Origin of the sequence: Saccharopolyspora elongata (genome assembly GCF_004348985.1) — a bacterium.
Classification (GTDB): Bacteria; Actinomycetota; Actinomycetes; order Mycobacteriales; family Pseudonocardiaceae; genus Saccharopolyspora; species Saccharopolyspora elongata.
On the sequence record NZ_SMKW01000002.1, the window covers coordinates 1 to 56,402 of the forward strand.

General features: G+C 71.3%; 54 protein-coding genes (1 of these 54 running past the window's edge). 25 read left to right on the plus strand and 29 right to left on the minus strand.

Features of this window, described 5'->3' with window-relative positions:
* Positions 1-59 precede the first annotated feature (59 nt).
* From E1288_RS01700 to E1288_RS47830, 6 genes are all read left to right on the plus strand, one after another.
* The gene (locus E1288_RS01700) at positions 60-839 is read left to right on the plus strand and encodes a dipeptidase (RefSeq protein WP_268951783.1); all 780 of its coding nucleotides are present in this window, start codon (positions 60-62) and stop codon (positions 837-839) included.
* Positions 840-844: 5 nt separating this feature from the next.
* A complete protein-coding gene (locus tag E1288_RS01705) occupies positions 845-1,540 on the plus strand; it encodes a hypothetical protein (RefSeq protein WP_132479615.1) in 696 nt (231 codons plus the stop codon).
* Positions 1,541-1,548: 8 nt separating this feature from the next.
* Positions 1,549-1,926, plus strand: a complete 378-nt coding sequence (locus E1288_RS01710; RefSeq protein ID WP_132479618.1) for a RidA family protein — start codon at positions 1,549-1,551, stop codon at positions 1,924-1,926.
* A gap of 95 nt (positions 1,927-2,021) precedes the next feature.
* Positions 2,022-3,356, plus strand: a complete 1,335-nt coding sequence (locus E1288_RS01715; protein WP_132479621.1) for an MFS transporter — start codon at positions 2,022-2,024, stop codon at positions 3,354-3,356.
* A gap of 110 nt (positions 3,357-3,466) precedes the next feature.
* Positions 3,467-4,000: a 2,4'-dihydroxyacetophenone dioxygenase family protein gene (locus E1288_RS01720; RefSeq protein ID WP_132479624.1), complete on the plus strand. Its 534-nt coding sequence runs from the start codon at positions 3,467-3,469 to the stop codon at positions 3,998-4,000.
* Positions 4,001-4,011: 11 nt separating this feature from the next.
* Positions 4,012-4,680, plus strand: a complete 669-nt coding sequence (locus E1288_RS47830; RefSeq protein WP_207954124.1) for a Scr1 family TA system antitoxin-like transcriptional regulator — start codon at positions 4,012-4,014, stop codon at positions 4,678-4,680.
* A 184-nt stretch (positions 4,681-4,864) separates the two neighbouring features.
* Here the strand turns inward: E1288_RS47830 and E1288_RS01730 are convergent, their stop codons facing one another.
* Positions 4,865-5,134, minus strand: a complete 270-nt coding sequence (locus E1288_RS01730) for a DUF1876 domain-containing protein (RefSeq protein WP_165967939.1) — start codon at positions 5,132-5,134, stop codon at positions 4,865-4,867.
* 211 nt (positions 5,135-5,345) lie between these two features.
* Between E1288_RS01730 and E1288_RS01735 the strand changes: the two genes are divergently transcribed.
* Positions 5,346-6,041, plus strand: coding sequence for a hypothetical protein (locus tag E1288_RS01735; protein WP_132479629.1), 696 nt, complete (start codon positions 5,346-5,348; stop codon positions 6,039-6,041).
* A 12-nt stretch (positions 6,042-6,053) separates the two neighbouring features.
* Here E1288_RS01735 and E1288_RS01740 read toward each other — a convergent pair whose 3' ends face one another.
* On the minus strand, positions 6,054-7,337 hold the full coding sequence (locus E1288_RS01740; RefSeq protein ID WP_132479632.1) for a sensor domain-containing diguanylate cyclase: 1,284 nt from the start codon (positions 7,335-7,337) through the stop codon (positions 6,054-6,056).
* A gap of 490 nt (positions 7,338-7,827) precedes the next feature.
* On the opposite strand from E1288_RS01740, the gene E1288_RS01745 reads away from it, so the two are divergent.
* Entirely contained in the window at positions 7,828-8,259 is a 432-nt protein-coding gene (locus E1288_RS01745; protein WP_235883272.1) for a cupredoxin domain-containing protein, read from the plus strand.
* Positions 8,260-8,353: 94 nt separating this feature from the next.
* Here the strand turns inward: E1288_RS01745 and E1288_RS01750 are convergent, their stop codons facing one another.
* On the minus strand, positions 8,354-11,113 hold the full coding sequence (locus E1288_RS01750; RefSeq protein WP_132479635.1) for an ATP-binding protein: 2,760 nt from the start codon (positions 11,111-11,113) through the stop codon (positions 8,354-8,356).
* 213 nt (positions 11,114-11,326) lie between these two features.
* Between E1288_RS01750 and E1288_RS01755 the strand changes: the two genes are divergently transcribed.
* Positions 11,327-11,635 (plus strand): hypothetical protein, encoded by a 309-nt coding sequence (locus E1288_RS01755; protein WP_132479638.1) that lies wholly within the window; start codon positions 11,327-11,329, stop codon positions 11,633-11,635.
* A 160-nt stretch (positions 11,636-11,795) separates the two neighbouring features.
* On the opposite strand, the gene E1288_RS01760 is transcribed toward E1288_RS01755, so the two are convergent.
* Both E1288_RS01760 and E1288_RS01765 read right to left on the minus strand, forming a co-directional pair.
* Positions 11,796-12,614: an SDR family NAD(P)-dependent oxidoreductase gene (locus E1288_RS01760; protein ID WP_207954125.1), complete on the minus strand. Its 819-nt coding sequence runs from the start codon at positions 12,612-12,614 to the stop codon at positions 11,796-11,798.
* A gap of 23 nt (positions 12,615-12,637) precedes the next feature.
* Positions 12,638-14,053, minus strand: a complete 1,416-nt coding sequence (locus E1288_RS01765) for a DHA2 family efflux MFS transporter permease subunit (protein WP_132479644.1) — start codon at positions 14,051-14,053, stop codon at positions 12,638-12,640.
* 172 nt (positions 14,054-14,225) lie between these two features.
* Between E1288_RS01765 and E1288_RS01770 the strand changes: the two genes are divergently transcribed.
* The gene (locus E1288_RS01770; RefSeq protein WP_132479647.1) at positions 14,226-14,483 is read left to right on the plus strand and encodes a cell division protein SepF; all 258 of its coding nucleotides are present in this window, start codon (positions 14,226-14,228) and stop codon (positions 14,481-14,483) included.
* A gap of 350 nt (positions 14,484-14,833) precedes the next feature.
* Here E1288_RS01770 and E1288_RS01775 read toward each other — a convergent pair whose 3' ends face one another.
* The 3 genes from E1288_RS01775 to E1288_RS01785 all read right to left on the minus strand — a co-directional run bounded on the left by E1288_RS01775 (position 14,834) and on the right by E1288_RS01785 (position 18,069).
* Entirely contained in the window at positions 14,834-16,222 is a 1,389-nt protein-coding gene (locus tag E1288_RS01775; RefSeq protein ID WP_132479650.1) for a sugar porter family MFS transporter, read from the minus strand.
* A gap of 85 nt (positions 16,223-16,307) precedes the next feature.
* Entirely contained in the window at positions 16,308-17,189 is an 882-nt protein-coding gene (locus E1288_RS01780) for an SIS domain-containing protein (RefSeq protein ID WP_132479653.1), read from the minus strand.
* Between the two features lie 97 nt (positions 17,190-17,286).
* A complete protein-coding gene (locus tag E1288_RS01785) occupies positions 17,287-18,069 on the minus strand; it encodes a DeoR/GlpR family DNA-binding transcription regulator (RefSeq protein WP_132479656.1) in 783 nt (260 codons plus the stop codon).
* Between the two features lie 181 nt (positions 18,070-18,250).
* Between E1288_RS01785 and E1288_RS01790 the strand changes: the two genes are divergently transcribed.
* The 5 genes from E1288_RS01790 (at position 18,251) to E1288_RS46695 (ending at position 22,677) form a co-directional block, all read left to right on the plus strand.
* Positions 18,251-19,618 carry a Gfo/Idh/MocA family protein gene (locus tag E1288_RS01790; protein ID WP_132479659.1) on the plus strand — a complete coding sequence of 456 codons (1,368 nt, stop codon included), beginning with the start codon at positions 18,251-18,253 and terminating at the stop codon, positions 19,616-19,618.
* Positions 19,619-19,646: 28 nt separating this feature from the next.
* Positions 19,647-20,273: a nucleotidyltransferase domain-containing protein gene (locus E1288_RS01795; protein ID WP_132479662.1), complete on the plus strand. Its 627-nt coding sequence runs from the start codon at positions 19,647-19,649 to the stop codon at positions 20,271-20,273.
* A 217-nt stretch (positions 20,274-20,490) separates the two neighbouring features.
* Positions 20,491-21,648, plus strand: coding sequence for a GAF domain-containing sensor histidine kinase (locus tag E1288_RS01800; RefSeq protein ID WP_132479665.1), 1,158 nt, complete (start codon positions 20,491-20,493; stop codon positions 21,646-21,648).
* Entirely contained in the window at positions 21,645-22,274 is a 630-nt protein-coding gene (locus E1288_RS01805) for a response regulator (RefSeq protein WP_132479668.1), read from the plus strand. Before E1288_RS01800 ends, E1288_RS01805 begins: the two co-directional genes overlap by 4 nt.
* Positions 22,275-22,539: 265 nt before the next feature.
* Positions 22,540-22,677, plus strand: a complete 138-nt coding sequence (locus E1288_RS46695) for a hypothetical protein (protein WP_165967940.1) — start codon at positions 22,540-22,542, stop codon at positions 22,675-22,677.
* Positions 22,678-22,732: 55 nt separating this feature from the next.
* Here E1288_RS46695 and E1288_RS01810 read toward each other — a convergent pair whose 3' ends face one another.
* The 7 genes from E1288_RS01810 to E1288_RS01840 all read right to left on the minus strand — a co-directional run bounded on the left by E1288_RS01810 (position 22,733) and on the right by E1288_RS01840 (position 29,856).
* Entirely contained in the window at positions 22,733-23,941 is a 1,209-nt protein-coding gene (locus E1288_RS01810; protein ID WP_132479671.1) for a hypothetical protein, read from the minus strand.
* On the minus strand, positions 23,938-24,252 hold the full coding sequence (locus tag E1288_RS01815; protein WP_132479674.1) for a type VII secretion target: 315 nt from the start codon (positions 24,250-24,252) through the stop codon (positions 23,938-23,940). Before E1288_RS01815 ends, E1288_RS01810 begins: the two co-directional genes overlap by 4 nt.
* Positions 24,249-24,671: a YbaB/EbfC family nucleoid-associated protein gene (locus tag E1288_RS01820; RefSeq protein ID WP_132479677.1), complete on the minus strand. Its 423-nt coding sequence runs from the start codon at positions 24,669-24,671 to the stop codon at positions 24,249-24,251. The genes E1288_RS01815 and E1288_RS01820 overlap by 4 nt, the downstream gene beginning before the upstream one ends.
* 38 nt (positions 24,672-24,709) lie before the next feature.
* A complete protein-coding gene (locus E1288_RS01825) occupies positions 24,710-25,543 on the minus strand; it encodes an ESX secretion-associated protein EspG (RefSeq protein WP_132479680.1) in 834 nt (277 codons plus the stop codon).
* Positions 25,540-25,887, minus strand: coding sequence for a hypothetical protein (locus tag E1288_RS01830; protein ID WP_132479683.1), 348 nt, complete (start codon positions 25,885-25,887; stop codon positions 25,540-25,542). Before E1288_RS01830 ends, E1288_RS01825 begins: the two co-directional genes overlap by 4 nt.
* Positions 25,888-25,907: 20 nt before the next feature.
* A complete protein-coding gene (locus tag E1288_RS01835) occupies positions 25,908-27,026 on the minus strand; it encodes a hypothetical protein (protein WP_132479686.1) in 1,119 nt (372 codons plus the stop codon).
* Positions 27,027-27,330: 304 nt separating this feature from the next.
* Positions 27,331-29,856, minus strand: a complete 2,526-nt coding sequence (locus tag E1288_RS01840; protein ID WP_132479689.1) for a helix-turn-helix transcriptional regulator — start codon at positions 29,854-29,856, stop codon at positions 27,331-27,333.
* 108 nt (positions 29,857-29,964) lie between these two features.
* On the opposite strand from E1288_RS01840, the gene E1288_RS01845 reads away from it, so the two are divergent.
* Positions 29,965-30,306 (plus strand): MmcQ/YjbR family DNA-binding protein, encoded by a 342-nt coding sequence (locus E1288_RS01845; RefSeq protein ID WP_132479692.1) that lies wholly within the window; start codon positions 29,965-29,967, stop codon positions 30,304-30,306.
* A gap of 123 nt (positions 30,307-30,429) precedes the next feature.
* On the opposite strand, the gene E1288_RS01850 is transcribed toward E1288_RS01845, so the two are convergent.
* A complete protein-coding gene (locus E1288_RS01850) occupies positions 30,430-31,434 on the minus strand; it encodes a LacI family DNA-binding transcriptional regulator (protein WP_132479695.1) in 1,005 nt (334 codons plus the stop codon).
* 107 nt (positions 31,435-31,541) lie between these two features.
* Here E1288_RS01850 and E1288_RS01855 point away from each other — a divergent pair, with 107 nt between their 5' ends.
* The 3 genes from E1288_RS01855 to E1288_RS01865 are packed head-to-tail and all read left to right on the plus strand — an operon-like array spanning position 31,542 to position 34,482.
* On the plus strand, positions 31,542-32,438 hold the full coding sequence (locus E1288_RS01855) for an amidohydrolase family protein (protein ID WP_235883273.1): 897 nt from the start codon (positions 31,542-31,544) through the stop codon (positions 32,436-32,438).
* Positions 32,435-33,007 (plus strand): cysteine dioxygenase, encoded by a 573-nt coding sequence (locus tag E1288_RS01860; RefSeq protein ID WP_132479698.1) that lies wholly within the window; start codon positions 32,435-32,437, stop codon positions 33,005-33,007. Before E1288_RS01855 ends, E1288_RS01860 begins: the two co-directional genes overlap by 4 nt.
* A 32-nt stretch (positions 33,008-33,039) precedes the next feature.
* Positions 33,040-34,482 (plus strand): aromatic amino acid ammonia-lyase, encoded by a 1,443-nt coding sequence (locus tag E1288_RS01865; protein WP_132479701.1) that lies wholly within the window; start codon positions 33,040-33,042, stop codon positions 34,480-34,482.
* A 423-nt stretch (positions 34,483-34,905) separates the two neighbouring features.
* Here E1288_RS01865 and E1288_RS01870 read toward each other — a convergent pair whose 3' ends face one another.
* On the minus strand, positions 34,906-35,796 hold the full coding sequence (locus E1288_RS01870) for an MIP/aquaporin family protein (RefSeq protein ID WP_132479704.1): 891 nt from the start codon (positions 35,794-35,796) through the stop codon (positions 34,906-34,908).
* Between the two features lie 267 nt (positions 35,797-36,063).
* Between E1288_RS01870 and E1288_RS01875 the strand changes: the two genes are divergently transcribed.
* Positions 36,064-37,335: an Nramp family divalent metal transporter gene (locus E1288_RS01875; RefSeq protein WP_268951784.1), complete on the plus strand. Its 1,272-nt coding sequence runs from the start codon at positions 36,064-36,066 to the stop codon at positions 37,333-37,335.
* A 156-nt stretch (positions 37,336-37,491) separates the two neighbouring features.
* On the opposite strand, the gene E1288_RS47835 is transcribed toward E1288_RS01875, so the two are convergent.
* From E1288_RS47835 to E1288_RS01895, 3 genes are all read right to left on the minus strand, one after another.
* Positions 37,492-37,848, minus strand: coding sequence for a hypothetical protein (locus tag E1288_RS47835; RefSeq protein ID WP_207954126.1), 357 nt, complete (start codon positions 37,846-37,848; stop codon positions 37,492-37,494).
* Positions 37,849-37,908: 60 nt separating this feature from the next.
* Positions 37,909-38,883 carry a sporulation protein gene (locus E1288_RS01890; RefSeq protein WP_132479707.1) on the minus strand — a complete coding sequence of 325 codons (975 nt, stop codon included), beginning with the start codon at positions 38,881-38,883 and terminating at the stop codon, positions 37,909-37,911.
* Between the two features lie 630 nt (positions 38,884-39,513).
* Entirely contained in the window at positions 39,514-40,065 is a 552-nt protein-coding gene (locus tag E1288_RS01895; protein ID WP_132479710.1) for a helix-turn-helix domain-containing protein, read from the minus strand.
* A gap of 61 nt (positions 40,066-40,126) precedes the next feature.
* Here E1288_RS01895 and E1288_RS01900 point away from each other — a divergent pair, with 61 nt between their 5' ends.
* Positions 40,127-41,071: an alpha/beta fold hydrolase gene (locus tag E1288_RS01900; RefSeq protein WP_235883274.1), complete on the plus strand. Its 945-nt coding sequence runs from the start codon at positions 40,127-40,129 to the stop codon at positions 41,069-41,071.
* A gap of 21 nt (positions 41,072-41,092) precedes the next feature.
* On the opposite strand, the gene E1288_RS01905 is transcribed toward E1288_RS01900, so the two are convergent.
* From E1288_RS01905 to E1288_RS01940, 8 genes are all read right to left on the minus strand, one after another.
* Positions 41,093-42,289 carry an FAD-dependent monooxygenase gene (locus E1288_RS01905; RefSeq protein WP_132479713.1) on the minus strand — a complete coding sequence of 399 codons (1,197 nt, stop codon included), beginning with the start codon at positions 42,287-42,289 and terminating at the stop codon, positions 41,093-41,095.
* A gap of 239 nt (positions 42,290-42,528) precedes the next feature.
* A complete protein-coding gene (locus tag E1288_RS01910; RefSeq protein WP_132479716.1) occupies positions 42,529-44,475 on the minus strand; it encodes a cellulase family glycosylhydrolase in 1,947 nt (648 codons plus the stop codon).
* A gap of 34 nt (positions 44,476-44,509) precedes the next feature.
* Positions 44,510-45,349, minus strand: a complete 840-nt coding sequence (locus tag E1288_RS01915; RefSeq protein WP_132479719.1) for a carbohydrate ABC transporter permease — start codon at positions 45,347-45,349, stop codon at positions 44,510-44,512.
* Positions 45,342-46,283, minus strand: a complete 942-nt coding sequence (locus E1288_RS01920; protein WP_132479722.1) for a carbohydrate ABC transporter permease — start codon at positions 46,281-46,283, stop codon at positions 45,342-45,344. The genes E1288_RS01915 and E1288_RS01920 overlap by 8 nt, the downstream gene beginning before the upstream one ends.
* Positions 46,280-47,641, minus strand: coding sequence for an ABC transporter substrate-binding protein (locus E1288_RS01925; RefSeq protein WP_235883275.1), 1,362 nt, complete (start codon positions 47,639-47,641; stop codon positions 46,280-46,282). Before E1288_RS01925 ends, E1288_RS01920 begins: the two co-directional genes overlap by 4 nt.
* A gap of 68 nt (positions 47,642-47,709) precedes the next feature.
* Positions 47,710-48,729: a LacI family DNA-binding transcriptional regulator gene (locus tag E1288_RS01930; protein ID WP_132479725.1), complete on the minus strand. Its 1,020-nt coding sequence runs from the start codon at positions 48,727-48,729 to the stop codon at positions 47,710-47,712.
* 77 nt (positions 48,730-48,806) lie between these two features.
* The gene (locus E1288_RS01935; protein WP_132479728.1) at positions 48,807-49,217 is read right to left on the minus strand and encodes a DUF7144 family membrane protein; all 411 of its coding nucleotides are present in this window, start codon (positions 49,215-49,217) and stop codon (positions 48,807-48,809) included.
* A 90-nt stretch (positions 49,218-49,307) separates the two neighbouring features.
* Complete coding sequence (locus tag E1288_RS01940) at positions 49,308-49,901, minus strand: TetR/AcrR family transcriptional regulator (protein ID WP_132479731.1); 594 nt, start codon at positions 49,899-49,901, stop codon at positions 49,308-49,310.
* A 64-nt stretch (positions 49,902-49,965) separates the two neighbouring features.
* Here E1288_RS01940 and E1288_RS01945 point away from each other — a divergent pair, with 64 nt between their 5' ends.
* Entirely contained in the window at positions 49,966-51,201 is a 1,236-nt protein-coding gene (locus E1288_RS01945) for an FAD-dependent oxidoreductase (RefSeq protein WP_132479734.1), read from the plus strand.
* An 18-nt stretch (positions 51,202-51,219) separates the two neighbouring features.
* Here E1288_RS01945 and E1288_RS01950 read toward each other — a convergent pair whose 3' ends face one another.
* A complete protein-coding gene (locus E1288_RS01950) occupies positions 51,220-52,446 on the minus strand; it encodes an MFS transporter (protein WP_132479737.1) in 1,227 nt (408 codons plus the stop codon).
* Between the two features lie 343 nt (positions 52,447-52,789).
* Here E1288_RS01950 and E1288_RS01955 point away from each other — a divergent pair, with 343 nt between their 5' ends.
* The 3 genes from E1288_RS01955 to E1288_RS01965 all read left to right on the plus strand — a co-directional run.
* Positions 52,790-53,611 carry an IclR family transcriptional regulator domain-containing protein gene (locus tag E1288_RS01955; protein WP_132479740.1) on the plus strand — a complete coding sequence of 274 codons (822 nt, stop codon included), beginning with the start codon at positions 52,790-52,792 and terminating at the stop codon, positions 53,609-53,611.
* A gap of 320 nt (positions 53,612-53,931) precedes the next feature.
* Positions 53,932-55,446 carry an acetyl-CoA hydrolase/transferase family protein gene (locus tag E1288_RS01960; protein ID WP_132479743.1) on the plus strand — a complete coding sequence of 505 codons (1,515 nt, stop codon included), beginning with the start codon at positions 53,932-53,934 and terminating at the stop codon, positions 55,444-55,446.
* A gap of 88 nt (positions 55,447-55,534) precedes the next feature.
* Positions 55,535-56,402, plus strand: the 5' portion of a protein-coding gene (locus E1288_RS01965; protein ID WP_268951785.1) for an SUKH-4 family immunity protein. It continues 479 nt past the right edge of the window; the window shows 868 of its 1,347 coding nt (coding positions 1-868); it begins with the start codon at positions 55,535-55,537; its stop codon lies off the right edge, out of view.

Here is a 56,402-nt window from a genome sequence, read left to right on the forward strand (position 1 = left end):
CGACTACAAGGAGATGCAGGAAATTGCGTAGCCATTTGGGCCTGCTTGAGCCGGGTGCGGTGAAAGTCGCACGCCCGGTTCTGAGGGGGGACTCTGCGCCGAGAGGTCAGGGTCCTACCCGACACACCTCGCCGTTCGGCGACGACTTCCGGCTCGTGGAGGTCTTCCGCAGGCTGGGGGTGCAGGTCGCGCAGCTGACCTACAACATCCAGAACCTGGTCGGCGGCGCCTGCTACGACCCGCACGACTCGGGCCTGACGAGGTTCGGTCGGCACGTCGTGGCCGAGATGAACCGGGTCGGCATGATGGTCGACCTGTCTCACGTCGGCGACCGGACCTGCCTGGACGCCATCGACGCGTCCGCGGTGCCGGTGTCGATCACGCACTCGAACCCGGGGTGGTTCTTCGACAACCCCAGGAACAAGCCGGCCGAGGTGATCCGGGCGCTCGCCGACCGGGGCGGCGTGATCGGCTGCTGCCTGTACCCGAACGTGATCGGCGGCGAGCGCACCACCCGCGATCAGTTCTGCGCCATGGTCGCGCGGCTGGTGGACGAGATCGGCCCGGAGCACGTCGCCGTCGGCAGCGACTGCACGCAGAACTGGTCCGAGGAGTTCGTGGCGTGGCTGCGCAACGGGCGCTGGCAGCCGCCGGAAGCCAATCCGGTCGTGCCGAAATGGCCCGAGTGGCCGGAGTGGTTCTCGGGGCCCGCCGACTTCCCGGTGCTCGCCGAGGGCCTGTTCGACGCGGGGCTGGACGAGAAGGCGGTCCGGGGCGTGCTCGGCGAGAACTGGATGCGGCTGTTCGCCGACGTCCTCGTCCCGGAGTCGGACCGATGATCCGGGTGAGCACGCGCGAAGTGCGGGAAGTGGCCCTCCGCGCCATGCGCGCTGCGGGCACGTCCGCAGGGGAGGCCGCCGCCGTGGCGGACCTCGTGCTGCGGGCCGAGGTCCAGGGGTGGGGCGGTCTCGCGGCCCTGCGGCAGGAGATCGACGGCGGGGCGGGCTCGGCGGCCGCGACCGCAGCCGTCCAGGACGGCGTGCTGGTCGTCGATGCCGATCCGCGCCGCGGGCCGTTGCGGCTCGGTGTCTCGGCATTCGACCTGGTAGCGGCGCGAGTGCACCGGGAGCAGCGAGCCGGCGTGTTCGTCCGGGGGCTTGGCTTCCAGCAGGCATTCGTCTGCCTCGCACTGGAACTCGTCGAGCGGGTCGGCGCAACGGCGGTGCTCGCCGAATTCGACGGCGGCGGAGCGGCGACCGCCGTTGTTGTCTGCACCGCCGACGGTTGCGCCCGAGCAGCCGACCCCGCGGAGCTCGATCACCACCTCCCGGCCGGGGCGGTCATGTCCGGCGGCCTCTACGTCTCGAGCGTGCGCGGCGGCGAACGGGCGGGACTCCGGTGGCCGGTCATCTCCACGACGGACCAGCGCGAGCGCAACCGCGTGGACGCGATCAACAACGGACGCCGCGTCGAGGCGGGCGACTGGGCGGCGGCGCACCGCGCTTCCCAGGGCTTCCTCATCGCGGAACCGGCGAAGTGAGGACGAGAATGACAACGCTGCACCCCCATCCCGACGGAGCCGAGCGCCCCTACGCCGCCGCGGCGGTCCACCAGGGCGTGATCTACGCGTGCGGTCAACTTCCCCGGGCGGAGGACGGGAGCACGCCCGAGGACATGGCCGACAAGGTCGAGCTCGCGCTCGACAACCTCCAACGCGTCCTCGAACCGGCCGGCGGCGGGCTCCATTCCTTGCTGAAGATGACGGTGTTCCTGGCCGACCTCGACGAGTTCGACGCGTACAACGACGCCTACCTGAAGCGCTTCGCCGGACTCCGGCTCCCGCCCCGCACGACCGTCGAGGTGGCGCGCTTCCGTGGCCGCACGAGGATCGAGATCGACGCGATCGCCGCGGTCGCCGACCGCTGAGGATTCCCCTTTTCCGAGAACGACCCGCATTCGGCGGCCGGTGCGGCATGCCCGGATGCGGCGCAACCCGACCACTTCCAACGAACGGAGAGCCGATGTCTGCTCATGCCACCACCAGAGGGGTGTCGCTGGACGACGCGAAGCTGAGCGGCTTCCACAAGCGGCTGGCCCTGTTCTCCTCGGGCGGGCCCTTCCTCGACGGGTACATCCTCAGCATCATCGGCATCGCGATGGTCCAGATCGAGCCGCAGTGGCAGATGAGTCCACTGTGGTCGGGGTTGATCGGCTCGTCCGCGCTGATCGGGATCTTCCTCGGCGGCATGGTCTTCGGGCCGATCACCGACCGGATCGGCCGCAAGCTGATGTACACGCTGGACCTGGCGGTGATCATCGTCTGTTCGGTGCTGCAGTTCTTCGTGACCAACGACGTCGAGCTGTTCGTGCTCCGCCTGCTCATCGGCATCGCCGTCGGCGCCGACTACCCGATCGCGACGACGCTCGTGGCCGAGTTCGTGCCCCGGGACTGGCGCGGCAAGCTGCTCGGCGGGCTCAACGCCATGTGGTTCGTCGGGGCGACGGTCGCGGCGTTCGTGGGCTACGCCCTGCTCGCGATGGACGACGGGTGGCGGTGGATGCTGCTGTCGTCGGCGATCCCGGCGGCCGTGATCCTGCTGGCGCGGGCCAGCATCCCGGAGTCGCCGAGATGGCTGGTCAGCAAGCAGCGCTACGCGGAGGCGCGCGCGGTGCTGCACAAGGCGCTCGGGCCCGGCGCCACCCTCGCCGACGTCGAGGACAAGCCGCAGCCGGTCTCGATGCGCGCGTTGCTGCGGAAGGGATACCTCGGGCGCGTCGTGTTCATCTCGGTCTTCTGGACGGCCACGACGGTCACCCTCTTCGCGATCTACGCCTTCGGCCCGCAGATCCTCCAGCTGTTCCACCTCGACAGCGGGAACGCGGCGAACCTCGGGTCCGGCGTCATCAACTTCTTCTTCCTGGTGGGCAACGTGGTGGCCCTCCTGCTGGTCGACCGGATGGGGCGCCGGCCGGTGCTGATCGGTGGTTTCGCGGTGTCCGCCCTGGGCCTGGCGTACCTGGCCGCGTTCCCGGAATCCGGGCTCTGGGCGGTCGCCATCGCCTTCGCCGTCTACGCCGTGTTCAACGGCGGGCCCTCGATCCTCGAGTGGATCTACCCGAACGAGCTGTTCCCGACCGAGGTCCGCGCGACGGCGGTCGGGCTGTGCACGGGGATCAGCCGGATCGGCGCGGCCGTGGGCACCTTCGCGACGCCGTGGGCGCTGGCCAACCTCGGCATCGGCGCGACGATGTGGATCGCCACCGGCATCGCGCTGGTCGGCGCCGTGATCGGGGTGTTCATGGCGCCGGAGACCAAGGGCGTGGACCTCGACGTCGCCGGGGCGCTGCAGCGCTGACGCGGCCGATGTCCGGATCGGGCAAGGGCATGTCCGCGAGCGGGAAGACCGGGTGCTGCCGGGGGCGGTTCACTGCCCGGGTAACCCAGCGCCGACCTTGTGGAGCGGACATGCCCGACGAACCCACCACGGAGTTCTGGAAGGACCTCAAGCCGATCGAGAACTCGTTCAAGCCCGACGCGCAGCCCGAGGTGTACCTGTCGCAGGTCGCCACCGACGACGACCGCTACTACGCGCCGTTCTCCGACACCGTCGGGTCCCGGCCGCTGTGGATCAACGTGAAGGATAACTCGTGGTCGGACATCCTGCGCGCCAAGCGGGCGGGCCTGGTCAACCGCCACTACCACCCGCACGAGGTGTTCGCCTACACGGTCTCCGGGAAGTGGGGCTACCTGGAGCGCCCGTGGACGGCCTCGGCCGGTGACTTCGTCTACGAGGCGCCGGGGGAGGGGCACACGCTCGTCGCCTACGAGAGCGAGGAGCCGATGAAGGCGCTGTTCATCGTCAAGGGCCCGTTGATCTGGCTCGACGAGAACGGCAACACCGTCGGCTACTTCGACGTGCACGACTACATCGACCTGGTGCGCAAGCACTACGACGCCGTGGGCATCGGGGCGGACTACGTCAACTCACTGTTCCGCTGACGGGTCCCGCGATGAAACCCGGCCCGCCGTTACCCACCGGGGCGCTGGCGACGGCGCTGGGGCTGGTCATGGGCGTCGGCGAGCTGTGCGGCGGGTTCCTCGGGCCGCTGGTCGCCGGGTGGGCGTCGGACGCCTGGGGCCTGCAGACCGCGATGTTCATCGCCGCGGGAGCCGCCGCCGGCGTGCGACATCCGGGTGTCCGATGTGGACGCCCGCCCGCCGGGCACGGGGGAGGTGACCATCGATCCACAAGCGACGGCCGCGGTGCTGGCCCGGATTCCGTCCGGGTCCGGATGCAGCGACAGCAAGTTCTCTACCAGGGCAAAGATATCGAGGTCATCGTCTCGCAGCACGCGCTCAGGCACCCGGTAGCGGCACCGGATGCGATGCTGGGCCAGCTCGACCGTCTCATGTCGGCTGTGGACATTCCCGGGCTGAAGTTCGGTGTGCTGCCGGATTTCCGGCGCCTGCCCAACATCACGATGAATGGTTTCACCATGCTCGACGACGTGGTGCAGGTGGAGCAGGTCTCGGCCGAGCTCACCATCGAGGACCCCGAGCAGGTCGCCATCTACCACCGGCTCATGGACCGGCTGTGGCAAGTCGCGTGTGAAGGTGACGAGGCGCGGGCCATCTTGCGGAAGCTCGCCGTCGAGTACCGGCATCAGGCCGAAGGGTGACGTCCTGGTCGAAGCACGTCGCGTCAGCCGTTCCGTGGTGGGAAATGCCGAAACCACAACAGGTTTCGCACGTCCATACCGCATGGTCGTAGCCGACACCGCCAAACCCGCACGAACGTGTCTTTCCGGCGCCGTTGTCGTCTCCCGTTGTGGCATCGGACGAGATCGCCGTGGTTCTGCGGGCTCAGGTGTGGAGGTGGGCGGGGTGGCCCGTCATCCGCTCGACTTCGTCTTCCGCCGTTCTCAGCAGGCGGCGGGCCAGGTCGAACAGCGCTCGCGCCGCCGCTAGTTCGTCGCCGATCTCCGGCACGCTGCGGTCTTGCGGGTTTCGCCGTGCCGCGCCCTTGCCGTGGAGTTCCCCGGCCGCCGGTACTCGCAGGCGCGCTTCGGCGTGTGTGTGGTCGATGTCCTCGTCGAGGTAGACGTCGACCGTCCAGTGCTTCGTCGCGGCCATTGCTGTTCGCCTCCAACACCGCAGCATCGCGGAGCCTTCGCGCGGGATGCCAGAGCCCATTGGCACCGCTTCGCGGGTCGTGCATCGCCGCCGTCGTCGCGGAACGTCGTGCCGGTTTTTCCCGGCCTGGTGGCCGGGGTGCGTCGTGTTGGGTTCACGTCATTGTCGGGGTAACCCGGTGGCTTGCGGAATCCGAGCGGAGGAGGCTGCGATGAACGAGCGGGCATGGGAGCGCGCGGGGGCGGCGAGCGGTCTGGTGGCGGCGGTGTTGCTGCTGGCCAGCTTGTTCCTCAACCCGACCGCCCCGACCGGGGACGAGCCGGTCCTGACCTTCTTCTACGTCGCCGGGAATCGGGCCACGGTGGTGCTGGCCGCGCTGCTGGCGACGCTGGCGGCGGTGGTGTTCTTGTGGTTCGTCGGGCACCTGAGGCACCTGTTGCAGCGCGCCGAAGGCGGCGCGGAGGCGTTCTCGCCGGTCGTGTTCGCCGCAGGGGTGGTGCTGTCGACGATGACGATGCTGAGCATGCTCCCGGTGACCGCTCTGGCGTCGATGAGCCGGGACATCTCGACCGCGAGCGGGTCGGCGGTGTTCGTGCTCTCCGAGCTGCACCGGCTCGCGCTCGGGCCGCTCGGGCTGCTGGTCGCGCTGTTCGCCGCGACCACCGGCGCCGCGATGGTGCGCCGAGAGGTGCTCGGGCCCTGGGTCGGCTGGTTCGGGTTCGCGGTGGCCGCGATCGGGCTGATCGCCGGGGTCACGGCCTTCTACGCGTCCGGTCCGTTCGTCACGATCGCGGCCATGGTCACCGGCATCGTGTTCGCGGTGTGGATCGGTGACGCCGCGGTGCTGATGCTGTACCGGCCGGAGGTCGACCGCGTCGAGGTGCCGGGCACGGCGTTCGCGCACTGACCGCCGAACGCGTCAGCCACCCACCCGGGGCCGGGTGGGCGGCTCGTTCCTGGCCTGGCAGTGCGGGCAGTACGCGGTCGTCTCCGTGACCGCGCGCATGTCGTGCTTGCGCCGGTACATGTCCCGGTCGGCTTCGTGCAGGAGCGCGTTTGGACGGGTCGCCGGGTCGGTCGTGGTGGCCAGCCCGACGCTGGCCCGGATCCGCAGGAGGCCGTGCGGCGTGTCGCATTCGGCCCGGAGGCGCCGGGCGACGCGGTCGCGGAACTCCGCGGCGGCCCGGACATCGGGAACCCGGCTGACGACGGCGAATTCGTCGCCGCCGATCCGGCACACGGTGTCGGCCGGGCCCGCCGCGTTGAGCAGTTCGTCGGCGGCGGTCATGAGGAGCCGGTCGCCTGCGGCGTGCCCGTAGGTGTCGTTGACGGGCTTCAGCTCGTCGAGGTCGGCGACGAGCACCGCGACCACGCCGCCGTGCCGGTCGAGGTCCGCGAGGACGTGTGCCAGGCGGTCGTCGAGCAGGGCGCGGTTGGCTAGCCCGGTCAGCGGGTCGTGCAGCGCCAGGTGGGCGAGGTGGACGTCGGAGGAGCCGCGCTCGCCGAGCTCCTCGCACTGGCTGACCAGGTACGCCGGGCGGTCGTCGGCGCCGGGGACCACGCTGGTCCGGATCAGCACCCAGATCGGATGGCCGTTCTTGTGCCGGTAGCGCTTCTTCCGGCTGACCGTGGTCAGCCGGCCCGCCGCCAGGTCCGCCAGCGCCGCCGCGGCATGATCGTGGTCCTGCGCGTAGGTGACGTCGGAGCTGTGCATTTCGAGCATTTCGCGCCTGCTGTACCCGAGGAGCTCGCACCACGCCTCGTTGACGTCGGTCCAGCGGCCGTCGTGGTCCAGCAGCGCCATGCCGGTGGGGGCGTTGGCGAACACGCGGCTCCACAGGGGGCCGGTCTCCGGGCGGTCCTCGATCTCGTGGAACTGCGAGAGGAAGAGCCCCGGCTCGCTTCCGCCGCCGTGGATCGGCGATGTGCATTGGAGCATCCGCACGGTGCCGCCGTCGGAACGCCTGAATCGCCGTTCGGCCGTTCCTGGTCCAGTGGTGCTTCGCAGATCGACCTCATCCGCGGTGAAGCCGTCGAGCGGGTATCCGACGAGGCCGGCCCGGTCGTATCCGAGCGCGCGGCAGAGCGCGTCGTTGGCGTGCACGCAGCGGCCGCTCGCGTCGAGCAGCGCCATCGGGGTAGTGGCGCTGTCGAGCAGCGGCAGCCATTGCTCGGTCGGTTCTTGATCGGGGGTGGTTCGCATCAGGCTTCCGGGGAGGAGGGCTGCCGGTGTGCGGCTTCTGGACGGCAGCTGCGCGCGTACCCGGCGAACTCGGGGGCACCTCCGCTCCCCGGGCCGCCGAGGGGGCGTCCGATGCCTGGCGGTCCGGGGAACGGGGTGATTCGGTTGGCCTGTAGGGGACGAGCGGAGCGGGGCATACCGGCCTCGAACGTCGGGGGACGGGAACGATGCCGTCCACCTTGCGCGAGAACCGCGGACCCGGCGGCGTTGGAATTACCGACTTCCATACCTAAATTCACGCCCGAGCCGATGCGCACTCGCGGATTTTTCATCGCAAGACCGGCAACAGCGGCCCCGCCCGGAACTTCCGCCACCAACCGGACGGCCCGCGGATTTACGCTTGACGGGCTTGCACCGTCGAAACAGCCGGGCCGGTAATGGTTTTCCGAATGCTAGCGCAATTCCCGGTCCGGTGCCGAATTTCTCGTGGGGGTCGGCAATGCTGATCGAAATGGGCGCAAACAGGGTCATCAGCAGGAAAACCGGAAGAACGAGGGGAGTGCTGCTGAGCGTGCTGCTCGGTGTGCTCGCACTGGTGGCGACCGTCTGCACCAGTGCGTCGGCCGCCGCGGCACCGCCGGCGCCGGCCGGGCCGGGGGGCGGCGGATCGCACCTGGTGATCGTCAAGATGGTCGACTACAAGCTGTTGCAGCCGGCCTTCCTGCAGCCGGGGCGCTACACGTTCCGGGCCATCAACGAGGGGCGCATGCCGCACGCCCTGGAGATCAGCGGCCCCGGCGTCGCGAACGCGAGCACGCCGGTGGTGCAGTCGGGCCAGGCCGCCGACCTCACCGTGGATCTGCGTCGCGGGCTCTACGACTTCTGGTGCCCGGTCGGCAACCACCGGCAGATGGGGATGCAGCTGGACGTCTACGTCGGATGAACCGGCACGGCCCGGGTTCCGCAGCGGACCCGGGCCGACCGCCGCTAGAGAGCGTTTGAAATTGGTGCGGGTGGCGGAACCTCAAAAACACGACCTAAGTGCGCGAATCCGCTAGAGCGGCGCTGGAGAGGACCCGGCGGAGTTCCCGGCGCGAACCGATGGCGAGCTTGGTGAACACCTTGCGCAGGTGCCATTCCACGGTGCGCGGGCTGAGGAAAAGTTGGGCGCCGATCTCCGGGTTGGTGTGACCATCGCGGGCCAGCCGGGCGATCTGCGCCTCCTGGGCGGTGAGCACGACCAGCGTCTGCGGCGTGGCCCGGTGCACGGTTTCGCCGGTGGCCAGGAGTTCCCGGCGGGCGCGTTCGGCGAACGCCTCGGTGCCGATGCGGCCGAACATCTCGTGCGCGGTGCGCAGCTGTTCGCGCGCCTCCAGGCGCCGGTTCTCCCGGCGCAGCCACTCGCCGTGCAGGAGGTGGGTCCTGGCGAGGTGCACGGCGGCGCGGCTGCGGGCCAGCCGCTCGACGGCCTCGCGGTAGAGCTTCTCGGCCTCCTCACCCGTGCTCAGCAGCGCCAGCGAGCGAGCCTCGATCCCGGAAGCCCAGTTCGTGCCGCAAGCTCTCGTTCGCTCGTGGAGCCGCCGGAAGGCGTCCTCGGCGACCTCGCGCCGGCCGCTTCGCACGCCCGCCTCGACCAGTTCGCCCAGCGCCCACCAGTAGACGCTCAGCTGGTCGTTCCGGCAGGCCCGCTCGGCGGCGGCCGCCGCCGTCTCGTACTTGCCGAGGCCGTTGTCCAGCACTGCGGTCGCGTAGTCGGCCATCGTGATCGCCCGTCCCTCGCCCCGGGCGTCCGCATCCCGCGTGCTGGTCTCGATCAGCTCCAGCGCCTGGGCTTCGCGGCCGCGGGTCGCGGCGAGCGTCATCTCGGCGTACCGGTGTGGCGCGTTGCCGGACGTCTGGGCGATCGCATCGGCCTCGTCGAGCATTTCCGACGCCACGTCGAGCTCGCCGGCGTGCACGTGCTCCCCGGCGCGGTAGCTGAGCGCGGTGGCGAGCGTGGTGAGCGCGCCCGTGTCGCGCGCCCGGCGGAGGCCGCGGGCGGCGAGCTCGCGCCACGCCTCGTCGTCGCCCAGGTCGGTCGCGACGCGGCAGGCCAGCCCGATCCAGCGGGCGTCGTCGGTCCCGGCCGTGCCGCTGCGGCGGAACGCCCGCACCGCGCGCTGGAGCGTCGGAACGCCGGAGGCGAAGCCGTCGGTGAACCGCGCCGCCAGCCCGTCCAGCAGGAGGTCGATCGGCCGCTGCGGTGCGCGCCGGGCGGCTTCGGTCGCCCGCAGCGCCTCGTTGCAGTTGCCGACGCGACCCGTGAAGATCGCCGCTTCGAGCGCTTCGAGGTACGTTTCGCGCGACAGCGCGACATCGAGCGGTTCGAGGCGTTCGGCGGCTCGCAGCAGCAGCGGTGGGGCGTCGCGGCCCCGGTTCACCGCGAGCGCGATCTCGGCGCGCAACAGGTCGGCCCTGGCGTGCTGGAGCTCGTCGAGCGGTGCTGCTTCGGCGATGGCCAGCAGTCCCAGCGAGGCATCGGGCGCCCCGGCATCCAGCTTCTGCTGGGCGGCCGCCAGGGCGCGCGCACCCCGGCGCGCCGGATCGGGCGTCAGCTCGGTCGCTTTCGCGAGGAAGGCGGCCGCCGCCGCGATCCCGCCCCGGCAGTGCGCCCGGTCGGCCGACCGTTCCAGTTCGCCGGCCACCACCTCGTCCGAGCCGCGGGCCGCGCGGGCGCGGTGCCACGCGCGCCGATCGGGATCCACCTCCGGGTCGGTGGCCTCGCCCAGCGCGCGATGCACCCGCTGGCGCTCGTCCGGCGACGCCGTCCGGTAGACCACGGAGCGCACCAGCGGATGCCGGAACCGCACCCGGCCGCCGATCTCGATCAATCCGGCGGCCTCGGCCGGGCCGGCCGCAGCGGCCGACAGCCCGAGCCCGGCGACGGCCCGCCAGAGCAGGCCGGCGTCGCCCGACGGGTCGGCCGCAGCGGTCAGCAGCAACCGCTGGGTATCGCCGGGCACCGCCCGGATCCGGCGGGTGAAGCACTGTTCGAGGCAGCCCGAAACGGGTCCGGGGTTGGGCAGCCCGAACCCGCCGGCGAGCTCGGCCGGGGTGAACACGCGCGGCAACTCCAGCAGCGCCAGCGGGTTTCCGCGGGTTTCCGCGATGATCCGGTCCCGCACCTGCTCGTCGAGCCGCCCGTGCATCACCGAGGCCAGCAGCTGGGCGGCGTCGGCGGAACCGAGGCCGTTGACGGAGAGCTCCGGGAGGTCCGCCAGGTCGTGGTCGTCGTTGGGCTCGCGCACGGCGAACACCACCGCGACCGGTTCGGCCAGCAGGCGGCGCGCCGCGAACGACATGGCCTGAACCGAGGCCCGGTCGAGCCACTGCGCGTCGTCGACGAGGCAGACCAGTGGCCGCTCCGCGGCGGCTTCCGAAAGCAGCGTCAGGACGGCCAGACCCACCATGAAGCGATCCGGGACGCCGCCTTCGTGCAGGCCGAACGCGACGCGCAGCGCGTCCCGCTGCGGCTCCGGGAGCCGGTCCAGGCGGTCGAGCATCGGCGCGCACAACTGGTGCAGACCGGCGAAGGCGAGCTCCATTTCGGACTCCACGCCCACGACGTGGGCGAGGCGACAACCCGACGCGCGCTCTCGGACGTAGTCCAGCAACGCCGTCTTGCCGGCACCGGGCTCGCCGCGGAGCACCAGCGCGGAACTCTGCCCCGTCCGGACTCTCGCCAGCATGCGATCCAGCAACTCGCACTCGCGGTCCCGGCCACGCAGCCCGGCCCCAGCACGGCCGGAAATAGCCATATTCCGATGGTAGGGGCGGCGACCCCTCGATGGGCAACTCCGGCGGACACCCGCGGAAAAGCGGGCGCGGCCAGGGAGCGGGCCCGGGTGTTCCACTGGCGCATTCGGTGCGCGGCCGGAGAAAACTCGGTGGTGTCCGGGGGTTTCGAAGCCGCGAACACGGCGGAGAAGTACGGGCTAGGGACTAAAGTAACGGAACCAGGGGAAATCTCCATGCGCACAGCGGTTGGGGCGTTGGCCGGTCTAGCTTTGGTCGCGCCTTTGGCACTGGGAGTTGCCGATGTCGGAACGGCTGCCGCGAGCGGCGCGTCGAGCGTCGTAGCGGCGGAGCGCCCGGCCTCGACAGCGGGGCACTTCCACGCCGAGAAGGACAACAACAAGGACAAGAAGAGCAAGGGGAACAACGCCAACGGCGAGACCGAAAGCAGTGAAGGCAGCACCAGCAGCCGGAGCAGCAGCGGAAGCAGCAGCAACTCAGGCGTCGCCGGGCAAACCACGCTACCGGTGGCGCCCGTCAGGTGACCTCGGCTACTCACAGATCGATCCACCGGTGACCGCGTTTCGGCGCACCAACAGCAGCGCCGAACGCGGGGAGCACGGCAAGTGGTCCGGGTCGCCCGGCCGAACAGGTGCGCCGCCGCCGTGGGGGAGCGCATTCGGCCGGGCGTGCCGCGGGGCGGCGTCACCCGGATCCGAGCAGCTGCTCCGTGATGGCTGCGAGGCGGGCCGCCGCGGCGGGGGAGAACAGGTCGTCCCGGATGCCGATCCTGGCGTGCGTGCCGAACGCGCTGAGCGGTTCGGCGGGCGGGGCGTCGAGGAGCCCGGCGATCGGTGGCACCACTTCGGTCGCCGGTTTCGCGGTGGCCTTCTGCTGTTCGACGAACCGGGCCGTCGGCGCGTCGAACTCGCCGGCGAAGCTCGTCGACGTCGGTCCCGGCTGGAACAGCACGTACCGCACGGGCCCGTCGCCGTGGCGCCGCGCGAAGTCGACGCCGAGCAGGTCGTTGTAGCGCCCCGTCGCGAACATCGCCCGCACGCCGTCGTAGTTCTCGTTCTGCAGATCGGCCCAGTCGATCGGGATGTCCTGGCCGGGGCCGGCGACGTTGATGATGACCGGGCGGTCGCCCTTCGCCAGCGCGCCGATCATGCCGTGGCTCAACAGGAACCGGCTCAGGTAGAAGAGCGCGAAGTTGTGCTCGAACCCTTCCGGCGTCACCTTCCGGCGCGTCTGGAAGAAGCGCGCGCACAGCACGAGCCCGTCGAGCTCCGGGTGCTTTTCGGTCAGTTCGCGGATGATCCGCCGGTTCTCGGCCACCGAGCTGAGATCCGCCCGCGCGAACGAGGCCGTTCCGGGCGAATCGGCCGCCTCGCGGAGCAGGCGGTCGCCCTTGCTCGGGTCGGTGCCGATCACCCCGGCGTGGTCGCCGCGGGAGTACAGCGCACGTGCCACGGCGGCACCGATTCCGTCCGTGCCGCCGGTGATCACGAATGTCCTGGTCAAGGTCGTCTCCATGGGATGGTTGGTCACGCGTGTCCGGCGACGGGTGCGGTTTCGGTCGTCGGGGCGGTCGGTGCGGGGCGTCCGGGCAGGATCCTGGCCGCGGCGGAGATGACCACGCCGGCGCCCACCAGCCACCAGAAGGTCGTGCGGAACGCCGCTTCCGGCGGCGCGGAGACCGTCGCGCTCTGCAGCACCAGGGTCAGCAGCGTGATCCCGAGGGCACCGCCGATCTGGTGCACGATGAACAGCGCTCCGGTCGCGCGGGAGGCCGAGGCGGGCGGCACGGTCCGGTAGACCGAACCCATGGTCGCGGACGCGACGACGCCGAGCCCGAACCCGACGACGACCAGCCCGAGCGTGGCGACGACGCCGTTGGATCCGAGCGCGTACGGCAGGAATCCCGGGATGAGGAGCAGGCCGCCGGCCGTGGCCGGCACGCGGGCCCCGGTCCGGTCGGAGAGCCTCCCGGCCGTCGGTTGCGCGACGACGGCGCCGAGCCCGAACGGGGCGAGCAGCAGGCCCGCCGCCATCACGCCCTGCCCGCCGACCTGCTGGAAGTGCAGCGGGAGCAGGAAGACCGTCCCGAACATGATCGCGCCGATCAGGAAGAGCACGGACACGCTGGCGGCGAAACCGCCGCTGCGGAACAGCCGCAGGTCGATCAGCGGTTCGCGCCGGGTGGTCAGCGCGTGGGCGGCGTAGCCGGCGATGAGCAGGGCGCCGAGGGCGCCGGCGATCAGCACCGGGACCGTGACGCCCTCGACGGCGTTCGCCAGCGAGTACATCAGCGCGGCGAAGCCGGGCGGCAGTAGCAGCACGCCGAGGACGTCCAGGCGCTTGGCCGCTTGGCCGGTGGTCGCGTCGTCGGCCGGCATCAGGCGAACGGCGAGCACGATCGCCAGCGCCCCGACCGGGACCTTGACCAGGAAGATCCACTGCCAGGGAAGCGCCTGCAGCAGCAGGCCGCCGAGGACGGGGCCGATCACCGGTCCCATCGTCATCGGGGCCGCGGCGAGGCCGAGCACCCGGCCGACGCGCTGCTGGCCGGCCGCGCCGGCGAGCGTGGCGAGCATGACCGGTTCGAGCAGGCCGCCGCCGAGGCCGGTCAGCAGCCGCGTCGCGATCAGGCTCGGCGCGTCCCAGGCCAGGCAGGAGGCGACCGATCCGAGCACGAAGACCGACAGCCCGGCGAGCCAGGTGCGGCGGGCGCCGAACCGGTCGATCGCCCAGCCGGACAGCGGCGCGGTGACCGAGACGGCGAGCAGGTAGGCGGTGGTCACCCACTGGATCGCGGCCAGCGTCGAGCCGAATTCGCGGACCAGCGTGTCGATTCCGACGCCGGTCATGGTCGTGTCCAGCAGGGCCAGGAACGCGCCGAGGGTCATGGTGACCAGCAACTTGCGGAGCGCGGAATCCAGTGGTTCTGAGCGAGCAGCCATGTCCGTTCCCAGGTGGTATCTAACATTGAACTAGTGAGTTCAATTTAGCGATCACATGAGTACATGTGCAACGGGGGTGGCTGCGATCCGGGCGCGGGTTCCCGCGAGGTGGGACGTGGCGGCTCATCCGGCTTCCAGTTGACTTTGCCGCCCGGCCGACGAGACTGGTGACGTGGTCAAGACGCTGCACCCGCAGAACTACGGCGACGCCTACGACGTCGGTGATTACTTCCGCAAGGGCGTGCCGGTGGTGATGGACCTGACGAGCCTGCCCAAGGCGGAAGCGGTGCGGCTCGTCGACTTCGCCGCGGGCATGGTCGTCGGGCGCGGCGGCTCCATGGACCGGGTCGCGCCGCGGGTCTTCCTGCTGACGCCGCCGGGGGTGTCAGCCGAGGACGCCCAGCCGGAACCGGCGAAAGCCCCGTCCTGACCGGGAATCGGCCGGGCAGGAAAACCCGTGCGCGCTTTGTGCTGCTACAGCGGCTGCTTCTGAACCCGTTGGCGCAGTGGTGAGCCGTCGTTGGCTGGTGTGGAGTCAACGGCCTGTTTGCCTCGGTAGGTGAGGTGAACGGTCCGTTCGCTGCAGTCGTCCGGCGTCGGCGGGGATTGGCTGGTGTGGAGTGAACGGCCTGTTTGCCTCGGTAGGTGAGGTGAACGGTCCGTTCGCCTCACCACTTCGAAGCCGCCAGCCGATCTGCCACGCCGCCGCGCCGCCACATCAAAAAAGCCTGCTACAGCAACAAAAAAGCGCACGGAGTAGAGGTGCTGGGCGGGGTGAGCTCACCCGCGATGGTCGGCGGGCCAGCGGGCGCCGTTCTCCCAGTAGGCGCGGATGCTCTCCAGGGGCTGGCCCTTGGTCTCGGGGGCGAAGCGGAACACGAACGCCCAGGCGATCGCCGCGAGCAGCACGAAGATGGCGAACGTGGTGGCGCCGCCGAGGCCGTCCATCAGCGGCAGGAAGAACTGGGCGACGATCAGGTTCGCCACCAGGTCCGCGGTCAGCATCAGCGACGCGCCGAAGGCGCGCAGCCGCGCGGGGAAGCTCTCCGAGGCGAACACCCAGACCAGCGAACCGAAACCGAAGTTGAATCCGGCGGTGAACACCAGGATCGCCGCGAAACCCCACCACGATCCGCCACCGCCCAGCGATCCGGTGGCGAACACCAGGATCATCGCGACCCCGGCGGCCATCATCGCCGCGATGCCGCCGAGCAGGATCGGGCGCCGCCCGGCGCGGTCCACGACGAACAGCGATCCGATGGTCGCCAGCAGCGCCGCCGCCTGCACCATCGCGGGCAGCCCGAGCACGGTGGCGTTGCCCTGGAAACCCATCTGCTTGAAGATCATCGGGCTGTAGTAGGTGATCGCGTTGATCCCGGTGATCTGCACGAGGAAGCCGAGGACCAGCACGAACATCGTCGCGCCGGAGTAGGGGCGGCGGAACATCTCGCCGAACCGGCCGCCGTGCCGGGCCGAGATGTCGGCGCGGATCTCGGCGAGCTCCCGCTCGACGTCGGCGCTCGGGTCGACCAGCCGCAGGGTCCGGCGCGCCTCGTCGTGCCGGCCCTTGAGCACGTACCAGCGCGCGGTGTCGGGCAGCCGCACGAGCAGGAAGACCACCAGCACGGACGGGATCGCGGACAGCGCGAGCATCAGCCGCCAGTTCCCCGACGCGGCCAGGCTCCAGTCGACCAGGTAGGCGGCGAGGATGCCGGCCACGGTGGCGACCTGGTAGCCGACGACCAGCGCGCCGCGGATCGCCGCCGGCGCGGATTCGGCGAGGAAGATCGGCGCCACCACCAGCGACAACCCGATGCTGACGCCGAGGAAGAACCGCGCGACGTCGAGCCAGAGGATGTCGGAGACCAGCCCGGACCAGGCGGCGAACACCGCGTAGCCGAGCACCACGACGATCATCGTCGGCTTCCGGCCGATCGCGGTGGCCAGCTTCCCGGCGAGCAGCGCGCCGACGATGTTGCCCGCCACCAGCACCGTGGTCACGCTGCCCTGCAGCGCGGGGGACAGGCGCATCTCCTCGGTGATGAACAGCAGCGCGCCGGAGACGTTGCCGATGTCGTAGCCGTAGATGACGCCGATGGTCGCGGCGGCGATCGCGATCCGCCGGGCCGTTGCCGAGGCGGCGCCCAGCGAGGGGGAGGCTCCGGACATGGCACCCTCCTTGGTGCGGTGAGGTTGGTGGACGTCCAGGTGCTTGCGGGGTCGACGACGCCGGGCCGCGAACCAGGGACCTCCGTCAGCGGTCGAGCACGACGGAGCGGCTGAGGTGCCGCGGCGCGTCCGGGTCGAGGCCGCGGCGCCGCGCGAGCCGGACGGCGAGCAACTGGGCGCGGACCAGGTCGGCCATCGGGTCGATGGCGTGCCGGACGAACGTCGCGCCGGTGCGCCGCACGTCGGCTTCCAGGTCCGTCAGCGCCGCGCCGAGCAGCCACGTCACGCGCCCCGGTTCGGCGATGCTGATCGGCCCGTGCCGGTACTCCAGCGCCGGATAGGACTCGGCCCAGATCCCCGTCGCCTCGCGGAACTTCAGCGCCGCCTCGTGCGCGAGCCCGACTGTCCAGCCCGTGCCGAGGAACGTGAACTGGTTCGCCTCCAACAGGTTCGGCAGCCGCTCGCGGAGCACGGCCTCTGCTTGGTCGGCGGCGCCGGCCAGGGATTGCCCGAGATGCGTGCGCAACAATGCGAGAGTGCTGGTGGCGAAACGGGTTTGCACCACCGAGCGTTCGTCGCAGAACGACAGGTCCACAACCTCGTCGGCGACGTCGCGCACCGCGTCGGGCGTCGCCGTGAGCACCGTGGTGGGCACTTTTCCGCGCAGCGAAGCCAGGAGCTGCCGGACCTCCGTCGTCGTGCCGGAGCGCGTGATGGCCAGCACCCGGTCGTAGCGGCGGCCGGCCGGCATCTCCGACGCGGGGAACGCGTCGGTCACGCCCAGCCCGGACGCCTCCCGGAGCGCCGCGAAGGACTGCGCGACGAACCACGAAGTCCCGCAGCCGATCGCCGCGACCAGCTCGCCGGCCCGCGGCAACTCTTCCTGCACCGAGTCGGCCAGCACGGCCGCCCGGCGCCAGCACTCCGGTTGGCTGGTGATCTCGGCGTGCACGAACGACTGCGCCATCGCGCGCTCCTCCGAAGGGCGTCGGCGAGTGAAACAGTCATCAGGCTAAGTGCGTGAAAATGATTGATCAATGCTCTATTCGAGCATCATTGATCAGTCAGGCGACCAGGACGCTGGTCCCGGCGGCGTCGAAGGCCTGCCGGACCTCGTCGTCGACACCGGAGTTGGTGATCAGCGTGTCGATCGCGTCGCCCGCGCAGATCTGCGCGAACGCGCGGCGCCCCAGCTTCGAGCTGTCGGCGACCACGACGACGCGCGCCGCGCGCGAAGCCATCAGCCGGTTGATGCTCGCCTCGCCCTCGTGGTGCGCGTAGGCGCCGAGCTCGCTGTCGATCGCGTCGACGCCCAGGAACAGCAGGTCGAGGGTGATCTCCTGCAGGATGTGCGTGGCCAGCGGCCCGGTGAGCTCGAAGGACTGCTGCCGGGCCACGCCGCCGGTGACCACGATCTTGATGTGCGGCCGGACCACCAGCTCGTTGGCGATGTTCAACGCGTTGGTGACCACGGTCAGCCCCGGATCGCCGCGCTCGCTGAGGTCCGGCCGGGTGGCCAGGCAGCGCGCGACCTCGGTCGTGGTGGTGCCGCCGTTGAGCCCGATCACCATGCCGGGCTGGACCAGTCGCGCCGCCGCCGCGCTGATCCGCTGCTTCTCCGGCGCGTGCCGGGCGGCCTTGTGCCGCAGCGGCAGGTCGTAGGCGACGTTGGTGGCCACCGCGCCGCCGCGGGTGCGGGCGAGCAGCTGCTGGTCCGCGAGGTGGTCGAGGTCGCGGCGGATGGTCGCGGCGGAAACGTCCAGCTCGGCGGCCAGTTCCTCGACGTCGGCGCGTTCGCGCCGGCCGACGATGTCCAGGAGTTTGCTCAGCCGTTCGTGCCGGTTCACAGCCATTCCTTTCGCGCGGCCCCGACGAAAAGTACTACAAGGCCTGTCGCGCCTCGGGCGCTTCGGGGCAGCCGAACGGATCATCGCCGAACCGCCCGTGCGTCGGTACTGCTTCGAGGGCATGTGTGCAATTCTGCGCGGAACATTGTTTCATCACGCACTTTCATGCAGGAGGAGACCGATGGTCGACCGCACTCCTCTTTCCCGGCGGACCCTGCTGCGAACCGGTGCGGTGGCCGGAGCCGGGCTCGGGCTCGCCGACCTGGCGGCCGGATCCGCCGCAGCGCAGCAGGCCTGGCCCGCGGCCAAGGGAGATTCCATGATGGGCGTGCCCTTCGAGCCGCTCGACACCGTCCGCGTCGGGATCATCGGCCTGGGCAACCGCGGCGCGAGCATGCTGCCGCTGTTCCTGGAGCTCGAAGGCGTCGCGATCACCGCGCTGTGCGACGCGAACCCCGACGCCGTGAACCGCGCGGCCAAGGCCGTGGTCGACGCGGGGCGCCCGGAACCGGCCAAGCACGGCGGCGGGGACCACGACTTCGAGGCCCTGTGCGCCCGCGACGACGTCGACTTCGTCTACATCGCCACCCCGTGGGAATGGCACACGCCGATGGCGGTCATGGCGATGCGCAACGGCAAGCACGTCGGCGTGGAATGCCCGGCCGGCGTGACCACCGCCGAGCTGTGGGAACTCGTCGACACCTCCGAGCAGACCCGGCGGCACTGCATCCAGCTGGAGAACTGCTGCTACGGGCAGAACGAGCTGCGCGTGCTGCGGATGGCGCACGACGGCATGTTCGGCGACCTGCTCTACGGCGCCGGCGCCTACCTCCACGACCTGCGGGAACTGCTGTTCTCCAAGACCTACTACGCGAAGCAGTGGCGCCGCGCGTGGCACACCAAGGTCAACGGCGACCTGTACCCGACGCACGGGCTCGGCCCGGTCGCGGCGTACCTCGACGTCAACCGCGGCGACCGGCTGACGCGGATCACCTCCATGAGCACCCCGGCGCTCGGGCTTGCCGCCTACCGGCAGGAGCACCTGCCCGCGGACGACCCGGCGTGGCAGGAGCCCTACGTCAAGGGCGACGCGACCATGAGCCTGATCCAGACCGAGGCGGGCCGCGTCATCCACCTCGTGCACGACGTGTCCAACGGCCGGCCCTACAGCCGGCTCAACCAGCTGCAGGGCACCAAGGGCGTGTTCGAGGACTACCCGCCGCGGATCTACCTGGAGCCGACCGGAAATCCGCACGAGTGGGGCAGCTGGGACGACTACGCGGGCCACGACCACTGGCTGTGGAAGGACGTCGGCCCGGGCCCGGGCGGGCACGGCGGCATGGACTACCTGATGCTCTACCGGCTCGCGCAGACCATGCGCCTAGGGCTGCCGCCGGACATCGACGTCTACGACTCGGCGACCTGGAGCGCGCCGTTCGTGCTCAGCGCGGAGTCGATCGCCGGCGGCAGCTCCGCGGTCGACTTCCCGGACTTCACCCGCGGCCGGTGGGACACCCCGCACCCCGGGACCGATTCCGCCAAGCCCTGACGTTCAGGGCATTTGCGAGGATCGGTGCGTGGCACCAGAACTCGCGCCGTGGGACCCGGCTGGACCGGCCGAGGTGCAACGCCTCTTCTCGCGGCAGCCCGCGCCCTGGTGGGTGGCCGGCGGGTACGCGGTCGAACTCGCAGCGGGGCGCAGGCTGCGCGAGCACGGGGACATCGACGTGCTGCTGCTACGCCGCGACCAGCTCGCCGTCCAGCAGGCCCTGGCGGGCTGGGAGTGGTGGGCGGCGGACCCGCCCGGAACGCTTCGGCCCTGGCGCCGCGACGAGCGGCTGCCCGCCGGCGTGCACGACATCTGGTGCCGGCGGAGCGCGAGTTCGCCCTGGCGCATCCAGGTGATGCTGGACGAATCGGCCGGCGACGAGTGGGGGTCGAGACGAGCGCGGCACCTCCGCCGGCCCATCGCCGAGATCGGCGGCCGGACCGCGGACGGGATCCCGTTCCTGGCGCCCGAGATCCAGCTGTTCTACAAGGCGGCGAACCCGCGCCCGAAGGACGAGTTCGACTTCGCGGCGGTGCTCCCGAGCCTCGACGCGGCGCAGCGGCGCTGGCTCGCCGACGCGATCGCGACGACCTGCGGAGCCCATCCGTGGCTGCCCGCGCTCGTCCCCGCCGACGCCCCGCGCGATCCCGGCTGACGCCCGGGTCCGGCGCTGAGCCGCACAGGGCGAGCCGAGCCTCGACCTGCGGTGATCGACGCGCGACGGCTCGGTCCTGCCGGGGCCAGGACGCCGCCGGGTAGCATCGGGCTCCGGCCACCCACGGGGTGGCCGGAGCGCGAAACCTCCCGCCGGCCAGCGGAATCCCGGCCGGCTTTCGCGCTGCGAGCACAGTGGACGGAAGTTCGGGGGCCGGGTGGCGCAAGGGCACCGCGCGCAGGTGGAGCGGGCGGCGGAACAGGGCGTTCGGTTCGAGCACCTGCTGGACGAGCACGCGCAGGTGCTGCACCTGCTCGACGACACGGCCGCGCTGCGCGGGCTCGCGCAGCGGGTGCGAGAGGAATGCGGCGCGCACATCGGCCTGGCCGGGCCGGTCGAGGCCGACCGCCTACTGGTGCTGCGGCAGTGGAACGGCACCTGCGCCACCGGCCTGCACGACCTGCGCGTTCCGATGGGCCTCGGGCTCGGCGGGCTGGGCTTCGCCGAGCTGCGGCCGGTGTGGGTCGACGACTACTGCGCGTCGGAGCTGATCACCCACGACTTCGACGGGCCGATCTCCGCCGACGGCATCAAGACCATGCTGGCGGTGCCGATGGTCCGGGCGGGCAAGGTGCACGGCGTGGTCTACGCGGCGATGCGCGAGATCACCGACTTCGGCGGCAGGCAGCTCGACGCCGCGGTGCACGTCGCCAACAGCGGGGGACTGGCGCTGCAGACGGCGTCGGCGGCGCGGCGCCAGCGCGAGGCGGCGGCCGCGGCCGAACGCCGCCGGATCGCCTCGGAGCTGCACGATTCGGTGGGAGCGCGGCTGTTCCGGATGGGCGCGGAGCTGCGCGACCTGCGGACGCACGCCGAAGGCGGCAGCAGCGAACTGCTGGACCGGTTGGTGTCGCTGGAGAACCAGCTCGCGGAGACCGCGTCCGCCTTCCGCGACTCGGTGCACGCCCTGGACCACGGCGAACCGGGCGGCGGCCTCGCCGAGGCATTGTCCCGGGACTGCGCGGCGTTCCAGCGCCGCACCGGCACGACGGCCCAGTCGGTCGAGGTCGGCGCGGTGCCGGACTGCGGGCCGCACCGCGCCCGGGTACTGCTCGCGGCCGCCCGCGAAGCGCTGCTCAACGTGGAGAAGCACGCCAACGCCCGCTCCGTGCTCATCAGCACGATCGCGCTGGACGACGAGATCACCATCTCGGTCGCCGACGACGGCAGCGGCTGGCCCGGCCGGGGCCAGGAGGGCAACGGCATTGGGCTGCGAGCCACCGCCGACCGGGTCGGCGAGGTCGGCGGCACGCTGTCGGTGGTGGCCAACGAGGACGGTGGGCTGACCGTGCGCATCCGGGTTCCGCTGACGTGAGCGAGGACATCCGCCTCGTCGTCGTCGACGACCACCCGGTGGTGCTCGACGGCGTTCGCCTGCTGCTGCGCGACGATCCGGCGATCCGCGTGGTCGGCGGCGCACCGGACGCCGCCTCGGCGGTGCGGCTGGTCGCCCGGGCCCGGCCGCACGTCGTCCTGCTGGACCTGCGGTTGCCGGACGCGGTGGCGAGCGAACTCGTCGCACCGCTGCGCCAGGCCGCGCCCGACGCGCGGATCGTGGTGTTCACGGCCTACCGCGACCACGCCGCGCTCCAGGCGACGCTCGACGCCGGTGTCGACGGATGCCTGCTCAAGGACGCCGGCGCGACGGACCTGGTGGCGGCGGTGCGCCAGGCGGTGAGTGGGGTCGCGATCTTCGATCCGCGCGTCGACGCCCGGGCGGCGCCCCGGATGCGCGCCCGGCTGCACGACACCGGGCTGACGCAACGCGAGTACGACGTGGTCCGGCACGCCGCCGCGGGACGGACCAACCCGGAGATCGCCGAGCAGCTCGGCCTCACCCGGCACACCGTCACCGGCTACCTGCGGAACGCGATGCGCAAGCTCAACGCCCGCAACCGGATCGAGCTGATAACCAAGGCCGCCCAGTCGGGCCTGCTGTAGCTCCTGTTCGAGCACCCGCCTGACACGCCGGTACATGTCGCGTCCCGGCGGAAGTGACGCCGTTTTCGCGCGAAAACGTCACCCGCACGCCTGGCGAACGCCGTTTTCGCGCGAAAACGTCACCTCAACCCGAACGGGGTTCGCCGGGAGCCCCGATTCGGGGGCGAAACCCCACAGGTGTGGGGGTCGGCTGTGCGTTCTGCGTCTCACCCATCGGCTCGATCGCGCGCCGGAACCGGCGTAGGAGCAGGTCAGGGGATTGCCGGTGCGAACGGTCGGCGTCGGGTCCCCGGTGCCGGCCTGGAAGGTGATCGCCATGGACAAGAAGTCGAACCTGCTGATCATCGTCGTCGCCGGGGTCATCGCCATCGGACTGCTGTTCGTGGCCGTGTCGGTGGGCTGAAAAAACGCCTGCACCCCCGGGCGCAGCCGGGAGTGCAGGCGTTCATCGGCAGGGCTCAGGCGTTGCCGGGCGGGGGCGCGCCGTACTGACCCGTGCCGTACTGGGTCGTTTCGGACGAGTCCGGGTCCGGCCAAGTCGCTTCGTACGGGTTCTTCCGGGTCGTCGCCGCTTCGGACGAGTTCGCCGGACGCGCCATCGGGCCGCCCGCCGCCATGTAGGGCGAGCCGCTCTGGGAACCCGCCCCGGCCGAGGCCGAGTAGGTCGAGCCGGACGAACCCGGGTTGGCCCCCACGGGATTGGCGGTGGCGTAACCGGCCGCTGCCAGGCGAGGCGAGCCGGCGAGCGACGAGGTCGCGCCGGCCGCGGCCGTGCCTGCCGCGGCCGAGTACGGCGATCCTTCGTACGCCGATCCCGGGATCGGCGAGCCCGACGGCAGGCCGGAGAGCCCGGACCGCGTGCTCTGGGCCGTCGTGCTCCTCGGCGAGCCGGTGCTCTGCTGGGCGAGCTCGCTGATCTGCACGATCTTGTCGGTCAGCGAGGCCACGGCCTTGGCCGTCGAATCGACGTGCTTCATCAGGTTCTGCGCGCTGGAGAGCAGGGTCTGCAGGTGCCCCATGATCCGGCCGCCGTACTCGACGGCGACCTGCACGGCCTGCGGGATCGCGGCCGCGATGCTCGCCCCGAAGGTCGCCTGTGCCGCGGCGATCGCCTGGTTCATGATCATGATGATCTTGCCGACGGCCTCGTTGACGAGGGTCGTGACCTCCTGGAGGGTCTTCGCGACCGCTTCGCCCGCGCCGGCCGCGGCTTCCGCCAGCGCGACCCCCGCCTGGCCGAGCCCGTTGATCCCGTCCACCAGCTCCGCGCCGGTCTTCAGGTATCCGGCCGCGGCCTCGCCCGACCAGCCGCTGGTCTCCGGCCCGGTCGACTGCCCGTACTCCGAGGCGATCGTCGAGACCGCTCGCCCGGCGTTCTGGAAGCCCTCCGCGCCCGAGGCGATCGAGCTCGGGTCGCCGGCCAGCTGCTGCAGCGGTTCGGCCAGGAACGACACCGATTCCGCAAGGAAGCCGAAGCCGGCACCGGCCAGGGCCGACAGCGGGTCGGACACCGAGCCGAGGACCTGCAGCCCGGCACCGGCCCCGCCGAAGTCACCGGTCTGCCAGTCCTTGTTCTGCACGGCCTGGATGGTCGACTTCAGGTCGTCGACGATCTGCGAGGCGTTCGACGGGTCCGGGCTCGCCGAGAAGTTGAGCTCCACGGTCATCGCGCGTCCCTCCCGAACAGCAAGCCGGCGTTGCGGTCGTCGGAGCGCTCGTAGCCCTTGGCGGTCTGCACCAGCGCCGAGCTCATCCCGTCCATGGCGGACGCGGCGCTCCCGATGGCCTCCCCGGCCTGGGTCATGGCGCCGCTGAGCCCGGCCGTGATGAACTGCACGAACGAGCCGAGCGCGTTCTCGGCCAGCGCGCCGGGCAGGCCCCCGGCGGCCGAGGACAGCCCGTCGGCGATGCCGGCGACCGTCTTGGCGTGCTCCCGGATCTGCCCGGGATCGACCTGGAATTCGCCTGGCGCGCTCATCGGACGATCACCTGCGGGTTCGCGAAGAAGTAGTCGTCGTCGTCCGGCGGCGGCGGGCCGGACGAGGCGTCGACACCGGCGGCCGGCGGCATGTTCTGCTTCACGAAGTCCAGCGCGGGACCGTCGCCGACGTAGTCGGTCATGATCTCGACCACCTGAGCGCCGACCGAGCGCTGCGCCTGCTGCGCGGTGGTCAGGATGAGCCGCGCGAGCTGCTCGGCCTCCAGCGCGCGAGCCGCCGGCGTCAGCCGGATGTCCTCCATCGCGCCGCTGGGCCCCACCTGCACGGTGACCTCGCCGCGCGGCGAAGACGCCGTGCCGCTCATCCGGCTCAGGCTTTCGCTGGCCGCGCGGGCGTTCGCCGCCGCCCGTGTGAGCTTCTTGTCGTAGTCAGCCAGCCACTGCGCTGGTGAATCCACGGTGTTTCCTCCGACTTCGTCCTGGAAGTTGCCTGCGCTCACCGCGGCCGGCGGGCGATCCCGGCCAGCTCGTCGAGCGCGAAGCGCAGGTCCTCGCTGCGCAACGGGTTGATGCTCACCCAGCCGTTGCGGGCCGGGTTGACCCGCAGCCGGCCGCGCGGACCGTCCAACCAGGACAGTTCGGTGCCGGCCCGGACGTTCTCGGCGCCGTCGCGCCGCGTCGCGCCGAGCTGGCCCCGGCCGGTCAGGGTCGGCAGCAGCCCGGTGAGCTGGTCGAGCACGTCGGGGTCGCCGCCGCAGTCGCGGACGAGCTCCCGCAGGAGGCGTTCCTTCGCCTCATCGTCCGCCGCGTCGCGGATCAGCTCCGCCGCGCTGCCGATCGCGCGCTCGGGCAACGAGATCGGCATCGCCCGGGCCGGGCCCAGGTCGGGCACCATCGGCCGCAGCGCGTCGCCCAGCGCGTTCGCCAGGACCCGCCTGATCCGCACCGGGCTGGCCGGGTCGCCGTCCAGCGGCTGCTCGCAGATCAGTGCCCACGACCGGTAGACCATCGCCACGACGGCGGTCGCGCCGTCGCCGTCGAACAGCACGAGATCGACCGTGCCCCGGTACTCGCGCAGCGCCGTGACCAGCTCGGCCGCGGCGCCGGCGGGCCCGTCCTCGTCGGCGAGCCCGCGTGCCTGGAGGGTCTGGCCCGCAGTGGCCAGCAGCACCTCCCGCTCGCCCTCGATCCGCCCGAACGCCGGCACGCGCAGCGGGAAGGGAAAGTGCACGCCGACGTGCGAGGCGAGCAGATCGAGCTCGATCTGTCCGAAGTGGATGGTTCCGTCGGTGGCCCCGCGCCGGGCGGTGCGCGTGGTCGCGGTCGTCATTCCGCGGCACCGCCCGTCCTGCGCAGCACCTGCGCGGTGTGGTCGTCGGAACTCACGTAGCGGGTGACGGTCTGGTGCAGCGCGTCGTGGAAGCCGTTCAGCTCGGTGTCGGCCGCGCTGATCTCGCCGGTGAGCCCGGACTGGCCGGCCGCCTCGCGCAGCCGCATCGCCAGGTGCATCGCCGGCGGCGCGGTACCGAGCATCGGCATCCGCTCGGCGAGCTGGCGCGCGGACGTCACCAGGCCGTTGGTCTGCTCGCCGAGGTTGGTGAGCGTTTTGACCTGGGCCGCCAGGTCCTGCGGCGAGACCTGGTAGCCGGGCCCGGGGTTCGCTTCGGAGGTCAAGGGATTCACTCCTGTTCGTGTCAGCCGATGACCGGGGCGCTGGCCGGTCGGTCGTCGGCGAAGAGCTTCTGGTCGACGGTGGGCATGCGGTTCTGGTGGACCTGTTCTTCCTCTTCCTCGCCGCGCCGCGCGCCGGCCGGCCCCATGCCGCCGCCGGCCCCGCCGCGCCCGGCGACACCGGCCATCGAGCCGGACCCGGCCAGCAGCGCGCCGCCCGCGGCTCCGCCGCGCAGCCCCGCCTCCAGCGGCCCGGCGCCGACCAGCTTCCCCCAGGGCGTGCCGCCGCCGGTCCCGCCGGCCGCGCCGCCGAATCCGGCCGCGGAGGTCGACGCCGGCGCCGCGAAGCCGAGGGCCTCCGTCGAACCGCCCGGGGCGATCGTCTTGCTGCTGTTGAGCAGGCTCGTCTCGTACTGCTGCATCACGTGCACCGCCTGGGCCTTCTTCTCGGCGGCCGCGACGTTGGCGAGGAACAGGCTGCCGCCACCGGCCGCCACGGCGCCGATCGCGGCACCCATCAGTGCTCCCGGGCCCGCGCCGACGCCGCCCGCACCCGCGCCGATCAGGCCGCCGATGACCGCGCCGGCCCCGGCACCGGCCGCGGCGCTGGCCACGGCGCCTCCGGTCGGGTCGCCGGGCGGCGGCGGCATCGTGTTGCGGGCGACGGAAAGCGCGTCGCCGGCGTCCTGGGTGGCCTGCTGGGTCGTGGCCGCGCGGGTGCTGATGTCGTCGGTCCGCTCGCCGATCGAGCCGAGCCGCTCCGTCGCCAGGTCGGCGGACGAACTGGTCCAGTTCGTCTGCATGGCGGTCCGCTGCTGGCGCATCGATTCCGCGTGATCGGTCAGCTCGCTGCTGTGCCGCCCCCACTCCGTGGCGACCGCGCTGACGTCCCCGACGTCGGCGTTGTCCCACAGCATCTGGTAGAGCTGCTCGTGGGAGTAGGAGTTCCAGTTCGTGCCTTCGGGCGGGATCGGCGAACCGAAGTACCCCTCCCACACGTTGCGCAGGGCGTTCACCACGGGTTGCGCCAGCGCGCCGGCGGGCCCGGCCTGGTCCAGCACGGAGGTGGCGGCGTTCGCCAGGTCTTGGACGCCGGCGGACGCCATCTCAACGACGTTCGCCGTCTCCGAGTCGTTGATCATGTCCGGTGTTCTGCCTTCCAATCGGTCCGCCGACCCGGCGGCGGACCACCGATCACGGTGATATTGCTGAGTTCACAGTCGCTGGAGACGGCTGCCGCCGTCGTCGCGCAGCGGTGGTGCGCTCACGGCGGGCGCGACGGGGCCGCCGATCGGCGCTGGTCTGCGCACGAGATCCATGCGGGATGTCCACCTTCGTGCCGGGCCCGCTTCCCCTCTGCGGGCACCGCACAAAGATCACCAGAACGGCGCAGCGGAATCATCCGCAACATTGCTGATGTTCCGGGAGCCGGGTAGGTAGCGGGCGTCATTCGCGCTCCCCGAATCCGAGCGCGATCTCGATCCGCGACGAGTAGCCGAGCTTGGCGAGCACCCGCGACACGTGCGAATCGACCGTTCGCACCGACACGATCAGCCGTTCGGCGGCCTCCCGGTTGGTCAGGCCTTGCGCCACGAGTTCCGCGACGCGGTGCTCGGCGGCGGTGAGGCTCTCCCAGCCGTGCTTCGGCCTGCGCCGGGAGCCGGTCGCGCCGCGCCGCAGGCCGAACGCGCGCAGCGCGGCGTCCGCCCGGTCGATGTCGCCGGCGGCGGTCAGCGCGGTGTACCGGTCGATCGCGGTCTGGTAGGCGGCCCGGGCGTCCGCGGATCTGCCGGACGCGGCCAGGACCTTCGCCGCGTCCTCCGCAGCCCGCGCGGCGAGGATCGGCGAGCCGGTGTCGGTGAACTCCTGGGCCGCGGCCAGCAGGACGTCGACGTCGCTGTCGACCAGCCCCTGGCAGTACATCAGCGCGCCGCGCTCGCCGGCCGATTCGCCGGTGCTCAGGTCCCGCATCTGCGCGACGAGCCGGTTGGCCAGGTCGCGGTCGCCGCCGGTGACCGCGATGCGCACGAGCCGGGCGCCGACCGTGGCGACCGCGTGCGCGTGGTGCACGCCGACGTCGCCGGCGGCGAGCGTGTGCACGATCTCCAGCGCCCGTTGCGAGTTGCCCTCGGCGTCGGCGACGTGCGCGCTGGCCAGAACGGCGATCTGCTCGTAGAACACGGCAACGCCGCGGCCGGGGGACCGCTCGGCGAGCTCGGCGTGGACGCGTGCGGCGGGCAGGTCGCCGCGGTGCAGCATGATCATGGAGGCCACCCCGTGCAGCGGGCCGGCCAGCCCGTGCTGGTCGGGCAGCGCCATGGGGGCGCCGATCTCGTCGAGCGCCCGGTCCCAGAGCCCGTTGTTGAACGAGGCCAACGCGGCGATGGTGTGCAGCCAGACCAGCAGGCCCGCGCCGATCTCACGGGCGATCGGGCGCGCCTGCTCGATGGTCTCCAGCGCGGCCTTGTCGTGGCGCAGGTCCTGGACCACCGCGCGCAGGAGGCGCGACATCAGCCACAGCCCGCGGTCGTCGACGGCGATCTCCAGCAGCGCGTCGGCGCGGTCCAGCCGCTCCAACGCCCCGTCGAGGTCGCGGAAGACGAACAGTCCCGTCGCCTCGACGTTGAGCAGGAACACTTCGACGAGCGGGTCGTGCGCGGCGGCCGGCGTCGCGAGCTCGACGGCGCGCTCCGTCCCCGTCAGATCGCCGGCCGCGAGGCAGGCGGCGGCGTCGATCGCGGCGAGCCGCCCGGACAGCTTGCCATCGACGCGTTCCGGGTCCAGCGCCGCGATGGCGGCGGCGGGATCCATCTCCCGGAAGCAGATCAGGGCGAGCACGGCCCGCAGCCGGTGCCGGGTCGGCGTGTCCGGATGCGCGGCCAGGCTGGCGGTGGCGATGCGCTGCGACTCGTCGGTCCGGCCCGACCACATCAGCGCCTCGGCCAGCGCGGCGCGCAGCGGGTGCAGGCGCGGATCGCCGGGCGGCAGCCCGGAAACGGCCCGGTGGAACAGGTCCACCACCGCGGGCGTAGGCCGGGCGGCGAGCCGATCGGCGTGGTCGGCGAGCCAGTCGACGGTCCACGCGTCCACGGGAGTGTGCGCGAGCTGCTCGGCGACCGCCCGGGGCACGGCGTTGCGGGCCGCGAGCGCGCGGGCCGCGGAGCCGCGCAAACCCGCCGAGGTCGCGGCCAGGTCCTGGCGCACCACCGGATGCCGGAACCGGACGAGACCGCTTTCTTCCGCCAGCAACCCGATCCCGGCCAGCCGCTCGATCCGGGCCAGCGCGTCCACCGGTGTCGTTCCGGCGACGGCGGCCAGCTCGTCCACCGACGCGGGCTCGGCCAGGATCGCGGCGAAGCGCAGCAGGGCGGCGTCGTCGCCCGCCAGCCCGGTCGCCCAAGCCGTCACCGCCGCGGCGCGGTCGTCCTCGGCGAGGCGCGCCAGCAGCCACGGGTTGCCACCTGCGCCGTCGGCCAGCCGCAGCAGCGATTCCGGCGGTTCGCCACCGGAGGCTTCGGTGAGGACGGTGCGGACCGCGCAGTCGTCCAGCGGTTCGAGGTCGTGCGCGGTCCCGAGCCGGTCGAGCCCCGCGAACCGGGCGGGCTCGACGCCGCGATGCCGTCCGGCGACGACAAGCAGCGGCCGGTCGGGCAGTCCTTCGGCGAGTTCGTGCAGCGCGAGCAGCGTCGCGTCGTCCGCCCGGTGCAGATCGTCGATGACGATCGTGGCGGGCTCGGTCCAGTTCGGTGCACCGGCCGACAACGCGGTGGTTCCGCTCTGCGGCAGCACGGGAATCCGATGGGTCCGCATGCCCAGTTCGCGCGCCGCCGAGAGGTGCGCGTCCAGCAGGGCGGTCACGCCGAGACCAGGATCGGCACGCAGCACGACGAACCCGCCGCGCCCGGCACGTGCTGCCGCTGTGGCGTCAGCGAGCAGGCGCTGCGCCTCGTCTCGTCCGAATAAGTTCACCATCGCAATCAGCGGGGATCCTACAAGCGGATGATCACGACCAGAGGCGAATCCGCCCAGAAAACCCCAGGTGGCCGGTTCCTGTCAGGGGCTTGCGGGAGAATGCTCCACATGGGTGTCCCGAGCGGTCAGTTCCTGCGGATGGTCGACGAGCTCGCCGAGGTCGAGCAGGCCGACTCGAGCAACTACACGTCGTTCAGCGTGCGCGGCAAGGGGTTCGGCTACTACTGGCCGCGCACCGAGACGGTCGGGCTGAAGCAGACGCTGTCCGAGCAGGTCGCGCTGGTGGCCGAGCGGCCGGAGGTGTTCGAGGTGCAGTTCACGGCGGGCGGCTACGGCTGGGTCGTCGTGCACCTGGCCAAGATAGACGCCGACGAGCTCGCCGAGCTGGTGTACGAGGCGTGGCGGCTCTCGGCCCCGGAGGCCCTCGTCGAGGAGCACCCGCTCCCGTGACCCGAGCCGGCGCCGAGCGGCGAAGCCCGGTTCGGTGCGTGCCCAATTTTGCCTAAAATTGGGAACCTCCGGTGCGTCGCGGACGGGCCACTGTGGATGGATACCGGAGATGGACGCCCGGGTTCAGCCGCGCGGTTCGGCCACCGAGTCGCGGTGCTTCGGCTCCGGGGCGATGAGCTTGCGACGGCTCCGCCGGTTCTTGTCGACCGCCTTGAGCACGCGCTCGACGACCGCGTCGACGACGGTTCGCACGTCCCAGCGGTAGGTGGAAAGAGCGGGCGTCAGCAGGCGCGACACCGGGTGGTCGTCGTAGCCGAGGACCGAGAGATCGGCGGGAATGGCCAGGCCGAGATCGCGCGCGGCCTCGTAGACGCCGTAGGCCATCGAGTCGGTGAGGCAGAACGCGGCCGTGGGCCGGGGCTTTTCGGCGAGCGCGGTCCGCGCGACCTCGGCGGCGCCGGTCAGGTCGTTCGGGCAGGCCACGACGCGCAGGCTCATCCGCAGCTCCTGCGCGACCTCGCGGACGACCTTCTCCGCGGGACGCTGGCGCAGCAGCCGCGGCCCCGGCGTCAGCACCAGGATCTCGTCGTGCCCGGCGGAGCTGAGCGTTTTCAGCGCGTCGGTGACGCCCAGGCCGTTGTCGAACACCACCTCGGCGGCGGTCGCCGCCCCGGGCAGCGGGTCGCCGATCGCGACGAGCATGGTCCGCTCGGCGGCGTCCGGCCAGTGCCGGGAATTCGGATCGACGGGGATCGTGACGAGCGCGTCGACCCGCTGGTCGAGTAGGTTCTTGGCGAGCAGGGCCTCGCGCGCGGGATCGGCGGCGGAGTCCATGAACAGCGTGTTGCGGTCGGCGGCGAGGAAGCGCCTGCCGAGCGTGGTGGCGAAGTTCTGCTGCCACAGGTCGTCCAGCGAACTGCACAGCACGCCCACCATGCCGGTGCGGCCGCTGGCCAGCGCGCGGGCGACCGGGTCGGCCTCGTAGCCGAGGCGGTCGGCGACTTCCCGCACGCGCTGCTGGGTTTCCGGGGGAACTTGCAGGCCGCGGAGCGCGTAGGACACGGCGGCCGGGGAGAGCCCCGTCTCCGCCGCGATGTCCTTGATCGTGGGGCGCTTGCGGCGTTGCACCTGGAAAGCCTAGCGCGCGGCGGATGCGCACGTTCGGCCCTTGACCGCGCGAGCGCTGAGGCGGTTCACTGAAACCGTTCACTGAAGCGCTTCACAAGGGTGTGTCCGTGTCCGATCCGGTGATCGACGTGCACCAGCACCTGTGGCCCGCGGAGTTCGTCGACGCGTTGCGCGCACGCGCGGATCCACCGCTGCTGCGCGGCTGGACGCTGCACTTGGCCGGCGAGCCGCCGTTCGAGGTGGACCCGGCCGATCACGAGCCCTCCGAGCGCGCTGCTCGCGAAGCGGGGACGGCGGTCGCGCTCGTGTCGCTGTCCAGCCCGCTCGGCATCGAATGGCTGCCGCGGGACGAGGCCGAACCACTGCTGGACGCCTGGCATCGCGGCGCCGCGGCGCTGCCCGATCCGTTCCGGGTGTGGGCGGCGGCCAACGTGCTGGAGCCCGACGAGCAGCAGGTGCGGGAGGCGCTCGGCAGGGGATGCGCCGGCCTGCAGATCCCGGCCGACGCCATGCGGCAACCGGCCGATGTGGAACGCATCGCCGCGCTGCTCGCGGTGTGCGAGCAGGCGGACCGGCCGGTGTTCGTGCACCCCGGCGCCGCGACGAGCCCGGCCGCCGGCGTGCCCGGCTGGTGGCCACCGGTCGTCGACTACGTGGCACAGCTGCAGGCGGCGTGGTGGTCCTGGCACGTCGCGGGCCGCGCACTGCTCCCGCGGCTGCGGATCTGCTTCGCCGCCGGGGCCGGGCTGGCGCCGGTGCACCACGAACGGCTGGCGGCCAGGGGAGGCGCGTTCGACCGCGTCGATCCGGGCGTCTTCGTCGAGACCTCGTCGTACGGGCCGCGCGGGGTGGATGCGCTGGTTCGGGTGCTGGGGATCGACCCGGTCGTCCTCGGCAGCGACCGGCCCTACGCCGAACCGGCCGATCCGGGGCTGGGGGAGGCCGCTGCCCGGGCCATCCGCTGCTCGAACCCGCGTCGTCTGCTGGAAGGAGGAACACCGTGATCGGCGAACCCACCGCGCCCGGCCTGCCCGCCAGGCGAGCGCGCCGGATCGGCGACGTGCCGGGCGGATTCACCCTCGAAGCGCTGCCCGGGCGCTACCTCGACCAAGGCGAACTGCTCGGTCTGGTCGCGGGTCTCGCGCGCCGACCGGAGGCGTGGCGGCACCACGTCGCGTTCAGCGACGAAAAGCGGCATTACGCATCGCTGCACCGGGACGCGCACGTCGACGTCTGGGTGCTGTGCTGGACGCCGGAGAACGACACGGGCTGGCATGACCACGACATCTCCGCGTTCGCGGTCGCGGTGGCCCGCGGCACGCTCGTCGAGCACAACCTGGCCGTCGCCGGGCCGAGCGCGGCCACCGAGGTCGCCGCGGGCTTCGCGTACGGCGGCGGGCCGGACCACATCCACCGGCTCACCGGCCAGGAGCCGCGCAGCGTCTCGATCCACGCCTACTCGCCGCCGCTGTGGCGGATGGGTCAGTACTCGGTGGCCGACGGCGTGATCCGGCGCGTTTCCGTGTCCTACGCGGAGGAACTGCGTCCCATCGACGACACCGCGCCCGTCTGACCCGGCACGGGTTCGCGGGGAGGGAAGGGGCCATGACCGCGGTGCGCGCCGGAGCCCCAGTGCTCCTCGGCGGCGCTGATATGTCCATTGTGGATGTCGTGCGGATCGCCGACGACCGGGTGGCGGTCTGCGTCGCGCCCGCCGCGCTGGCCAAGCTCGGCGCGGCAGCGGTGCTCACCGGGCCGGTCTACGGGCGCACCACGGGCGTGGGCGCCAACCGCTCCGAGGCGGTGCCCGGTGGAGTCGCGCACGGGATGCGGCTGCTGCGCAGCCATGCCAGCGGGATCGGGAACCTGCTGCCGGAGCGGGACGTGCGGGCGATGCTGGCCGTCCGGCTGAACCAGGTGCTGCGCGGCGGCACCGGCGTGCGGCCCGGGCTCGCCGAGGCGATGGCCACGGCGCTCAACGCCGGGGCGTACCCGGAGGTGCACGAGCACGGTTCGGTCGGGACCGGCGATCTCGGGCCGTTGGCCGAACTCGGGCTCGCCCTCGCGGGCGAGGCGCGCTGGATCGGTCGCGGACCGGCCCCGGTCGCCCTGGCCGAGGGCGAGGCGCTGGCGTTGATCAGCAGCAACGCCCTGACCATCGGCCAGGCGGCGCTGGCGGTGGCCGCGGTGCGGGGCCTGGTGTCGGCGACCGCCGCGATCGCGGCGCTGACCGCGCTCGCCGTCGACGGCTCGACCGAGCCGCTCGCGCCCGAGGTGCACGCGGGCCGCCCGCACGCCGGCGCGTCCCGGGTCGCGGCCGAGGTGCTGGCGCTGCTCGGCGGCCAGGTGGGTCCGGGCCGCCGGATCCAGGATCCGTTCGGGCTGCGGTGCTTCCCGCAGGTGCACGGCCCGGCGGTGGAGGCCGTGGCCGACGCCGACGCGGTCGTGGCGGTGGAGCTCAACGCGGCCGCGGAGAACCCGCTGCTCACGACCGGCGAACCGGCGGCGGCCCGCCACCACGGCGGATTCCACGCCGCCCAGCTGACCCTTGCGCTGGACCGGTTGCGGCTGGCGATGTTCTCCACGGCCCAGCTGTCGGCCGCGAGGCTGGCGATGCTCACCGAACCCGGGATGACCGGGCTGCGCCCGTTCCTGGCGGCGGGACCGCCGGGCAGCTCGGGGATCATGGCGCTCGAATACGGCGCGGGCTCCGCGCTCGCCGAACTGCGCGCCGCGGCGTTCCCGGCGACGCTCGGCCACATCGTGCTGTCCAGGGGCGCCGAAGAACACGCGAGCTTCGCCCCGCAGGCGGTTCGGCAGACTCGGCGCGCCGCGGATGCGTACCGGCTGGCCCTGGCCTGCGAACTCGTGGCCGCGGTCCGCGCGACCCGGCTGCGCGGCATCAGTCCGGGGCGACCGCTCCGCGCGGTTTACCAGCGGGCGTGCGACGCGCTGGATCCGGATACCCGGGAGCGCCCGCTGTCCGGCGACGTCGCGGCCGCGGCGGGGGTCGTCGACGAGATCCCGCGGCTGGTGCGGCGGGATTGACCACGGAGTGGACGCGTCGGGGCTCAACCGCTGGCCTCTCGATCGAGCAGGCCCGCGCAGGCGGCGAACTCGCGCAGCTCCGCCGACCACGCGGCCAGGCCGTCGAACGCGGTGACGTCGCCTCTGCGCACCGTGAGTCCCGGCAGAACTCGTCGGCCAGCCGGATCGCACGCTCCACCGCCGGGCCCAGTGCGTGCGGCGGCGCGGTCTCCACGTCCCGGCGCAGGCTCGCGAACAGGTCCGCGGCCGGCCGATCGGCCGCCTCCTGGAGTTGGGCCAACCGAACGGACAGTTCGCCGACGAGGTATTGCTGCGTCATCTCCACCGCCACCCATCCCGATGTTCGAAATGGGTGTACCCGGGCCGGTTCCGGTCGTAATCCGGCGGACGGCACCGCTACCGGGTCGGATTAACCGGGCGGCCTCAGCCCGCGTCCTTGCTCACTCGACCGGTTTCCGGCGGTGCTGTGCGGGCCTTGACGACCTGGCCGATGAACAGGTCGTAGACGACGGCGCCGATGACGGCGCCGACCAGCGGCCCGACTATGGGGATCCAGAAGTACCAGCTGAACCACTCGTAGGTCCCCGGCAGGGCGATATCGCCCCAGCCGGCGATGAACGTCCACAGGCGGGGGCCGAAGTCGCGCGCCGGGTTGATCGCGTAGCCGGCGTTGGGTCCGAAGGTCAAGCCGATCACCGTGACGACCAGGCCGATCAGGAACGGCCCGAGGTTGGCCGCCGGCGCGGTGTTGCGCGTGTCGGTGAGCGCGAAGATGAGCAGCACCAGGATCGCGGTGCCGACGATCTGGTCCAGCAGCGGTCCCCACCACGACGCGCCGAAGTACTCGGCCGGGAAGGTGGCGAAGATCGCGAAGGTGTCCAGGGACTGGGGGCGGGCGAGACCGGCCTTGGCGTTGAACGCGTCGATCGCCCAGCTGTACGTCGCGTATACCAGCCCCGCGGCGAGGAACGCGCCCACGACCTGGGCGACGATGTAGGGCACGACCTTCACCCACGGGAAGGCCCGCCGCACCGCGAAGGCCAGCGTCACCGCCGGGTTGATGTGCGCGCCGCTGACGCCGCCGGCGACGTAGATGCCGAACACCACGGCGAGTCCCCAGCCCCACGCGATGATCAGCCAGTTCGCCGGCCCGAAGGCGTCGGTTTGCCGCCCCGAGCCGGGCAGTCCGGCGACGGCCACCGCGACCGACGCGCACCCCAGCAGGATCAGGACGAAGGTTCCCAGGAATTCCGCCAGCAGCTCGCCACCGAGTCCTGCTCGGTAGCCGCGGCGGCGTTGGTTCTCCTCGGCCATCGGTGGCTCCAGACCCGAGTCGATTTGCCCCCATCAAGCGATTCGGCCGTTCTAGCGCGGCGGAATCGGTACCCCGGAGTGTAGGGCTCCTGCCCCGGATGCGCCGGGCGCGAGCGGCCGAGTGGGGGCTTGCGAAGAGAATTTTTCGGCATACCGTAACCTCGTGGACGGGAAAACGAATCGTTGTTCGCGCGGGCCCACCGGGGCGCCGCGCGCGTACCGGCAGGAGGCCGTCATCGGCGCGCAGGCAGCGGCACAGGGGGACCGATGGGCGTGACCGAGGCCGAGGCGGGACGCGATTCCCGGGAGGACCTGGGGCAGGTGCTCGGGCGGGGGCGGATGCGGGGCGCGCTCGCGATGCTGGGGCCCGCCTTCATCGCGGCCATCGCCTACGTCGATCCCGGCAACTTCTCGACCAACATCGGCGCCGGCGCGGAGTTCGGCTACGCGCTGGTGTGGGTCGTGGTGCTGGCGAACCTGATGGCGATGCCGGTGCAGTTCCTGTCCGCGAAGATCGGCGTGGTCACCGGCAAGACGCTGCCCGAGGTGTGCCGGGAGCGGCACTCCCGGCCGGTGCGGTGGGGTCTGTGGCTGCAGGCGGAGATCGTCGCCATGTCGACCGACCTCGCCGAGTTCGTCGGCGCCGCCCTCGGCCTGTACCTGCTGTTCGGCATCCCGATGGTGCCGGCGGCGCTGATCACCGCGGTCGTCGCGTTCGCGCTGCTGGGCCTGCAGGCGCGCGGCTACCGGCCCTTCGAGCGGGCGATCGCCGGGCTGCTGCTGCTGATCATCGCCGGCTTCGCCTACCAGCTGCTGCGCATCGGCGTGGAGCCCGCCCAGGCCATCGCCGGGCTGGTGCCGACGCTGCCGGCCGGCAGCGCCTACCTCGCGGTGGGGATCGTCGGCGCCACCGTGATGCCGCACGTGGTCTACCTCCACTCGGCGCTCACCAGCCGCCGGGTGGCCGTCTCGACCGACGACGACCGCCGGAAGGTGCTGCGCTTCGAGCGCTGGGACGTGGTCATCGCGCTCGGCCTCGCCGGGTTGATCAACCTGTCGATGCTGGTCATGGCCGCGAAGTTGTTCCACGCCAGCGGCAACACCGGGGTCAGCAGCATCGAGGACGCACACGCGGGTCTCGCCACCTTCGCCGGTGGCACCGCCGCCCTGGTGTTCGCGGTCGCCCTGCTCGCGTCCGGGATCTCGTCCTCCAGCGTCGGCACCTTCGCCGGGCAGGTCGTGATGGCCGGGTTCATCAACTTCCGGATTCCGCTGCTGCTGCGCCGGTTGATCACGATGACGCCCGCGCTCGTGGTGATCGTGCTCGGCATGAACCCCACCGACGTCCTGAACTTCAGCCAGGTCGTGCTGAGCTTCGGCATCCCGTTCGCGCTGATCCCGCTGCTGCTGGTGACCAGGGACCGCTCGGTCATGGGCGACTTCGCGAACCCGCGCTGGCTGACGGCGGTGATGACGGCGATCACGACGCTGATCATCGGCCTGAACGCCTACCTCCTCTACGACCAGTTCCTGGGCTGAGCCCATGAGAACCGACGCGCCGGACGAAGTGCATCCCGGATCAGCGGGATTCTTCGCCGCGCTGGCCGATCTCGTGCGGCACGGCGAGATCGTCGACCGGCCGCGGGGACGAGCGCACCCGCGCATCCCAGATGTGGTCTACCCGCTGGACTACGGCTACCTAGCGGGAACCACCGGCGGTGACGGCGAAGGCATCGACGTCTTCGTCGGCTCGGCGGCGGGCGCGGGAGTGGTGGGCGTCCTGCTCACCGCGGACCTGGCCAAGCGGGACGCCGAGATCAAGGTGCTCGTCGACTGCTCGCCCGAGGAGGTCGGGATGGCCAGGGGTTTCGCAGCGGAGTCCTCGGCATCGGCGGTCATCTCGTCCTGCGGGGCGAGGCCTAGCAGACGTGAGGATTCGGCCGGCGCGGCGCGGAGTTCCCGGACTTCAGCCCGGAGTTCGCGAATCTCGGTGAGCAACTCGCGGACCGTTTCGCCGTCGTCCTCGCGATCGCGGCCCACCTGGGATTCCATCGCGGACACGGCGACGGCGAGGTGTGCGCCGGGAACGGATTCCCGGCGCCCACCGGAGGATCAGAACTCCTCTTCGTCGCCCTCGAAGACCTCTTCCAGCACCTCGCCCACGACCATGCCGCCGAGGATCCCGGCGCCGGCGCCCAGCGCGGCACCCGCGACCATGCCGCCCATCCCGGATCCGCGCCGGTGGTGCTCGTCGTGGTAGCCGTGGTGCTCGTAGCCGTGGTGGTCGTGACCGGCCATCGGGTGGCCCGCGCCGCGGCGTTCGGCGACCTGCTCCAGCCAGCCGTGGATCCGCCCGGCCCAGTCGGTGCCGAGGGCTTCCTCGTGGGAGGCCTGGAAGCGGCCGAAGGCGTCCTGGCTCGGGGTGAAGAACCCGCCGCGCTTGTCGGCCTCCAGCACCACGTCCAGCCCGTGCGGGCCGGCGACGAAGGTCAGCTCGACCTCGTTGATCCGCCCGGCGAACTGCTGTGGCGGGTAGAACTCGATCTCCTGGAAGAACGGCAGTTCCTGGCGGACGCCGTGCAACCGGCCGTGCTCCAGGTCGGCGCTCTTGAAGTGGAAACCGAGCTGGGAGAACGCCTCCAGCACCTTCTCCTGCGCGGGCAGGGGCTCCACCGACACCGGGTCGAGGTCGCCCTTGTCGGCGACCTTGGCGATGGCCAGCTCGGTGCGCACGCCGAGCGTCATGCCGTGCAGGTGCTGCCCGTAGACGCTGGTGATCGGCGTTTCCCACGGCACGGGGAGCTGGAACGGGATGGTCTTGTTCTCGCCCTCGCGCAGTTCGAACCGGCCGGCCACCACGGCGCGGTGGAACTCCACGCCGGCATGCCCGTCGTGGCCGCCGTGCTCGGTTTCGACGCGCGTGACGAGGCCGAGCGCGACGTTCTCGACGGTGACGTCCTGGTTCCCGCCGGTGATGCGGACTTCCCCGGCGAGGTTCTCGCCCGGGCGGACGTGCTGGTGGTGCAGCACGGTGTCCACCGACGGGCCGCCGACGCCGAGCGCGCCCAGGAGCTTCTTGAAGACCATTCTGCTGGCCCTTCCTCTTCTTTTCGCTGTCGATTCAGTTGCGGTGCGTGTGGTCGAACGGGTTGCGGCTCCTCCTGCCGGATCGGAGACGCGGTCCGGAGAGGCTGTGAGCCGCGGTGCCGTGCGGGGAAAGGATGGCCACCTGCGGGAGGAGCGCCGGACGACTTTCGGCTGCACGGCGCGGAAGCGCGTCGGGCTCGACTTCTCCGGGCGGTCCTGAACGGACGCGGTGCGGGGTCACGGGCGGCGTCGACCTGCGGTCGTGACGCGACTCCGGAGGGAGGGTGCGGCCCGCCGGCTCCCGGCGGGCAAGGCGGCCGACGCGAGGCGCCGGCTGTCCAGCAGGGTCCGCGCCCCTCGGCTCGCCAGGGGCGCGGCAGGTACTTCCGGGATCATCGCCCATGCTCGTAGCAACGGCGCAACAGATCATCGGGTTCCGGACAAACGACTCAAAAATCGTGATCAACACAACATCACCCGCCCGTGATGCCGGTGCTGTGCCCGGCAAAGCGGTCGAACTCCAGGAACTGCGGCCAAGTCCGTGGCGAACCGGCCACGCTTCCCAGGCGGGGGTGCTGTGCACCAGAGCGCGCCGCGCCTCTCGGTCCGGCGCCGACTGGCCGGTCGGCGCTACTCCTCGGGCGTGCCCTGGGGTGGTTGCTCGATCGGGAACAGGATCGGGCTGAGCAGGTACTGGCTGCGGTGCGGTGCGGGCTCGTTGGCCAGCTGTGGCGCGATGGCGCCACGCATCCCGTCGATCATCTCGGCGAGTTCGCCGGGACTGAGCCAGATCGCGTGCTGGCGGTAGCCGACGGAATCGGCGGCGGGGTCGGCCCGCTCGCGGTCGAGATAGGCGTTGAACTCGGCGATCAGCGTGGTCATGGCGGTGGCGAAGCCACGGCGGTGCTCCTCCGGCGGCACCGTCATGGCCGTTTCGTGGTCGATCACCGCTCGTTCCCGGCGCAGGCGGTACAGGCGCTCCACGGCGCCGCGCACTCGTTGTTCTTCCTCGACTTCCAGGATGCCCGCGTCCGCGAGCAGGCCGACGTGCCGGTACACGGTCGCCTTCGAGACGTCGGGCACGCGGTCGCACAGCTGCGCGGTCGTGAGGTGCCGACCACCGGAGAGGGCGTGCACGATGCGCAGCCGCACCGGATGCACCAGCAGTTCCAACGTGTCCACAGTCGAATCTTCTCATGTCGTGATACCTTTCTCAAAGTTTGCGAACGGTATGGATGAGTCGATGCGGAGGAACGACATGCGGCACCTGTCAGCTGAGGACCGCCCCGAGGTGATCGAGGCGCCACCATTGGGAAGCCACTACGAAGTGGGAGGCCGGCGGCTGATGCTCCACCGCTCGGGCAGCGGCGACCCCGCCGTGGTGTTCCTCCCCGGAGCCGGGCTGGTCGGCCTGGACTTCCTGAACCTCCAGCAGCAGATGGCCGAACTGACCACGAGCGTGCTCTACGACCGGGCGGGCACGGGCTGGAGCGAGCGAACCGACCTGCCCCGCAGCGCCGTCGAGGTCGCAGGCGAGCTCCGGGACCTGCTGCGCGCAGCGGGAGTCCCGGCTCCCTACCTGCTGGTCGCGCATTCGCTGGGCGCGTTCTACGCGCGCCGGTTCGCGCAACTCTTCCCCGGTGAGGTGGCCGGTCTGCTCCTGCTGGATCCCGGTCACGAGGACATCAGCGACCACATGCCGGCGGAAGCCGCCGAGTTGAACGAGCAGATGAAGCTCGATCCGGAGCAGATGCCGGAGCTGACGGACGAGCAACTCGAGGCTTCCCGCAGCGCGCTCGCGCAGATCTACGCCGAGTGGCCGGACTCGGTCCGCGAGCCGCTCGTCGAACACCACCTCTTGGAGTGGCGGACGGGCATCCAGGAGACGGCCAACTTCGAGAGCGAGCTGTACGACGAACTCCGGCAGGGCGGAGAACTCCCCGACGTCCCGTTGATCGTGGTCACCGCGATGGGGCGCAACCCTTACTGGGCGAAGTTCGCGTCCGGGGACGTCGAACGCCGGATGCACGACGGCCTGCGGGACCTTCACGCGGCGATCGCAGCATCGGTTCCCCGCGGCGAGCAGCGGGTGCTCGACGATGCCCAGCACCAGTACATCCACATCGAGCATCCCGACGCCGTGCTGCACGCGATCCGCGACCTGCTCGACGAAGCCGGGACGTCGTGAACGACGGCGTTCCGGCCTGCTTCAGCGGCGCAGCGACTCGCCGCGCTTGCGGGCCCGAGCCCAGCGCAAGCCGTTGCCGAACAGCCGTTGGGTCTTGCGCGCCACCAGGTGCTGCGTCAGCAGGTGGTGCTGGTAGTGCCACGGCGGCTGCAAGCTGTTCCGGCCGGACATCGCGTAGCAGAAGTCCACGGCGTTGCGGTCGGTGTAGCGGTCGGTGTTCTCGAACCACGCCATGCTGGAGCGCGCCGAGGCCTGCGCCATGCGCATCATGGCGTGGCCTTCCTCGTCGAACTCCTTGAGCGCCATGGACGTTTGCTCGCACTCCAGCAGTTTGTGCGCGAGCATCACCGCGTCGGTCATGGCCAGCCTGGTTCCGGAACCGAGCGTGAAGTGCGTGGTGTGCGCGGCATCGCCGATCAGCACCATGTTCTCGTGGCGCCAGGTCTGGTTGTAGACCTGGGTGAAGCGCTGCCAGGAGGCCGGCCTTCCCCGGGCGGCGCTGATCAGCGAGTGCCCTGCCAGCGGCTGGTCGAAGATGTCCTCCAGCAACCGCATGCTCTCGTCGTCGCCGAGCCGGTCGAACCCCAGTCGGCGCCAGGTCGTGTCCTGGCATTCGACGATGAAGGTGCTGATGCCGGAGCTGGAGGGGTAGGCGTGGAACCAGATCCAGCCCTCGGGTGTTTCTTCGAAGTCGAAGGTGAACATGTCGAACACCCGGTCCGTGCCCAGCCAGATGTAGGGGTTGTGGCCCTGGTCGACCTGGGTGCCGAACTCCTCGGCGTAGCGCTGCCGGGTGCGGCTGTTCGCGCCGTCGGCGACCACGATCAGGTCGGCGTCGGCGAACTCCGACAGGTCTTCCGCGGCGTGCTCGTACTGGACGTCCACGTCGAGGTCGGTGGCGCGCTGGGCGAGTATCTCCAGCAGTGGCGCGCGGTTCACGCTGTACCCGTATCCGCCCATGTAGGCGTGTTCGGTGCCGTGCAGCGAGACGACCTGCTCCCGCCACAGCGTCGAGGCGGCGCGGATCTGCTCCGCGCTCTCCCGGTCGTTGCGGTACAGGATGTCCAGCAGGTCGTCCCAGTACACGACGCCCCAGCCGTAGGTGGCGCCCGGCGGGTCCCGTTCGATCACGGTGATGTCGTGCCCGGCGTCCCTGAGCTTCGCCGAGATGGCCAGGTAGAGGCCGGCCGGCCCGGCCCCGATGCACACGATCTTCATGGCGTCTCCACACGAGCAGCGAGATGAGTGGTGACCGCGGAATGCTCGTGAGCGCCACGAGCGACCGGTGTCCGCATGGGTCGGTACGACCCCGTTGTACACCGGTGGGAAGCCGGTCGCATGGGCGCCGCCGCCTGCCCGCTACCGGAGCTGCGGGACAAGGGACTTTCGCCCCCGACATGCACCTACCGCGAGCCTTCCGGGCTGCCGCAGCAGCCCGGAAGGCCCACGACCCGGCGTTACCGCTCCGCGCGCAGTTCGACGACCCGCACGCCGTAGGCGGGGAGCGTGACCTTGGAAAGGAGTTCACCGGTCTTGGTGTCGTGCAAGGAAGAACCGTCCGCTCGGGGCGTTGTCGTGATCTCCTGGCCGTGCTGGCTGACGAGCCAGGCGAACCGGCGCCCGTCCTCGTGCCGGAGCTCGTCCGCGAACACCCGCGGATCGTCGACCGCGATCGGCCGCTCGATGCCGGCGATCTCGGCCAGCGCCGCGTAAAGCCGGTGCGTGTCCTCCGGGTTGACGCGCGCGTTCCGCGCCGCGAAGTGCTCGATCGGATAGGTGCACAGCACGGTCTCGCCCTGCCCGCTGCGGTGACGCAGCAGGGCCGGCCTGCCGTGCGCGTCGGTGGCCACCACCGTCGCTCCGCGCGGGTGGACCGGGAGGTACGCCCGGCTGTGCTCGTTGCCGCCGACCCGGAAGCGCAGCACCTCGCCTTCGGCGATGCCGCCGAAGTCCTCGGCGAAGGTGAACTCGACGACCTCGTCGGCCACCTCGTCGACCACGCCGTAGGTCATCTCCTTCGCGACGCCGAAGGTCTCGTCCAGGTACGGGATCCACGGCTGCCGGTGGTGCCCGACCTCGCCGGCGGTGTAGGACAGGTACAGCACCGCGCCCTGCGCCACCCGCTCGCGCAGCCACTGCCAGGTCGGCCCCTGGATCTGCTTGGTGCACGGCAGCAGGTACAGCGAGCAGTCCGGGTCGATGCCGTCGCGTTCCCTGGTGAACCCGACGGGCAGGTCGGCCTCCCGCGCGGCCACGTACGCCTGCTGCAGCGAGCTGAAGACGAGCGGCCGGTCGTCGTCCTGGCTGAACGGGTAGCCGTGCTCCAGGTACTCGGTCACCACCAGCGCCGCCTGCGCATCGGTGCGCTCGCACCGGGCGAAGTCCACAGTGGATAGCACGTCGGCGAACGCGGCCAGCTCGTGCAGCGGCGGCTTCGGGTTCCCGGCGTCGTCGGTGATGCCGAAGTGCATCTCGAAGGGGTGGTGCGAGTACGGTCCCTGCTCGACGAGGTCGTCGTAGTCGGTGTTGTTCCACGCCACCCAGCCGGTCGATCCGGCGAGCAGCGAGTTGTGCAGCGTCTGCCGGTAGTAGTGCGCGGCGTGCTCCGGCGACACCTGGTCGCTGGAGAGGCCGAACTCCTCCAGCACCACCGGCTTGCCGCCCACCGCGGCCAGCTCGCAGATGAACGCCGCGCCGAGGTGCTGGCGCACCGGGTCGCTGTCGATCCGGTACACGTGCGGGCCGACGAAGTCCACCAGCGCACCGGTCTCGCGGACCGAGAACCCGTTGTCCGTGCCGGTGACCTCGATGCCCCACGCGCCGTCGCCCAGCGACACGGGCTGGTGCCCGCCGCCGGCCCGGACCGCCTGCACCATCAGCTGCGCCCAGCTGGTGACCTGCTCGGTCGGCGCCTTCGGTTCGTGCCGCAACCGGCCGTAGATCGGCATCTCGTTGCTGATCAGCCAGCCCGCGACCGCCGGGTGCGCGGCGAAGCGCTCGGTCATCCGCTGCACGAACCACGCCTGCCGGGACACCAGCCAGACGTCGGCGTAGAGGTCGCGGCCGTCCCGCCACGCCGGATCCCAGTTGTCGCCGGACATGTGCCCCACGATGAAGGTCGGGATCGACGACATGCCGATCTCCCGGTGCGCGTCCAGGAAGTCGGCGAAGTGCTCGACCTTCTCCGCGTCGACGCTGTCCGGGGCCGGCATGAAGTCGGGCCAGTAGAAGAAGGAACGCGTCTGCCGCAGGCCGTGCTCGTGGAGCACCCGCAGTTCCTCGCGCACGACCCGCGGCGAGTAGTTCCGCCACATCAGCGGCCCGCCGGTGCGCGACCAGAAGTTCGCGCCGAGCCACACGGCCGGTTCCCCGGCCACGGTCACCTTGGCGGAGTTGCGTCGCATCGATCGCCCTTTCTCGGCTGGTGGATCCAACAGGTCACTTGACCGCGCCCGCGGTCAGCCCCTGGGCCAGGTATCGCTGGAGCAGCAGGAACCCGATGACCACCGGGATGCTGACGACCAGCGACGCCGCCATCACCTCGTTCCAGTACACCGAGGTCTGCGTGGCGTACTCGCGCAGCCCGACCGCGAGCGTGCGAGAACCCGAGTCGGTCATGATCGAGGCGAACAGGGTCTCGCCCCACGCCGTCATGAACGCGTAGATCGCCACCGCGGCGATGCCCGGTCGCGCGGCGGGAAGCACCACCCTGAGCAGGGCGCTCACCGGGCTCGCGCCGTCGATCAGCGCCGCCTCGTCGAGGTCCTTCGGGATGGAGTCGAAGTAGCCGACCAGCATCCAGATCGCGAACGGCAGCGAGAACGTCAGGTAGGTGATGATCAGGCCGAGGTGGCTGCCGTGCAGGGCGATGCCGGTCAGCCGGCCGATCGTGGCGTAGATCAGGTACAGCGGCAGCAGGAACAGGATGCCGGGGAACATCTGGGTGGACAGCACGACGATGCGGAACGCGTTGCGGCCGCGGAAGCGGAACCGGCTGATCGCGTACGCGGCGAACACGGCGATGGTCACCGACAGCGCCGCGGCGCCCAGGGCCACCGCGGTGCTGTTCACGAAGTAGTCGGCCAGCGAGATCGTCGACCACATGTCGACGAACGGCTGGAACGTGATGTTCACCGGCAGCCACCGGAACCGGTCCTGCACGTCGCCCAGCGGCTTCACCGCCGAGGTCACCATCACGTACAGCGGCAGCGCGGTGAACAGCGCCAGGAAGGTCAGCCCGCCCACCCGCAGGAGGCGGAACCACCGCGGCTCAGACATCTTTCAACCTCCGCGAGGTGAAGGCCAGGTAGCCCGCGGTCACCAGCAGCAGGAACAGCAGCAGGAGCGCGGACATCGCCGAGCCCAGGCCGAAGTTCCAGGTGAGGAACGAGCTTCCGTAGATGTGGATGGAAAGCAGGTTGGCGGCGCCCGGCACCGACTTGTCGAACAGGATGTAGGGCACGTTGAAGTCGTTGAACGTCCACAGGAACAGCACCAGCACCAGGACCTGGTTCACCGGCCGCAGCATCGGCACCGTGATGGACCGGAACTGCTGCCAGATCCCCGCACCGTCCACTGTGGCCTGCTCGTAGACGTCGGCCGGGATGGACTGCATCCCGGCCATCAGGACGAGGAACGCGAACGGCCACAGCCGCCAGACCGAGGTGACGACGATGCTGCCGAAGGCGTTGTCGCCCAGCAGCCAGAAGGTGCCGCCCGCGCCGGCCCCGAGGTCGCCCAGCACGGTGTTGACCATGCCGTCGCTGCGGTCGAGCATGAACTTCCAAACCATGACCGCGGTGTAGACCGGCAGCGCGTACGGCACCAGGAACAGCGTGCGAAGCACGGCGCGGCCGGGGAAGCTGCGCTGGAGCAGCGTCGCCGCGAAGAGACCGAGCGTCCAGGACAGCCCGACGGTCAGGATCGCGTAGGCCAGCGTGACCGCGAAGGAGCGCAGGAGCTCCGCGCCTGCCGCGCCGTCGAGGTCCAGCGCGAAGCCGAAGTTGTCCAGGCCGGCGAACGGGGCGCGCACCCAGTCCCGCAGGTGGAACTGGGTCAGTTCGAGCAGGCTCATCCACAGGCCGCCGAGCATCGGCACCAGGTGCACCAGCAGCTCGAAGGCCAGCGCGGGCGCGATCAGCAGGTAGGGGAGCGCGCGCCGGCTCGGCGTCCACCCGCGACGCCGCGCCGGAATCGGTGTGGTGGCCGTCATCCTCCGGTCCCCCGCATCTTCTGCTCCGCCTCGGCCAGCGCCTCGCGCACGTCCTCCGCGCCGGGTGGTCGTCCGGTGGCGGTGGCCGCGAACAGGTCGCGCATCGCCGCACCGACCGTCGTTTCGAAGTGCGCCTCGTTGGGGATCATCGGCACGGTTTCCGAGCCGCCGGCCAGCACTTCGCTGAACACCTGGTTCTTGGGCGTGTGGAAGACCGGATCGTCGTAGGCGTCCTCGACCACCGGCAGCGTGCCGTACTTCTCGTTCAGCGACGCCTGGACCTCCTTGCTGGTGAGGAATTCGACCAGCTTGAGGGCCTGTTCCCGGCGCGGGCTGTCGGCGAACACCGCGACGTTCGAACCCGCGACGTGGCTGCGCACGGCCCGGCCGCCGGGCGGCAGGGGATCGGGCACTGGCATCGGCACGACGCCGTAGTCCGCTTCGGCCATCCCGTTGTCGTGCAGTGTCGGGATGACGCTGTTCTGCGCGATCAGCATCGCGGCGTCACCGTCCACGAAATCCGCTGCCGCGCCGGAGGAATTGCCCTCCTCGGCGTCGTCGGGATCCACCACCCGGGCCGAGGCCATCAGGTCGATGTAGCGCTGCACGGCGGCGACGGCTTCCGGCGATGCGAACGACGGGCTGCCGCGCTCGTCGATGAGGTGCGTGCCCTCCTGGCGGCCGAACATGAACGCGAAGTGCGCGTTCTCGGTGTAGCTGGCGCCGGGGATGGTGAGTCCCCAGCGGCCGCGCGCCGGGTCGGTGAGCCGCTTCGCGGTGTCGATGAACTCCCGCCAGTCCTTCGGAGGCTCGGTGATGCCGGCCTCCGCGAACAGCTTCTTGTTGTAGAACAGGCCGTAGGACAGCCCGTACAGCGGCAGCGAAGCCGGCGGTCGCCCGGGCATCCCGGCGGAGCTCATGCTGCTGTCGAGGAACCGGTCCCGGCCGCCGAAGCGGTTCATCAGCGCGTCGTCGAAGGGCACGAACGCGCCGGTCGCCTGCAGGGACGCGGCCCAGGTGTTGCCGAGGTTCACCACGTCCGGGCCCACGCCGGAGGTCGCCGCGCCGAGGATCCGGTTGAGCAGGTCGGACCAGCCGATCACCTCCAGCTTGACCTCGATGCCGGTCCGGGCGGTGAACTCGGCGAGCTCTTCGCCGAGGATTTCCCGGTCCTGCGCGGCGTTCTTGCTCTGGTTGCTCGCCCAGTAGGTGATCGTGTTGTCGTCGTCGGCCGGTGCCGCGCAGCCGGTGAGCGCGCCGGCGAGCAATGCCGCGACCAGCGGCACCGCCAGGAGTGAGCGCTTGAGCACGAAAGCCTCCTCGGCTTCGTCGGGCCCGTCGTTGGACCCCTGGCTCAAGCTAGGGACTTAACCGGTTAATCAGAAGGACAGATCGGCGCCGTGATCATTTCGTTACCGTTGGTCGGTCAGTTGCCGGGAGCGGTCGCGGTGCTCCCGCGCGGCACCAGCGTCCGCGGCGACAGCTCGCCGTCGTCGGCCGAACCGGTCTCGATCAGCTCCAGCAGCATGCGCGCGGCGGTGGCGGAATCCACGACGACGCTGTGCGCGAACGCGGTGATCGCGGGGCGAACCACCTGGCACAACATCGAGTCGTCCCACGCCAGCACCGAGAGATCGGCCGGAACCCGCACGCCCAGCTCCTCGGCGTGCACCACCGCCGCGACCGCCATCACGTCGTTGTCGTAGATGACCGCCGTCGGGGGATTCGGTGCTGAGAGCAGGCGGCGCGTGGCGCGAACCCCGCCCTCCTCGGTGTAATCGCCGGGCGCGTGGTGCACCGAGAGGCCCGGCGCTTCGCCCACGGCTCGGCGCAGCGCGTCCGCCCGCCGGACGGTGTGCTGGAGATCGGGCGGCCCCTGCACGTGCCCGATCCGGCGATGGCCGAGTTCCGCGAGGTGCGTGATCGCGCTGCGGATGGCCTCGTCCTCGTCGGCCCGCAGGACCGGGACCCCCGGCATCGGCCCCGCGGTGCCGAAGAACACCGCTGGCGTCCCCAGTTCGCGCAGCAGCTCCGGGCGCGGGTCGGAGATCCGGAGGTCGGTCAGCACCACGCCGTCGACCCGCCGCTCCGCCCACCAGCGCCGGTAGGTGTCCAGCTCGGTGCCGGTGTCCGCCGCTAGCGCGAGCTGCAGCGAAAACCCGTCCGCCGAAAGGGTTTGCTCCAGGCCGGCCAGCATCTGCATGAAGAACGGCTCGGTGCGCAGCACCTCCGGGGAGCGGGCGAGCACGATGCCGACGTTCGCCGCCCGGTCGTTGGACAGGGCGCGCGCCGCGCTGCTGGCCCGCCAGCCCATCGCCGTCGCGACGTCGAGGATCCGCTCCCGGGTCTGCGGCGAGACCCCGGCGCGCCCGTTGAGCGCGTAGGAGACGGCGGCCTTCGAAACCCCGACCTCCCGGGCGATGTCGATGATCGTCGGCCGCTTCACCCGGCGCTCCTTCCCGGCCCGCGCCGGAGAACACCGGGGCGGCGCGACGTCCCGGAGCGCAGCGTACTGGTGTGGGGCTACCGGGGGGCGGCCTCCCGGCCGTGGGCGGCCAGCGCGTAGATCACGACCACGTCGAGCACGATCACCACCGCCGACCACAGCGGATAGGTCGTGAAGAAGGCGATGTTGGTCAGGATGCTGATCACCGCCATGGCGATGGCCACGGCACGCGCCCAGGTGCGGCCGCTGAACAGCCCGACTCCGGTGGCGGCGAGCACGACACCGGTGATCAGGAAGCTCCAGCCGACCCCGGCGTAGCTGACCTGCACCGCCGATCCGGCCGGCGTCACGTACGTCGTGCCGGAGCGGGCGAACGCGATCGCCCCGGTGATGACCTGGACGATGCCGGCCAGCAGCAGGATGGTGGCGGCGAAGTACACCCATCCCACCCAGCCGGTGTGCATGCGTCGTGCTCCGTGCGTGGTCATCACGGCCTCCTCTGATAGCCCTGCCTGAGACTTACCGTGCGGGAGGCGGAACTGCTTGATCCAGGGGCCAAAGACCTTGGCTTGCGCTGTTCAGCGGCGGCCACGCAGCGCGATCTCCGCGGCTTGCCGGACGACGTCGGTGGTCGGTTCCCAGTCGAGGTCGGAGTGCATGACCGCGTCGATCGCGCCGATCAGGGCCCCGGTCAGCGCCGCGGCGTGCAGCGCGTCGAGCTCCTCGGGATACGCCTCGCGGAGCGCGTGCGCGAGCCGCTGCTGCAGGGAGGCGTTGCGGAGCAAAGCGCCCGCGCGCAGGGCCGGGACGGTGGCGATGAGCCGGGCCCTGATCCTGGTCAGCTCGTGGTCGAAGGGGAAGCTCCAGGCGTCGGCGGTGCTCAGCTGGTGAATCGTGCGCAGCAGCAGGTCTTCCGGCTGCTCGTCGGCGGAGCGGCCGGCGAAGGCTTCCTGGACCAGGCCGTCGTAGAGCACGTCGTCTGCGAAGACGACCTCGTCCTTGGCCGAGAAGTAGTTGAAGAACGTCGCGGGCGACACCTCGGCGGCCGCCGCGATCTCGGCGACGGTCGTGCTGTCGTAGCCCTTCTCGTCGAACAGCCGGATGGCCGCCTCGATCAGGGCCTGCTTGGTGCGCCGCTTCTTCCGCTCCCGCAGCCCGGGCCGGTCACTCATGGTCGCCAATTCTACATGAGATCTAAAATTAGAGAGGCTCTAAGTTTCTGCTAGCGTGGTCGCCATGACAGATCGAACGCAGTGCTGCATCGTCGGCGGCGGCCCGGCGGGGATGATGCTGGGCCTGCTGCTCGCGCGCGCCGGCGTGGCGGTGACGGTGCTGGAGAAGCACCAGGACTTCTTGCGGGATTTTCGCGGCGACACCGTGCATCCCTCCACCTTGCGGCTGCTCGACGAGCTCGGTCTGGGTGAGCGGTTCGCCGAGCTGCCGGCCGGGAAGCTGGCGAAGATGCGCATCCAGATCGGCTCCAAGACGGTGGTCATGGCCGACTTCGGGCGGCTCCGTGAGCCGTACCGGCACATCGCGATGGTGCCGCAGTGGGACTTCCTCGACCTGCTGGCCACCGCGGCCGCTGAGGAGTCGTCGTTCACGCTGCGCATGTGCAGCGCCGTGACCGGACTGCGCAAGGACGGTGCCGGTCGCACCACAGGCGTGCACTACCGCGACGCCGACGGCGCGGAGCGCGAACTCGCCGCGCCGCTGACCGTCGGTTGCGACGGCCGCTGGTCGGTGGTGCGCCGGGAGGCCGGGCTGCGGCCGATCTCCTACGACGTGCCGATGGACGTGTGGCAGGTCCGGGTGCCCAAGGTCGGCGGCGACGCCGACGGCGAGGTGTTCGGCCACTTCGGTGGCGGGCAGGTCTCGGTCACCATGGACCGCGGCGACTACTTCCAGACTTCCTACCTGATCGGGAAGGGCCGGAACGAGGCCCTGCGGGCGCAGGACATCGCGGTGTTCCGGGCGCGGCTGGCCGAACTGTTCGGTTGGCCGGAAGCCCGGCTGGAGTCGGTGCGCTCGTGGGACGACGTGAAGCTGCTGCGGGTGGAGATGAACCGGCTTCGCCGCTGGTACGGCGACGGCGTGCTGTGCATCGGCGACGCCGCGCACACGATGTCGCCGGTCGGCGGCGTCGGCGTCAACCTCGCCGTGCAGGACGCCGTCGCGGCGGCCCGGGTGCTGGCGGAACCGCTTCGGCACGGCCGGGTTCCCGCCGCGGCGCTGGCGAAGATCCAGCGCCGCCGGTGGCTGCCGATGGCGGTGGCGCAGCAGTCGCAGCACGGCGAGCACGAGATGCTGCTGCGGCCGGCGCTCGACGGCACGCTCGACGAGAACAAGCTGCCGCTGATGCTGCGCGCCCTGCAACGCGCGCCGTTCCTGCGTGGTTTGACCGCCTACATCGGCGGAATGGGGGTCCTCCCCGAACACGCTCCCGCGTTCGCGCGCAGGGCGGCGGCCTGATCTGTCCGCAGTGGAGGATCAGGCCGCGACCAGCTCGCGTTCCGTCCGCATGGCCGGGATTCCTGCCGTTTCTGCCGGAGTGACCGCCGCGCGCTCGCTGTTGCGCTCCAGGGTTCCGGAGAGCGCGGCGAGCGCGAGGCCGATCACCGAAAGCGCCGAACCGACCAGGTTCGGCGACAGCAGGCCGAGGCCGTGGGCGATCGCCAGGCCACCGGCGTAGGCGCCGATGGAGTTCGCGACGTTGAAGGCGGACTGCAGCGCCGCCGACACGAGCGCCGGAGCCCCGCCGGCCTTGTCCATCACCACGGCCTGCATGATCGGCGCGACCATGAAGCCGAGGGCGCCGATCACGAAGACCGTCACCGCGGCGGCCAGCTTGTCGCCGGAGGTGATGGTGAACGCGCCGAGCACCACGGCCAGCCCGATCAGCACGGCGTACAGGCCGGGCATCAGAGCCTTGTCGGCGATCCGGCCGCCCAGGAAGTTGCCCAGCGTCATGCCGAGCCCGGCCAGCACCAGCAGGCCCGTCACGCCGGTCGGGGAGTACCCGGAGACGTCGGTGAGGATCGGGGTCAGGTAGCTCAGGCAGGCGAACGTGCCGCCGAGGCCGAAGGTCACGATCGCCAGCGCCAGCCACACCTGCGGCAGGCGGAACGCGGCGAGCTGCCCGCGCACCGAGGCCTCCGAGGGTGCGGGGCGGCCCTGGGCGGGCACCAGCCGGAGGATGGCGGCGACGGCGAGGAGACCGATGGCGGCGACCACGGCGAACGTGGCGCGCCAGCCGAACTGCTGGCCCAGCAGCGTGCCGAGCGGCACACCGACGACGTTGGCCAGCGTGAGGCCCATGAACATCATCGAGATGGCCTTGGCGCGGTTGCCCGGCCCGACGAGGCTGGTGGCCACGACGGCGCCGGCGCCGAAGAACGCGCCGTGCGGCAGGCCCGCCAGGAACCGGAACGCCGTGCCGATCTCCGCGCTCGGGGACAGCGTGAAGAGCAGGTTGCCGACCGTGAAGAGGCCCATAGTGCCGACGAGCATGGCTTTGCGGGGCAGTCGCGCGCCCAGGATCGTCAGGGCCGGGGCACCGATCACCACGCCGAGCGCGTAACCCGTGATCAGGTTGCCTGCGGTCGGGATCGACACGCCGAGGTCGGCGGCCGCCTGGGGCAGCACGCCCATCATGACGAACTCGGTCGTGCCGATGCCGAAGGCGCCGATGGCCAGTGCGAGCAGCGCGAAGGGCACAGTTCTCCTATCGGGGAAGCGGGGATCGGGGGAGCGCGGCGGGTCGTGATGGCCGCTGACGGGACGCTATCTGTATCGATACAGAAGGAATACGCGAAGAAGTCCGGCCCAAATGCTGGCCACGTCACCGTCGGTTGTTCGGTGTCCAGTTTCGGGGTCCGGCGCCGGTCCTGTCCACCTCGCGGGCCGTGAAACGAGACACGGTGCGTAGTGGACGAATCGGCATTGTCACTCAATAGAGTGAGGGCGGTGCTAGGTCGCATCGACAGGTGTCCTTAGTGGACCCGGGGGCTCGCGGCGCAGAATCGGGCGGGACATCCAGCCGGGAGGAGCGGGAGGCGGCGTGCCGGAGGAACGTGGTGGGCACTTCGTCCGCTCGGTCGAGCGGACCCTGTCGGTGCTGCGGGCGTTCTCGCCCGGGCGGGCCGAGCTGACGCTGACCGAGGTGGCGCAGGCCAGCGGCCTGGACCGGGCCGGGGCCCGGCGGATCCTGCTGACGCTGGTCGACCTCGGCTACGTCCGCCACGACGAGCGGCACTTCGCGCTGACGCCGCAGGTCCTGGAGTTCGGCTATGCCTACCTGTCCAGCCGGTCGCTGCCGCAGATCGCCGAGCCGCACCTGCGCCGGCTCACCCGGGAACTGCGGGAGATGACCGCGGTGGCCGTGCTCGAAGGCGATGAGATCTGCTACATCGCGCAGGTGCCGAGCCCGAAGCTGCTGTCCGTGGCGATCCCGGTCGGCACCCGCTTCCCCGCGCACGCCACGTCGATGGGCAAGGTGCTGCTGGCCGGGATGCCGCCGGAGCGGTTGGAGGCGCGGCTGCGCTCGACGGACCTGACGGCGCTCACGCCGCGCACCATCACCACCCGCGAAGGCCTGCTCGCGGATCTCGGCAAGGTCCGCAGGCAGGGCTTCGTGATCTCCGACAGCGAACTGGAGGAGGGCCTGCGCGGTGTCGCCGCGCCGATCCGCGACGCCGACGGGAAGGTGTTCGCGGCGGTCAACGTCTCGCTGGACGCGCACAGCGCGTCGGAGGACAGCGTGCGGCGCGAGATCGTGCCGCTGCTGGTGGCGACGGCGGCCCGGATCGAAGCGGACCTGCGGCTGAAGCCGCCGGCGAGCCGCCCCGGGGCGCCCGGCCGCGTACCGCCACCAGGCATGTGATGCGGCGCCGGGCGGTGCTGGCGATTTCGCGCGAAATCAGCGCGGCCTCGGTTGTTCGCTGGACGACCGCTCGTGTCGCCGTGCGAACGAGCCGCCGACGACTTCCCGCGCACCGGCGTCGCGCCGATTTGCCTTGTCCACCAGCGAAAACACCGGGATTCGGCGCTGCTCTGCGGAGTCCTCGCGGCCATGGTGCCCTGCGTCACAGCTATTTTCCGCTGCGCTCCGTGCTTAGGATCCCCGTCACATCAGGCCATCCCGGCGGCGTTCGGCGAATCGCGGGTGGCGCCTTCGACCTCGACGGAGCGGGAGGGGCGGACATGACCCGCAGGGTTCGGAACCGGCAGCTGGCGGCGAAGATCGTCGACGCCGAGGAGGCCGCCGGGCTGATCGGGACCGGCGACAACGTGGGCATGAGCGGCTTCACCGGCGCCGGGTATCCGAAGGAGGTGCCGGGCGCGCTGGCCAAGCGGGTCGCCGCGGCCCGCGCGGAGGGGGAGCCGATGAAGGTCGGCCTGTGGACCGGCGCGTCCACCGCCCCGGAGCTCGACGGCGCGCTCGCCGAGGTGGAGGGCATCGACCTGCGACTGCCGTACCAGTCCGACCCGGTCACCCGCGAGAAGATCAACTCGGGCCGGATGGACTACACCGACATCCACCTCTCGCACGTCGCGCAGCGCGTGTGGCAGGGCGTCTTCGGCGAACTGGACGTCGCCGTCGTGGAGGTCAGCGGCATCACCGAGGACGGCCGCCTGATCCCGTCGTCGTCGGTGGGCAACAACAAGACCTGGCTGGAGCGGGCCGACCGGGTCATCCTCGAGGTCAACTCGTGGCAGAGCGAGCACCTGGAAGGGATGCACGACATCTACTACGGGACGGCGCTGCCGCCGCGGCGCAAGCCCGTCCCGATCACGCATCCCGCCGACCGGATCGGCGTGCCGTACCTGGAATGCCCGGCGGACAAGGTGATCGCGGTGGTCGAGACCGAATCGCCCGACCGCAACACGGTTTTCACGCCACCGGACGAGACGTCCGGGCGGATCGCCGGGCACGTGCTGGACTTCCTGGACCTGGAGGTGCGGTCCGGCCGACTGCCGCGGGACCTGCTCCCGCTGCAGTCCGGGGTGGGCAACGTGGCGAACGCCGTCCTCGCCGGGCTGCAGGCGGGCCCGTTCGACGGGCTGACCGCCTACACCGAGGTGATCCAGGACGGGATGCTGCACCTGATCGAGTCGGGCAAGCTCCGGATGGCGTCCGCGACCGCTTTCTCGCTGAGCCCGGCGGCGGTGGACCGCTTCAACCGCGATGCCGCCGCCTACCGCGACAAGATCGTGCTGCGGCCGCAGGAGATCAGCAACCACCCGGAGGTCGTGCGCCGGCTCGGCTGCCTGGCGATGAACGGCATCGTGGAGGCCGACATCTACGGCAACATCAACTCGACGCACCTGATGGGCAGCCGGATCCAGAACGGCATCGGCGGCTCGGGGGACTTCGCGCGCAACGCCTACGTGTCGATCTTCGTGACGCCGTCGGTGGCCAAGGGCGGCGCCGTTTCCTCGATCGTGCCGATGGTCTCGCACGTGGACCACACCGAGCACGACGTCGACGTGATCGTGACCGAGCAGGGCCTGGCGGATCTGCGCGGCCTCTCGCCCCGCAGGCGCGCGGAGCTGATCATCGAGCGGTGCGCGCATCCCGATTTCCGCCCGGCGCTGCGGGATTACTTCGATCGCGCCTCGGAATCGTCGTTCGGCCGCCACACCCCGCACCTCCTCGGGGAGGCCCTGTCCTGGCACCAGCGCTACCTCGACGAAGGAACCATGCGCCCGGCCTAGCGGCCGGCGGCGGAACCGAACCGCCTCCCGCGCCGTCGAAGCTGCCGGAAGTTGATCAATCCGGGCGCGACGGCGAAGGTGCTGCATCTTGATTACCCACGAGGACATGGTCGAAGCATTCGGTGACGAAGGCCTGCTGCTGATGGACGAGGAGCAGGCCCGCGGGCGGGGATTCTCCGACGCCGACGCGGAAGTCCTCTGCCAGGTGGGCTTGCCGGTCCGCGCGGACCAGGTGTTCACCACCTTCCTCCCGGACGAGCCGCGAACCGGCTCCCCGGTGGTGTTCAAGACCGGCAACGGAGATGTCGAGGTGTTCATCCTCGGCGGGACCGCGGGCGACGCGGGCATGCGCTACTTCCTCGACATCGGTAGTGGCGTCGTCGGGTTGCTCTCGCTCGACGGCCAGGCGCAGGCGGAGAAGGTCAACAGCTCCCTGGCTAACTTCGTCGAGTTCCTCCACCGGATCCGGTTGCGCCAGCAGGCGTTGAACGGCGACCCGGACGCCGGTCAGGACTACACCGAGAAGCTGTGGCAGTCGTTGAAGGAACTGGACCCGGACGCGTTCGACAGCACCGAGGCGTGGTGGTCGATGGTGCTGGAGCACCTGATGGACCGGGGCGCGATCGACGAAGCGCGCGCGTTCCTCCAGCAGCGGCGCGCGGAGGTCGCCGAAGCGGTGTCCGGGGACGAGCCTGCCGCGGGCAGTGGCTCGCACCGCGACCGGTTCGACCGGGCGCTTCGCCGGCTGGAGGCACAGGGCTGGGATGTCGTCGACGCCGAGGACTTCGCCGCCTACACCGACGGCGAAGGCCTGCTGAGCCCGTCGGCCGAGCTGGAAGACCACTTCGGCGCGGACGGCTCGCTCGCGAAGGACGTCGCCATCGCCTGGCGAGGCGGGCTGACCTCGAGGATCCAGTCGGAGTTCGCCCGCGAGGGCCTCGTCGTCTCCGTTCCCG

Coding starts and splice junctions, on each gene's coding strand:
- E1288_RS01710 (WP_132479618.1), top strand. CDS start 1,549: ATGACAACGCTGCACCCCCATCCCGACGGAGCCGAGCGCCCCTACGCC.
- E1288_RS01715 (WP_132479621.1), top strand. CDS start 2,022: ATGTCTGCTCATGCCACCACCAGAGGGGTGTCGCTGGACGACGCGAAG.
- E1288_RS01720 (WP_132479624.1), top strand. CDS start 3,467: ATGCCCGACGAACCCACCACGGAGTTCTGGAAGGACCTCAAGCCGATC.
- E1288_RS47830 (WP_207954124.1), top strand. CDS start 4,012: ATGAAACCCGGCCCGCCGTTACCCACCGGGGCGCTGGCGACGGCGCTG.
- E1288_RS01730 (WP_165967939.1), bottom strand. CDS start 5,134: ATGGCCGCGACGAAGCACTGGACGGTCGACGTCTACCTCGACGAGGAC.
- E1288_RS01735 (WP_132479629.1), top strand. CDS start 5,346: ATGAACGAGCGGGCATGGGAGCGCGCGGGGGCGGCGAGCGGTCTGGTG.
- E1288_RS01740 (WP_132479632.1), bottom strand. CDS start 7,337: ATGCGAACCACCCCCGATCAAGAACCGACCGAGCAATGGCTGCCGCTG.
- E1288_RS01745 (WP_235883272.1), top strand. CDS start 7,828: ATGGGCGCAAACAGGGTCATCAGCAGGAAAACCGGAAGAACGAGGGGA.
- E1288_RS01750 (WP_132479635.1), bottom strand. CDS start 11,113: ATGGCTATTTCCGGCCGTGCTGGGGCCGGGCTGCGTGGCCGGGACCGC.
- E1288_RS01755 (WP_132479638.1), top strand. CDS start 11,327: ATGCGCACAGCGGTTGGGGCGTTGGCCGGTCTAGCTTTGGTCGCGCCT.
- E1288_RS01765 (WP_132479644.1), bottom strand. CDS start 14,053: ATGGCTGCTCGCTCAGAACCACTGGATTCCGCGCTCCGCAAGTTGCTG.
- E1288_RS01775 (WP_132479650.1), bottom strand. CDS start 16,222: ATGTCCGGAGCCTCCCCCTCGCTGGGCGCCGCCTCGGCAACGGCCCGG.
- E1288_RS01780 (WP_132479653.1), bottom strand. CDS start 17,189: ATGGCGCAGTCGTTCGTGCACGCCGAGATCACCAGCCAACCGGAGTGC.
- E1288_RS01790 (WP_132479659.1), top strand. CDS start 18,251: ATGGTCGACCGCACTCCTCTTTCCCGGCGGACCCTGCTGCGAACCGGT.
- E1288_RS01810 (WP_132479671.1), bottom strand. CDS start 23,941: ATGACCGTGGAGCTCAACTTCTCGGCGAGCCCGGACCCGTCGAACGCC.
- E1288_RS01815 (WP_132479674.1), bottom strand. CDS start 24,252: ATGAGCGCGCCAGGCGAATTCCAGGTCGATCCCGGGCAGATCCGGGAG.
- E1288_RS01825 (WP_132479680.1), bottom strand. CDS start 25,543: ATGACGACCGCGACCACGCGCACCGCCCGGCGCGGGGCCACCGACGGA.
- E1288_RS01835 (WP_132479686.1), bottom strand. CDS start 27,026: ATGATCAACGACTCGGAGACGGCGAACGTCGTTGAGATGGCGTCCGCC.
- E1288_RS01840 (WP_132479689.1), bottom strand. CDS start 29,856: ATGGTGAACTTATTCGGACGAGACGAGGCGCAGCGCCTGCTCGCTGAC.
- E1288_RS01845 (WP_132479692.1), top strand. CDS start 29,965: ATGGGTGTCCCGAGCGGTCAGTTCCTGCGGATGGTCGACGAGCTCGCC.
- E1288_RS01865 (WP_132479701.1), top strand. CDS start 33,040: ATGACCGCGGTGCGCGCCGGAGCCCCAGTGCTCCTCGGCGGCGCTGAT.
- E1288_RS01870 (WP_132479704.1), bottom strand. CDS start 35,796: ATGGCCGAGGAGAACCAACGCCGCCGCGGCTACCGAGCAGGACTCGGT.
- E1288_RS01875 (WP_268951784.1), top strand. CDS start 36,064: ATGGGCGTGACCGAGGCCGAGGCGGGACGCGATTCCCGGGAGGACCTG.
- E1288_RS47835 (WP_207954126.1), bottom strand. CDS start 37,848: ATGGAATCCCAGGTGGGCCGCGATCGCGAGGACGACGGCGAAACGGTC.
- E1288_RS01890 (WP_132479707.1), bottom strand. CDS start 38,883: ATGGTCTTCAAGAAGCTCCTGGGCGCGCTCGGCGTCGGCGGCCCGTCG.
- E1288_RS01900 (WP_235883274.1), top strand. CDS start 40,127: ATGCGGAGGAACGACATGCGGCACCTGTCAGCTGAGGACCGCCCCGAG.
- E1288_RS01905 (WP_132479713.1), bottom strand. CDS start 42,289: ATGAAGATCGTGTGCATCGGGGCCGGGCCGGCCGGCCTCTACCTGGCC.
- E1288_RS01910 (WP_132479716.1), bottom strand. CDS start 44,475: ATGCGACGCAACTCCGCCAAGGTGACCGTGGCCGGGGAACCGGCCGTG.
- E1288_RS01915 (WP_132479719.1), bottom strand. CDS start 45,349: ATGTCTGAGCCGCGGTGGTTCCGCCTCCTGCGGGTGGGCGGGCTGACC.
- E1288_RS01920 (WP_132479722.1), bottom strand. CDS start 46,283: ATGACGGCCACCACACCGATTCCGGCGCGGCGTCGCGGGTGGACGCCG.
- E1288_RS01935 (WP_132479728.1), bottom strand. CDS start 49,217: ATGACCACGCACGGAGCACGACGCATGCACACCGGCTGGGTGGGATGG.
- E1288_RS01940 (WP_132479731.1), bottom strand. CDS start 49,901: ATGAGTGACCGGCCCGGGCTGCGGGAGCGGAAGAAGCGGCGCACCAAG.
- E1288_RS01945 (WP_132479734.1), top strand. CDS start 49,966: ATGACAGATCGAACGCAGTGCTGCATCGTCGGCGGCGGCCCGGCGGGG.
- E1288_RS01960 (WP_132479743.1), top strand. CDS start 53,932: ATGACCCGCAGGGTTCGGAACCGGCAGCTGGCGGCGAAGATCGTCGAC.